Genomic DNA, 56394 nt, shown 5'->3' on the forward strand with positions numbered 1-56394 from the left:
CCGTTTTCACCCCCCCGGGGTATACTACGGCCCCCCGGGGGTTTTTGGGCCCTTTTTGTGCTGTGCCGCGGGGGGGGGGGGGGGGGGGCCGGCCGGCCCCCCCCCCCCGGGGGGGGCCCCCGCGCCCGTTTCCGGCAGGTGCACCCCCGGTATCCTGCGGGTGACCGCACCCGAAAGCCGAAGGGCACATCCGTGAGCGCCAGCAGCCCCGCAGCAGTCGTCGTCCTCGCAGCGGGTGGAGGCACCCGCATGAAGTCGAAGACGCCCAAGGTCCTCCACGAGGTCGCCGGGCGCTCGCTCGTCGGGCACGTCGTCGCCGCTGCCCGCGAACTCGACCCCGGGCAGCTCGTCGTGGTCGTCGGGCACGCCGGCGAGCAGGTCGTCGCGCACCTCGGTGCGACCGTCGCGGACGTGCGCACCGCCTTCCAGGCGGAGCAGAACGGCACCGGGCACGCCACCCGCGTCGGACTCCAGGAGCTCGGCGGCGTCGAGGGCACCGTGATCGTCGTCTGCGGCGACACCCCGCTGCTCTCCGGTGCGACGCTCGGCGCGCTCGCCGCCACCCACGCCTCGGACGGCAACGCCGTCACCGTGCTCACCGCCGAGGTGCCGGACTCCACCGGCTACGGCCGGATCGTGCGCGACGCCGCCAGCGGCGCGGTCACCGAGATCGTCGAGCACAAGGACGCGAGCCCGTCCCAGCGCGCGATCCGGGAGATCAACTCCGGGGTCTTCGCCTTCGACGGCCGGCTCCTCGCGGACGCCCTCGGCAAACTGCGCTCCGACAACAGCCAGGGCGAGGAGTACCTCACCGACGTGCTGTCCATCCTGCGCGAGGCGGGCCACCGGGTCGGCGCCTCGGTCGCGGCGGACCACCGGGAGATCCTCGGCATCAACAACCGCGTCCAGCTCGCCGAGGCCCGCCGCCTGCTCAACCAGCGGCTGCTGGAGCGGGCCATGCTGGCCGGCGTCACGATCGTGGACCCGGCCTCGACGCTGGTCGACGTGACGGTCACCTTCGGGCAGGACGCGGTGGTGCACCCCGGTACGCAGCTGCTCGGGACCACCCACGTCGCCGAGGACGCCGAGGTCGGCCCGAACACACGGCTGAAGGACACCGTCGTCCACGAGGGTGCCCGGGTGGACAACACGGTCTCCGACAGTGCCGAGATCGGCCCCGGCGCCACCGTCGGCCCGTACGCCTACCTGCGCCCGGGCACGAAGCTCGGCGCCCGGGCGAAGGCCGGTACGTACGTCGAGATGAAGAACGCCACGATCGGCGAGGGGACCAAGGTCCCGCACCTCTCGTACGTCGGCGACGCGACCATCGGCGACCACAGCAACATCGGCGCCGCCAGCGTGTTCGTGAACTACGACGGCGTGGCCAAGCACCACACCACGATCGGTTCGCACTGCCGCACCGGGTCGGACAATATGTTTGTGGCACCCGTCACGGTCGGAGACGGCGTTTACACCGCGGCGGGTTCGGTCATCACCAAGGACGTACCCGCCGGTTCCCTGGCCGTCGCCCGGGGCCAGCAGCGGAATATCGAGGGCTGGGTCGCGCGCAAGCGGCCCGGAAGCGCCGCCGCTCAGGCCGCCTTGGCCGCCACACAGGATTCCGACGGCGAAAGCTGACCGGAAACACGCGCGCCGGACTCGGCGTACCGTGAAAGATGCTCACCCATTTCGGCTGGCACGTTGCACATCGGGACACATGCGTGCAACGGTCAGAAACACGTCTGAGGAGACTGTGCTGTGACCGGGATCAAGACGACCGGCGAGAAGAAACTGATGTTCTTCTCCGGCCGCGCCCACCCCGAGCTGGCCGAGGAGGTCGCACACCAGTTGGGTGTCGGTCTCGTGCCGACGAAGGCCTTCGATTTCGCCAACGGTGAGATCTACGTCCGCTTCCAGGAATCCGCCCGCGGTGCCGACTGCTTCCTGATCCAGAGCCACACGGCTCCGATCAACAAGTGGATCATGGAGCAGCTGATCATGCTGGACGCGCTGAAGCGCGCCTCGGCACGTTCGGTCACAGTGATCGTTCCGTTCTACGGCTACGCCCGCCAGGACAAGAAGCACCGCGGTCGCGAGCCGATCTCGGCCCGTCTGGTCGCCGACCTCATGCAGACGGCGGGCGCCGACCGCATCCTCACCGTCGACCTGCACACCGACCAGATCCAGGGCTTCTTCGACGGCCCGGTCGACCACCTCTTCGCGCTGCCGATCCTCGCCGACTACGTCGGTGCCAAGGTCGACCGCTCGAAGCTGACGATCGTCTCCCCGGACGCCGGCCGCGTACGCGTCGCCGACCGCTGGTGCGACCGGCTGGACGCCCCGCTGGCGATCGTGCACAAGCGCCGCGACAAGGACGTCCCGAACCAGGTCAGCGTCCACGAGGTCGTCGGCAACGTCCAGGGCCGGGTCTGTGTCCTGGTCGACGACATGATCGACACCGGTGGCACGATCTGCGCCGCCGCCGACGCCCTGTTCGCGCACGGTGCCGAGGACGTCATAGTGACGGCCACCCACGGCGTGCTCTCCGGCCCGGCCGCGGACCGCCTGAAGAACTCCAAGGTCAGCGAGTTCGTCTTCACGGACACCCTGCCGACCCCGGGCGAGCTGGAGCTCGACAAGATCACGGTGCTCTCCATCGCCCCGACGATCGCCCGCGCGGTGCGCGAGGTCTTCGAGGACGGGTCGGTCACCAGCCTCTTCGAGAGCGACGAGCGCGACGAGCACTGATCGCGAAGGGCCGGCGCTGAAGAGCTCCGACCAGTGACGGTGGTCCCGACCGCCGCCCACGGGTCCGCCACGTTGCACGAGTAACCCGCAGGTCAGCGGGGGGCTGGTGCGGGCGGGACTGATCCACTTGGGGTACGGCCTCCCCGCCGGGTAGACTCACGGAGTTGCTCGGCGAGGGAGGCCGTACTCATGTACGGCGCTCCGTTATCGACGCGCTCTTCGTAGCAGGCCATCAAGTCGTGGCCGGGTGACCAGTCCGTTTTCGTCACCCCACGAGGAGTGCAGTCATGGCCGACCAGATCAACCTCGCCGTCGAAGGCCGTTCCGAGTTCGGCAAGGGCGCCGCCCGCCGCGCCCGCCGCGCCAACCTGGTTCCCGCGGTCGTCTACGGCCACGGCGCCGAGTCCGTGCACATCAACCTGCCGGCCCACGAGCTGCAGCTCGCGCTCCGCACCCCGAACGTCCTGATCGGTCTCGAGATCGACGGCAAGAGCGCGCTCGTCATCCCGAAGGCCGTGCAGCGCAACGCCATCAAGGGCAACATCGAGCACGTCGACCTGCTGACCGTGAAGCGCGGCGAGAAGGTCAACGTCGAGATCACGATCGAGACCGAGGGCGACCTGGCCCCGGGCGCCTTCCTGGTCGACTTCGTCCAGAACACCCTGAGCATCGAGGCCGAGGCCACCCACATCCCCGAGTCCGTGACGGTCTCCATCGCGGGCCTGTCCGCCGGTGACTCGATCCTCGCCAAGGACATCACGCTGCCGAAGGGCTCCGTGCTCTCCGGTGACGAGGACGCCATCGTGCTCCAGGTCGTCGCCGCGCAGGCCGAGGAGCCGTCCGCCGAGGCCGCCGAGACCACCGAGGCCTGAGCCTCCGTCCCGCACCGACCTGCTTGACCGACGGGGCGGCGGTCTCCCTTCCCGGGAGTCCGCCGCCCCGTCGGCCTGTGCGGGGCACCGAGCCCGCTGTGACCCGCCCCGCCCCGCCCTCCGGCCGTTTTCGCCCGGCCCGCATCCGAGGAGACAGCGCGCAGATGTCCGACGTCACCGACCCCTGGCTCATCGTGGGCCTCGGCAATCCCGGCCCCGAGTACACCGCGAACCGGCACAACGTCGGCTTCATGGTCGCCGACCTGCTGGCCGAACGGATCGGCGGGAAGTTCAAGCGGGCGCAGAAGGCGCAGGCGCAGGTGGTGGAGGGCCGCATCGGCCCGCCCGGCCCGGCGAACCGGCGGGTGATCCTGGCGAAGCCGCAGTCGTACATGAACCTGTCGGGCGGCCCGGTGACGGCACTGCGCGACTTCTACAAGGTGCCGACCGACCATGTCGTCGCGGTCCACGACGAGTTGGACATCGACTTCGGCTCACTGCGGCTGAAACTCGGCGGCGGCGACAACGGCCACAACGGCCTGAAGTCGATGACGAAATCGATGGGTCCGGAGTACCACCGGGTGCGCTTCGGCATCGGCCGGCCGCCGGGCCGGATGCAGGTCGCGGACTTCGTGCTGAAGGACTTCTCCTCCACCGAACGCAAGGAGCTCGCCTACCTGGTGGACCGGGCGGCCGATGCGGTGGAGTCACTGCTCGCGGACGGTCTGGAGCGGGCCCAGGGGACGTACAACTCCTAGGGCCGTATCTGACCATTCCCGCCGGGCGGGCGGCGAATGGTCAGACGCAACCCAGGGTCTGTACGGGGTTGGCTCGCTGCGTCGCGGGGCTGGGCGCACGGCTTCGGTCTCCCACCGAGGGCGCCGGGAGTGCGCCGCTCCGGCGCTGGCAGAATCACCGTTCATGCCACACACCCCATCGATCACCCGGACCCGCATGGGCGCACTGCTGCATGCCACGGGCATGGTGACGGAAGCAGCAGCGCGCGAGGCTCTCGCAGCCGCCGCCGGATACGCGGACAGGGCACTGACGCCGTACGAAACGGCCCGCGCGCTGGAGGAGTTCGGGGTGGCGGTCTCGGCCCACGGTGACGACGTCGACTCCCTCGGCGAAAGCTACGCTGCCCTCCTGGCGCGGGCCGCCCGGGTCGCCGGTGGTGGGGTCGCCATCACCGACGTACGGCTGGTGCGGGGAGAGGGCGAGTTCGCCGACGGGCGGGCGGACCGGGTGGAGTTCGACCGGGACGACGTCCGCGTATCCGTCCCCGCCGAGCACTTCGCGGACGACTACCTCGACCACTTCGCCGCCTGCAGGGCGGTGGCCCGGACCGTTCACCGCGACGACCCCCGCTCGTGGCGGTCCGTGGACTTCCCCCGCGAGCCGCATGCGACGTACGACAGCATCATGGTGCTGGCCACGCCCGAGCAGGCGGAGTCGTTGCGGGTCCGTCTGGGGCTCCGGATCGGCTGACGGCCCCCGACGCTCGGTCCCGGCGCGGTCGGCGACCTGCCGGTCGAGGCAGTGCCTGCCGTGGACAGGACCGGCAGAGCGCGAGGCGGCCTCGTCCGGAGCCGCGAAGGCATCGGACCGGGAACGCCCAACTCCCGACATATACACCGCTTCCCCGTCCCTTTTCGGCCGCAAGTTGACCGAGGGCATTGTCCTGCCCAAAGATCGGCCCCCATGAAGCCCTCCCAGCGCATGGCCGTGATCGCCCGCAACGGTGCGATGGCCCTGGTCACCCTGCTGCTGCTCGTCGCGGGGGCGTGGACGTCGTGGGAGACGGCGCACCACATCATTCTGGCCAAGGGCCGTGAGCACGGCACGTTGACGGTGACCGGCTGCGGCGACGACACCTGTACCGGGACGTACGCCCCGGACGCCCAGTCCCCGCCGCGCTCGGGTGTGATCGTCACGCGCTCGGTCGCGGCGCAGCGCGGCGACGAGTTCCCGGTGGTGCTCAAGCCCGGCACCGCCGAGGCCGTACGGACCGGTGTCCCCGGATTCCTGCACGCCTGGCTCCCGTTGGGCGGCGCCCTGATCCTGGCCTCCCTGGTGGTGGGCGGCGGCCTGCGGCTGACCCGTACGGCGTGGGCGGCGGGGGTCGCGGGGGCGGCGCTGCTGGTGGCGACGTTCCTCGCACTGTGAGGGGGCGCGCGAGGGCCGCCGGACGTGCGACGTACCGCATTCCGTGTTCCTGAGCGACGACCTTCAGGCTTCTCCTCCCTTGTGCGCCAGGGGTGTTGGAGGATTCGCCCATGGATTCTCGTGCGACCGATTCGACCGGCCCGACCAATCCCACCGACCCCACCGCCGACGCGGCGGCCACGTACCTCACGGCACTCCACCAGCGGCTGACGACCGACGGTTGCGCAGTCTCTTCGCCCGGTTGGCAGGAGTACCGGGTGGTGACCGGCTACCGCGCCGACCGCAAGGTCCGGTGGTTCGGGACGAAGGCCGAGCTGTTCGTCTTCGCGGCGGCCGTCCCCGAGATCGACCAGGCCACCCTGGGGGCGTTCACCGCCTGGGCCATGCGTTACGCCAAGAGCCTGCGCGGAGGCATCCCCGGTGCGCGCAACGCGGCGCTGGTCCTCCCCGCCCTGGTGAGCGAACGCGTCCGGCCCGAGGCTGCCCGGTGGGCGGCCCAGGACGCCCGGCTCCTCGACACGACACTGATCAGCCGCCCCCTCACGGTCGAGACCACCCAGGGCGCCGCACGCACCACGATGTACCGGGGCGGCACCGCGTGGGGCGGCATGTTCACGAGCCACGTACTGGAGAAGGCCGCCCTGTACTTCCCATGACCCCGCCTCCCCACGAGGCGGCCCGCACGCCCAGGTGCCCCCGCCCGGACGGCATGTCCGGACGGGGGCACCGTCAGCGAGCGGGCAACGACCGCTGGATCAGCCGGTGTTGCGGAGCCCCGCCGCCACACCGTTGACGGTGAGGAGCAGCGCGCGGGCGAGCAGCGGGTCGGCTTCCTCGCCGGCCTCCGCGGCGTCGCGCTGGCGCTTGAGGAGGGCGACCTGGAGGTAGGAGATCGGGTCCAGGTAGGCGTCGCGGATGGCGAAGGTCTGCTGGAGGACCGGGCTGGTGCCGAGGAGTTCGGTGTTGCCGGTGATCCGCAGGACTTCCTGGACGGTGAGGGCGTGTTCGGCCTCGATGGCGTCGAAGACGTGCTTCAGCTCGTCGGGGACGAGGGTGTCGACGTAGTGGCGGGCGATGCGCAGGTCCGTCTTGGCCAGCGTCATCTCGACGTTGGACAGGAAGTTCTGGAAGAAGTGCCACTGGCCGTGCATCTCGTCCAGCACGGTGTCGAGACCGGCCTCGCGCAGGGCCTTGAGGCCCGAGCCGACGCCGAACCAGCCGGGGACGATCTGCCGCGACTGGGTCCAGCCGAAGACCCACGGGATGGCGCGCAGGCCGTCGAGCGAGACGCCCGAGCCGGGGCGGCGGGAGGGCCGCGAGCCGAGGTGCAGGTCGGCGAGCTGGTCCACCGGGGTGGAGGCGAGGAAGTACGAGGGCAGGTCGGGGTCCTCGACCAGCTTGCGGTACGCGGAGTGGGCGGCGTCCGAGACGGTGTCCATGGCCGCGTCCCAGCGGGCCAGCGCCTCGTCCGACTGACGCGGCGCGGTGTGCAGGGCGGAGGCCTGCAGGGTGGCCGCGACGGTGAGTTCCAGGTTCTCGCGGGCGAGCGCCGGGATGAGGTACTTGTCGGAGATGACCTCGCCCTGCTCGGTCACCTTGATCTCGCCCTCCAGGGTTCCCCAGGGCTGGGCGAGGATCGCGTCGTGCGAGGGGCCGCCACCACGGCCGACGGTGCCGCCGCGGCCGTGGAAGAGGCGCAGCCGTACGCCGTAGCGGTGGGCGACGTCGCGCAGCCGGCGCTGGGCGCGGTGGATCTCCCACTGGGAGGTGGTGATGCCGCCGAACTTGGAGGAGTCGGAGTAGCCGAGCATGACCTCCTGGACGTCGCCGCGCAGGGAGACGAGGCGCCGGTAGGAGGGGTCGGCGAGCATCTCGTCGAGGATGACGTCGGCGGCGCGCAGCTCGTCGGTGGTCTCGAGGAGCGGCACGATGCCGATCTTCGCCCAGCCGGCGTGCAGGTCGAGGAGGCCCGCCTCGCGGGCGAGGACGGCCGCGGCGAACACGTCGTCGGCGCCCTGGCACATCGAGATGATGTAGGACTCGATGACCTCGGGGCCGAAACGCTCGAACGCTTCCTGGATGGTGTGGAAGACGCCGAGGGTCTTGGCGCCCGCCGCGTCCAGCGGAGCCGGGGTCGGGGCGAGCGGGCGACGGGAGCGGAGTTCCTTGGCGAGGAGCTTCTGCCGGTAGTCGCGCGGCATGTCGCTGTAGCGCCACGACTCCTCGCCGAGCCGGTCGAAGAGCTGACCGAGGGCGTGGTGGTGGGCGTCGGCGTGCTCGCGTACGTCCATGGTGGCGAGCTGGAGGCCGAAGGCGCCCAGCGTACGGATGGTGCGGTCCATCCGGCCGTCGGCGAAGAGGCCGCCGCGGTGCTCGCGCAGCGAGGTCTGGATGAGGGTGAGGTCCGCGAGGAGCTCGGAGGTGCCGAGGTAGTCGCAGCCGGGGCGGTGCGGGGTGCCCTGGGCGAGGCGCTCGCGGGTGTTGACGAGCTTCTGGCGGATGCAGGTGGCCTTGAGCCGGTACGGCTCCTCGGCGTTCAGCCGCTTGTAGCGCGGGCTGATCTCCGGGAGGCGCTCCAGGTCGGCCTGGAGGGATTCGAGCAGCTCTTCGGTGGCGCCCGTGTAACGGATGGAGTTGGAGAGCAGCCCGCGCAGGTGGTCGATGAGTTCGAGGGCGTCGGTGATGCCGTGCTCGTGCTGGAGGATCAGCACGTCCCAGGTGACGGCGGGCGTCACATTGGGGTTGCCGTCGCGGTCGCCACCGATCCAGGTACCGAAGGTGAGCGGGCGGGTGCCCGGGGGCAGCGGGGCGCCGACGCGCTCCAGCTCGGCGGAGAGGTCTTCGAGGACGTCGCCCACCGCGTTGGCGTGCAGCTCGTCCAAGTAGTAGATGGCGTTGCGGGCTTCGTCGGCCGGCTCCGGGCGGACGACGCGCAGCTCGTCGGTCTGCCAGATGAGGTCGATGTTCTCCGCGAGCCGCAGGTCGACGCGGCGCCGGTCGGCCTCGATGACGGGCGTCTCCAGCAGGGCGGCGATGCGGCGGAGCTTGTTCAGTACGGAGCGGCGGGCGGCCTCGGTGGGGTGGGCCGTGAAGACGGGCCGCACGTTGAGGTTCTTGACGGTCTCCCGCAGGTGCTCGGGGTCGGCGTCCTTGAGGAGGTCGGCGGTACGGGCGAGGAGTCCGCCCTCCGCGGCACGCCGGTCACGCATCTCGTGGGCGCGGTGCACCTGCTCGGTGACGTTGGCCAGGTGGAAGTAGGTGGAGAAGGCGCGCACGAGCTGCGCCGCGGTCTCCAGATCGGTGTCACCGAGAAGCTCGGCCGCCGCTTCGCCGTCCGTACGGGTGAGGGCGCGGACGCGTTCGACGAGTTCGAGGAGTTCCGGGCCCTCCTGGCGTACCAGGGTCTCGCCCAGCAGGTCGCCGAGGCGACGGATGTCGGCTCGCAGCTCGGGGCTGGCGGCAGGGGTCTGGTCGGCACTGCTCACAGTGTGCGGCTCCTTGCAGTGGTAGAGCACGAATCCGGGGCCAACGGCCGCAGCGGTGCTGGTGCCGCCCCCGGGACGAGCGGGGTGCGGACCGCGCTGTCCGACCCTCCCAGGATATGTGTCACCGGCGTCGGCGCGTCCGGTGGCCTCACAGGGTGGGACGGCGGGGGCACGAGGGCCTGTATCGGGTTGGCCCGCGGCGTCCGACAACCCCCTACAGGCCCTGGACGGCCGGAGCCGTACAGGCTTTACCCGGATGGGGGCAGGAGATACCACGAACGGCGCACGGAACGTGGTCTGGTGGTGTGGGCCGCGTCACTGCACTACTTACGATCCCGTAAGTCACGGCCCCGTAGCCCAAGGCCGATTCCGAATTGTTCTCCTCACCCCCCGGGGGACCACATGACCATCAGCCCCGATCTGACCGACCAGCCGGAGCCACCGGCGCCGTCCGGTCCCGATCCCGTCCCCTCCGCCACGCTCGGCGGCGACAGCAAGCGGTCGATCGAACAGATCGCGCTGCTCCTCTTCATCGTGGTGCCGTTCGCGGCCCTGGTGGCGGCGGTGCCGCTGCTCTGGGGGCACGGCGTCAGCTGGCTCGATCTGGGGCTGATGGTGGCGATGTACTACATCGGCTGCCACGGCGTCACGATCGGCTTCCACCGTTACTTCACGCACGGCTCCTTCAAGGCGAAGCGCCCGCTGCGCATCGCGCTCGCCGTCGCCGGCTCGCTGGCCGTGGAGGGCCCGCTGGTGCGGTGGGTCGCCGATCACCGCAAGCACCACCGGTTCTCCGACGCCGAGGGCGACCCCCACTCGCCGTGGCGCTTCGGCGAGACGATGCCGGCCCTGATCAAGGGCCTGTGGTGGGCGCACATCGGCTGGATGTTCAACGAGGAGCAGACCCCGCAGCAGAAGTACGCCCCCGACCTGGTCAAGGACCCGGCGATGAGGGCGATCTCCCGCCACTTCCTGACCTTCACGATCATCTCGCTGGGAATCCCGCCGCTGATCGGCGGTCTGGTGACGATGTCGTGGTGGGGTGCGGCGACGGCCTTCTTCTGGGGTTCCCTGGTACGGGTGGCGCTGCTCCACCACGTCACCTGGGCGATCAACTCGATCTGCCACGCGGTCGGCAAGCGCCCCTTCAAGTCCCGCGACAGGTCGGGGAACGTGTGGTGGCTGGCGGTGCTCTCCTGCGGCGAGTCCTGGCACAACCTGCACCACGCGGACCCGACGAGCGCCCGGCACGGGGTGATGCGCGGCCAGATCGACTCCAGCGCCCGACTGATCCGCTGGTTCGAGCAGCTGGGCTGGGCGTCCGACGTCCGGTGGCCGGACGCCGACCGCATCGACTCACGACGCAAGGAGTCCCGGCGCGAGGCCGTGCCCGCCGACGCGGCATGATGGGGAGCGTGGCGACCGACGGCAGCACGAGCAGCGAGAAGAGCAGCCCTCCCCCCGTGCGCCGGACCCCGCGGGTCCGGATGACGGGGAAGGAGCGGCGCGAACAGCTGCTGGACATCGGTCGCACGCTCTTCGCCGACAAGGGGTTCGAAGGGACCTCGGTGGAGGAGATCGCGGCCCGCGCCGGGGTCTCCAAGCCCGTGGTCTACGAGCACTTCGGCGGCAAGGAGGGCCTGTACGCCGTCGTGGTCGACCGCGAGATGCGCCGGCTGCTGGACATGGTGACGAGCGCCCTCACCGCGGGTCACCCGCGCGAGCTGCTGGAGCAGGCCGCCTTCGCGCTGCTCGACTACATCGACACGTACACGGACGGCTTCCGCATCCTGGTCCGGGACTCGCCGGTCGCCCAGTCGACGGGCACCTTCGCCTCGCTGATCAGTGACATCGCCACGCAGGTGGAGGACATCCTGGGCATGGAGTTCAAGGCCCGGGGCTTCGACCAGAAGCTGGCCCCGCTCTACGCGCAGGCCCTCGTCGGCATGGTGGCCCTGACCGGCCAGTGGTGGCTGGACGTCCGCAAGCCCCGCAAGGCGGAGGTGGCGGCGCACCTGGTGAACCTGGCCTGGCACGGCCTGGAGAACCTGGAGTCGAAGCCCCGGCTCATCGGGCACCGCAGGAGCTGACGTACGCGAAGGCGTACGAGGGGCTCCCGCCATCCGCGAGGGTGGCGGGACCCTTCTCGTACGGGCACGGACGGGCACGGACGGAGCGCGAAGCCGGCCGGGGCCCCGGCGGTCAGCGCACCCACTCCTTGAGGGGGTCGGTGTCCAGGGCGAAGCCGACGGGAGCGGGGAGCTCGATGGTCTTGCCGAAGGGGCGGCGCAGGACCTTGGTGTACGAACCGGCGTCGGGCTCGCTGTGGACGAGGGTCTCGCAGGCGTCGCGATCGATCAGCAGGTACACCGGGATGCCGGTCTCGGCGTAGGCCGCGGGCTTCTCCTCCCGGTCGCGCTTGTCGGTGTCGGCGTCGTAGGAGGTGACCTCCACGATCATGAGGACCCGGTCGGGGGAAGCCCATTCGCGCTCCCCGCCGAAGGCGCCCTCGGGGGCGAGCGTGCCGTCGGGCTTGGCGTGGCCATTGCGGTAGGTCTGAATCCTCAGGCCGCGTTCGGGGTAGAGCCACAGCTCGGGGCGGTGCTGCATGCAGCGTCGGGTGAGCCAGCGGATGATCTCGTCGTGGTCCCCGTCGGGCACGGCCTTGACCCCCAGCCTGCCGTGGATGAACTCCATGCGGACGCCCTCGCGCTCGGCGGCTGCGGCGATGCGCTCGAACTCCTCGGCCCGCATCTGGGGCCGGTGTTCCATGACCGTCACTGGGCACCTCCTGGCCTCCAGCTTAGGTGGTGTCCGGCGGATCAAGGCCGGGAAGCGCGCGGCGGTCCGGCAACGCCGCGAGGCGCCGTGCCGAGGGGCGGTGAGCCGCACATGGTCGAGTGCGGCGATCACCCCTCACCCTTCCGGGCGACCGCGAAGATCCGCCGGAACGGGAAGACCGTGCCGTGCGGGCCCTCGGGATAGGCGGTGCGCAGCAGGTCGCGGTAGGCCGTGAGGAAGGCGTCGCGGGCTTCGGGGTCGTCGGCGAGGGCGGCGAGGACCGGACGCAGGCTGGTCCCCCTGGTCCAGTCGAGCACCGCGTCCTCGCCGTGCAGGATCTGGAGGTACGTGGTCTCCCAGACGTCCACCGCCGCGCACCCGGCCCCGGTGAGCCGGTCGTAGTAGGCGGCGGGCTCCAGGACCGCGCCGTCGTGACGGAGGAGTCCGGCGAGTCGGTCCCGCCAGCGGCGGGACTCGGCGAGTTCGCGCAGCAGGACGTGGCTGGGGGCGGTGAAGTTGCCGGGGACCTGGAAGGCGAGGGTGCCGCCGGGGGCCAGGCCGTCCAGCCAGGCGGGGAAGCGGTCGGCGTGGCCGGGGACCCACTGGAGCAGGGCGTTGGAGACGATCAGGCCGTACGGCTCCGAGGGGACCCACTCCACCGCGTCCGCCTCGGCGAAGTCGAGCGTGGCGGTGGCCTGGGCGCGGGCCCTCTCCAGCATCTGCGGGGAGTTGTCGTAACCGGTGATCCGGCCCCCCGGCCACCGGTCGGCGAGGAGGAGGGTGACGTTGCCGGGGCCGCAGCCGAGGTCGGCGATGCGGGGGCGGGGGGCGCCGGGGAGCTCGCCGACCCGGGCGAGGAGATCGAGGAAGGGACGCGCCCGGTGCTCCGCGTGGTGGAGGTACTGACCGGGGTCCCAGACGGATGCGCTCATGCCCTCAGCATCACCCCGAACTATCTTGACGTCAAGACACTTGGAATCAAGAGACTTCATGTCGACAGACCCTTTACACTGATCGACATGGAGGACGAGGTCGACCGTCTGGTCGCAGCATGGCGCCGCGAGCGCCCCGACCTCGACGTGGAACCACTAGAGGTCCTCAGCCGGGTGTCGCGCCTCGCGCGCCATCTCGACCGGGCCCGCCGCATCGCGTTCTCCGAGCACAACCTGGAGCCCTGGGAGTTCGACGTCCTCACGTCGCTCCGCCGGGCCGGCGCCCCGTACCAGCTCTCCCCCGGCCAGCTGCTGACCCAGACCCTGGTCACCTCGGGCACGATGACCAACCGCATCGACCGGCTGACCAAGAAGAACCTCGTGGAGCGCCTCCCCGACCCCAACGACCGGCGCGGCGTACTGGTCCGGCTGACCGCCGAGGGGCGCGACAAGGCCGACCAGTCGCTGGCCGGCCTGCTCGACCAGGAGCGCGCCATCCTGGGCGAGCTCTCTCCGCGCCAGCGCGGCGAACTCGCCGACCTGCTACGCCAGTTGACTGCCCCGTTCGACAACGTCCCCGGATAGCTCCACCACTTCGGACGTCAGATCGACCGGACCCACGCCCGCCCTGCGGGCCAGGGCGACGGCCGCCAGCGTCGAATGCACCCCGAGCTTGCCCAGGACGTTCTGCATGTGGGTACGGACCGTGTGCGGGGAGAGGTAGAGCCGCTCCGCGACCGCCTTGCGCCCCAGCCCCGCGACCATGCAGCGCAGCACCTCCCGCTCGCGCGGGGTGAGCGACTCCACCAGCAGTTCGCTCTCGGTGCGGTGCTTGCGCGCGGCCGTCAACTCCCGCAGGACGCCGGTGAGCAGAGCCGGCGGCAGATGCGTCTCGCCGCGCAGCACCCCGCGGATGACCGCCAACAGGCGTTGCAGGGAACAGTCCTTGGCGACCCAGCCGCAGGCCCCCGCCTGGAGTGCCGCCGCCGCGCGGCGCGGATCGTCCCGCTCCGCGAGCACCACCGTGCGGACGCCCGGCCGGCCCTCGCGGACCCCCGCGACGAGCGAGATCCCGTCGACCGGACCGCCCTGGTGCGGGAGGGGGCCGGACCCCGGCGCCGTGCCGCCCAGTTCGGCGTCGACCAGCATGACGTCGTAGCCGCGGCCCTCGGTGGCTGCGCGGTCGAGGCAGCGCAGCGCGGCGGGGCCGCTGCCTGCGGCTGCCACGTCCACGTCCGGCTCGGCGGCGAGCGCGGCTGCGAGCGACTCGGCGAAAATACGGTGGTCGTCAACCACGAGAACCCGGATACGGGCCACGGTTACCCCCCAATGGGACGGTCCCGGGCCACCGTCCTGAAGGGGACCCGGGTGGGGACGCGTCGGGGCGGTCGTGACGCCCGAGGCCCGCGGAGGGAGAGCCGTCCGCACGAGCCCGCCGCGCGCACCGAGCCGCCATCCGCGCCCGGGTGCCGCACCGCCCGTCTCGGCCCCTGAACGGCACCGACCCCCACCGGTGCTGCACATCAGCGTACGGGCGTACGGGTGGCCGGGAAGCCGATTCACGGAAGTGACCGTCCCCGGCGTTCAGGAAGTGCTTCCTGCACGTAACGGGACGGATGGGGGACGGAAGTGGACGAACGAGGGCGGATTCCGCGCCGGTCCGGAGCCCACCGCCCACGGCCGCGTCCTGGCGTGCCCACGGCAGAGCGCCGGGCCGCGGCCGTGGGCCGGTCCCGGCGCTCGTACTCGTACACGCGCGGGTGGGTGGGTGCGGTCGGGGTCCTCAGACCAGGCGGCGCGCGCCCTGCGAGGGGACGGCGGCGAAGATGCCCGGGGTCGAATGACCGGCCGCCGCGAAGGCGTCGAGCACGGACGTGCTGACCGCCTCGGCGTCGGACTCCTCGACCAGCACGATCGCCGAACCGCCGAAGCCGCCGCCGGTCATGCGGGCACCCAGCGCGCCGGCCGCGTTCGCGGTCGCCACGGCGAGGTCCAGCTCGGCGCAGGAGACCCGCAGGTCGTCGCGGAGCGAGGTGTGGCCCTCGGTGAGCACGGGGCCCGCCGCGCGCACGTCCCCGGCGTCGAGCAGCGCGATGACCTGCTCCACCCGGGCGTTGTCGCTGACCACGTGGCGTACGTAGCGGACGACGGACTCGTCCGCTCCGGCCGCCTCCAGCCGGGCGAGGGCGTCGGGGAGGTCCTCGTACGCCAGCTCGCGCAGCTTGCCCAGCGAGAGCAGACGGGCGCCCTCCTCGCAGCCGGCGCGGCGCTCGGCGTACGCGCCGTCGCCGAGCGCGTGCTTGACGCGGGTGTCCACGACGAGCAGCCGCAGCCCGTGCGCGGCCAGGTCGAACGGCACCTGGCGCACGGCGAGGTCGCGGGTGTCGAGGTGGAGGGCATGGCCGTCGGTGCAGCACGCCGAAGCCATCTGGTCCATGACGCCGCAGGGCACGCCGACGAAGTCGTTCTCGGCGGCCTGGCCGAGGACCGCCAGCTCGGCGGCGCTCAGGCCGAGGCCGAAGAGGTCGTTGAGGGCGAGCGCGACGACCACTTCGAGGGCGGCGGACGAGGAGAGCCCGGCGCCGGTCGGCACGGTGGAAGTGACCTGGATGTCCGCGCCGGTGATCTTGTGGCCCGCCCGGCGCAGCGCCCAGACGACACCCGCCGGGTACGCGGCCCAGCCGTGGCCCTCGTTCGGGGTCAGGCCGTCGACGGCGAGCTGCACGATGCCGCCGGGTACGTCGGTGGAGTGCAGGCGCAGCTGTCCGTCGGTGCGCCGGGCGACGGCGGCACGGGCGACGTGCGGGAGGGCGAGCGGCATGACGAAGCCGTCGTTGAAGTCGGTGTACTCGCCTATGAGGTTGACACGGCCGGGCGCGGCCCAGACGCCTTCGGGCTCGGTGCCGTACAGCGCGCGGAAGGAGGCGATGAAGTCCGCCTGGTCCGCCTGGTCCGTCGGGCCGGTGGTCGCGACGGCCTCGGCGACGGTGTTCTCGGTGACCATGATCTCGGGAGTTGCGGGGGTTTCGCTCATGATGCGGTGTTCTCCTCTCGGCGGGCGAACGCCCAGGCGTCGGCGACGATTCCGGCCAGGCCCGGGCGGCTCGGCGTCCAGCCCAGGCGCTCGTGGGCGGTGGCGGCGGACGCGACGAGGACGGCCGGGTCGCCGGCGCGGCGGGGGGCGACGGTCTCCGGGATCGGGTGGCCGGTGACCTCACGGACGGTCTCGATCACCTGGCGCACCGAGAAGCCGTTGCCGTTGCCCAGGTTGCAGATGAGGTGCTCGCCGGAGGTGGCGGCGCCCAGGGCGAGGAGGTGGGCCTCGGCGAGGTCGGCGACGTGGATGTAGTCGCGGACACAGGTGCCGTCGGGGGTGGGGTAGTCGTCGCCGTAGACGTTGATCGACTCGCGCTCGCCCGCGGCGACCTGGAGCACCAGCGGGATGAGGTGGGACTCGGGGTCGTGGCGCTCCCCGGTGTTCCCGTACGCGCCGGCCACGTTGAAGTAGCGCAGCGAGACGGCGGCCAGTCCGTGCGCGGCGGCCTCGCCGGTGATCATGTGGTCGACGGCCAGCTTGGTCGCGCCGTACGGGTTGGTGGGGGCGGTCGGGTCGGTCTCGGTGATGGGGCTGGAGACCGGCTCGCCGTAGGTCGCGGCGGTGGAGGAGAAGACGAGGGTGCGCACCCCGGCGTCGCGCATCGCGGCGAGCAGCGCGGTGGTGCCGCCGACGTTGTTGAGCCAGTACTTCTCCGGGTTCACGACGGACTCGCCGACCTGGGAGAACGCGGCGAAGTGCAGGACGGCGTCGTAGGAGGCGTCGAGCCACTTCGCGGCGTCCTGGATGCGGCCCTCGATGAACTCGGCGCCCTGCGGGACGCCCTCCCGGAAACCCGTGGAGAGGTCGTCGAGCACGGTCACGGTGTGCCCGGCCTCCAGCAGGTGGGTGGCGACCACACTGCCGACGTAGCCCGCGCCACCGGTGACCAGGTACTTCTTCGGGGTGCTGCTCACTTGCTCGCTACCTCTCGCAGTCGCTGGGCCGCGGTCTCCGGCGGCACGTCGTTGATGAACGCTCCCATGCCGGACTCCGATCCGGCGAGGAACTTCAGCTTGCCGGTCGTGCGCCGGATGGTGAACAGCTCCAGGTGGAGGGCGAGCTCCTCGCGACCGGGGGCGCGGAAGGGCGCCTGGTGCCAGGCGGCGATGTACGGGGTGGGGGGCTCACCGGGCCCGAAGATCCGGTCGAAGCGCCTCAGGAGTTCCAGGTACATCCGGGGGAACTCCGCGCGGGCGGCGTCGTCCAGGTCACGGAAGTCCGCGACGCGGTGGCGGGGGTGGAGGTGGACCTCGTACGGCCAGTGCGCGGCGTAGGGGACGAAGGCGACCCAGTGCTCGCCTTCGAGGACGGTCCGGTCGCCCTCGGCGATCTCGCGGGCGACGACGTCCTCGAAGAGGTTGCGTCCGGTCTCCTCGCGGTGGGCGACGGCAGAACGCAACATCAGTTCGGTTCGAGGCGTGACGAAGGGGTAGCCGTAGATCTGGCCGTGGGGGTGACCGAGAGTCACACCGATCTCGGCACCGCGGTTCTCGAAGGGGAAGACCTGGGCGACCTGGTCGAGTTCGGCGAGAGCGGCGGTGCGGTCGGTCCAGGCGGCCAGGACCAGGGCGGCCTGTTCCTCGGTGAGGTCGGCGAAGGAGGAGTCGTGGTCGGAGGCGAAGCAGACGACCTCGCAACGGCCGGAGTCGCCCGCGAGCGACGGGAAGCGGTTCTCGAAGACGACCACGTCGTAGTGGTCGTCGGGGATCTCGCTGAGCCGCCCGTCCCGGGAGGGACAGAGCGGGCACTCGTCGGCCGGCGGGTGGTAGGTGCGGCCCTGGCGGTGGGAGGCGATGGCCACCGCGTCCCCGAGGAGCGGGTCGCGCCGGATCTCGGACGAGGTGGCGACGGCGTCGAGCGGCCGGCTGTCCACCGCGTCCCGCACGGCGCCCTCGGCGGAGTCGTAATAGATCAGTTCACGACCGTCGGCGAGGGTCGTAGCCGTCTTCTTCACCAGGTTCCTCCAAACATAACTAAACATAATTAATCACAAGCGAACAGAGGCGTCAATGACGTAACACTTTGTAAACAAGCAGTACCCCTGTGTGCGCTTTAGTGGAGACCTGATTCTTTACATCGGGTCATTTCGCCCCTCTGCATCACGATCAAACAAAGAACACCAGTTGGTTTGTTCAGTTATTGAATGCAAGGGCGTAGGTTTCATCAGGTTCAGTTCGCGCAACGAAGCGAGTACCCCCCATGAACTATCTGGCTGATGGGCTCCGGCTCCCCACGAACGGCCTCGATTACACAATCCTGGCCATCTACTTCGTCGTGGTCCTCGGCATCGGCTTCGCGGCCCGCGCCAGTGTGAAGACCAGCCTCGACTTCTTCCTCTCCGGCCGCTCCCTGCCCGCCTGGGTCACCGGTCTGGCCTTCGTGGCCGCCAACCTCGGCGCCACCGAGATCCTGGGCATGGCCGCCACCGGCGCGCAGTACGGCGTCTCGGTCGTCCACTGGTACTGGATCGGTGCCATCCCCGCCATGGTCTTCCTCGGCCTGGTGATGATGCCGTTCTACTACCGCTCGAAGGTCCGGTCCGTCCCGGAGTTCCTGCTCCAGCGGTTCGACAAGTCGGCCCACGTGCTGAGTTCGGCCCTGTTCGCGTTCGCCGCCATCCTCATAGCCGGCGTCAACCTCTACGCGCTCTCGATCGTCGTGGAGGCGCTGCTGGGCTGGCCGAAGTGGTTCGCGATCATCGTCGCGGGCATCTTCGTCCTCCTGTACATCACCATCGGTGGGCTCTCCTCGGCGATCTACAACGAGGTGCTCCAGTTCTTCGTCATCCTCGCCGCGCTCATACCCCTGACCATCCTGGGCCTCAAGCGGGTCGGTGGCTGGGACGGCCTGAGCGACTCCCTGACGAAGAGCCACGGCTCCAGCTTCATGTCCGCCTGGAGCGACACGGGCATCGGTGACTCCAACGCGCTCGGCGCGAACTGGCTGACGATCATCCTCGGCCTCGGCTTCGTCCTCTCCTTCGGTTACTGGACGACCAACTTCGCCGAGGTGCAGCGCGCCCTCTCCGCCAAGAACCTCTCGGCCGCCCAGCGCACCCCGCTCATCGCCGCGTTCCCGAAGATCTTCATCGTCTTCCTGGTGATGATCCCTGGCATGGTCGCCGCCGTCGTCGTCCCGAACATCGGCACCGACCGTTCGGACCTGACGTACAACGACGCCATCCCGCTGCTCATGCGCGAACTGCTCCCGAACGGTGTGCTCGGCATCGCCGTGACCGGTCTGCTGGCCGCGTTCATGGCCGGTATGGCCGCCAACGTCTCCTCGTTCAACACGGTGTTCACCACGGACATCTGGGCGCGGTACGTGCAGAAGGACAAGCCGGACGCGTACTACCTGAAGTTCGGCCGCGGCGTCACCGCCGTCGGCGTGCTGGCCTCGATCGGCACCGCGTTCATCGCGTCCAGCTTCACGAACATCATGAGCTACCTGCAGACGCTCTTCTCCTTCTTCAACGTCCCGATGTTCGTGGTCTTCATCATCGGCATGTTTTGGAAGCGCGCGTCGATGAAGTCCGGCGTCTGGGGCCTGGTCGCGGGCACCACCGCCGCGATGGTCAACTACTTCGTCTTCTACAAGCAGGGCATCATCGGCATCCCGACCGACCAGGGCGCGAACTTCGTCTCCGCCATCGTCGGCTTCGTCGCCGGCGCGGTCGTGATGGTCGTCGTCACCCTCTTCACGGCGCCGAAGCCGGAGGCCGAACTGGCCGGCCTGGTCTACGGCACCGAGTCCCCGGACGCCCCCGAGGTGCCGGAGGAGTCCGACTCCGCTTGGTACCGCAAGCCGGCCCTGCTGGGCTGGGGCGCCATAGTGATCGCCGCCGCCTGCTACGTCCCCTACTCGTTCTGATCGGAGGAACCACCATGTCCGAGCTGCACAAGGAAGTCTCCGACCTGGAGAGCAAGTCCGCCACGGCGGCACGCCTCTTCGACATCAGGCGGATCATCGGCGGTCTCTTCGTGGTCTACGGAGTCATCGTCACCATCGCGGGCATCAACCCGTCCGACGCCGACCTCAAGAAGGCCCAGGGCGTCAACATCAACCTCTGGACCGGCCTCGCGATGCTGGTCCTCGGGCTGCTCTTCCTCCTCTGGATGTGGCTGCGCCCGACGCAGGCGCCGGTCGAGCCCCTCGAACAGAGCGGCCCCGCCGGCCACTGACCGGCCGCACCACGCCTACCGCGCTCCCCGCAGGGGCCGGACCCACCCGCGACTCAGGGTGCGTCCGGCCCCTGCGCCGGTTCGCGGGCCGGTTCGCGGGCCGCGGCCATCGCCGTGTGGACGGCCGCCCGGTCGAGCAGTCCGGTACGGGCCGCGAGCGCGGCTGCCTCCAGCCGGGAGCCGACGCCGAGCTTCATCAGGACCCGCTGGACGTGGGTACGGGCGGTGCTCGGCGCGATCCGCATCCCGGCGGCGATCAGCCGGGTGCCCTCGCCCTCGGCGACGCGTACCAGCACCTCGGCCTCGCGGGGCGTCAACAGCCGCAGCAGTCGCTGGCCCTCGTCGTCGGGCTTCTCCACCGGGTGCAACAGCTCCGTGAAGGCGCCCCTGAGCAGGGCGGGCGCCACCGACGCCTCCCCGGCCCTGGCCTTCATCATGGCCCGCTCGACACCCTCGATGCGTTCGTCGTGCCGGACGTATCCGGCCGCTCCGGCCGCGAAGGCCGCCGCGATCCCCCGGGGGCTGGGGACGGGGCCCAGGACCACCACCGCCACCTGCGGGCGCTCCCGTCCGATCCGCACGATCGGATCGAAGGCGCCCGGCGCGGCGGGAGAGGCCGTCCCGAAGAGACAGATCTCCGGGGCCCTGGCTATGACCAGATCGGCGGCGCCCGCCGTCGGCGCCGTGGCCGCGAGCACGCGGTGCCCCCGGAGCTTGAGTGCCGAGGCGAGCGCCTCGGCCAGCAGGCGGTGGTCGTCGACCACCATGAGCCGCACGCTCATCGCGCAGTTACCCCCAGTACCGCCGTGAACCGCCGTGCGCAGGTGTGCCACGACCGTCGGCCCCCCGGCCTAGACCCGGCAAGCTACACGCTTGTTCGACGCCGTGGCGCCCATACGTGGCAGAAGCCCCCCAGAAGGCCGGTTTCTACAGCTTCGGAGGTCACAGGGTTGACGGAAAACGATCGGCCCCGCCGGTCTTCTTCCGAACGGCGGGGCCATCGTGGGGTGCCCGGAGGTCGCCCGGGACGTCGTACGGGCGACCTCCGGACGAGGTGGCGCGGCGGGTCAGCCGGTGGTGAACGCCATGGCGAGGAGCCGGTCGCCGTCGTCCGTCCCGCTCGGTTCGCTGAGCATGTTCGGCGACAGGAAGAGCCGTCCCTTCTCGTACAGGAACTCCCCGCGGTCGTAACCGAAGTACGTCTCCGCGTCCCGCGTCTTCTCGTCGCTGGGGTTCTCCATCAGCACCGTCTCCTTGAGTGTGGTCCCGTCGAGCGAGACGACCACACCGCCCTTGTCGTACGGGGGCACCTTGTACGCGATGACGTTGGTGCCGTCCATGCGGAGCGGGATCATGCTGTACCGCTCGCCCGCGTCGGCGCGGGCGCCGAGCAGTTTGCCGGTCGTGAGGTCGAAGGCGACGACCTCGTTGGTGTCGCCGAACTCGGCGGTGCCCTCGTGGGACTCGGTGGGCACGTACAGGCGGTTGTTGCCGACCGTCATGCCGACGCACCGCTCCACCTCGGTGGAACCGCACTCCCCCGCGTACCGCTCGGCGTCGGCGGAGATCCGGACGATCAACTTGCCGGTCCCGGCGTCGATGGAGAAGTAGTCGGAGATGCTGGAGCCGTCGCCGGCCGTGTCGCCGATGTCCGCCGCGACCACGAGCGGCTTGGTGGAGACGACCGCCGCGTAGTCGACGCCCGGCGGCATGTCGTACGAGGAGAGCGGAGCCCCGGTCTTGGCGTCCAGCGTCTGGACGGAGAGCTTCGGGTCGTCGTACGAACCGCACTTGCGGACGGTGACGAGCGCCGGGCCTCCGGCGTAACCGGTGTCGTAGCAGTCGTCGGTGGAGACCTTCGGGGCCCAGAGCTGGGCTCCGGTGGTGATGTCGAAGGCGGCACCGCCCTGGGTGCCCGCCGCGGCGACGGTCGTCCCGCTGACCGTCACCTCCGAGAAGCGCACCGGCTCGTCACCGTTGGAGGCGGCGACGACCGACTTCGACCAGATCATCTTGCCGGTGTTCAGGTCGAGCGCGCCGAGCTTGTTGCAGGACGGGTACTTGTCCGCCGAACTCGGCTTGCCCTCCTCGAACACGATCGCGGTCTTGTAGTCCTTCGTCATGTGGCGGGAGGCCGCGCAGAGCTGTCCCGACGTCGGGATGGACCAGAGCTTGGTGCCCTTGACCAGGTCGTACCCGGCGACCTCGTAGACACCGGTCTTCACGTACACCTTGTCGGTGACCCAGGAGCCGTAGACGGTGGTGACGTCGGAGACCTTCGGCTGGGGGAGCTTGAAGGCGACCTTCGACTTGGTGGAGGCCGGCACCTTCTCGGTGCCACCGGCGGAATCGCCGCCGCCCTCACCCTTGTCGCCGTCAGCGCCACCGCCGGTCGGGCCCGCGGTGGAGACGTCGGGGTGGTCGTCGTCGCCGGACGACGTCGAGTAGGCGATCCCGGCGCCGACGATCAGCACCACGGCGAGAGCCGCCCCGATGATGATCTTCATCTGGGCGGAGAGCTTCTTGCCGCTGCCTGCGCCCTGGGACGGCTGGGGCTGCGCGTACTGCGGCTGCGTCGGGTAGCCGTACCCCGGCTGCCCGGGGCCTGGCTGGCCGAAGTAGCCGGGCTGGCCGGGCTGCGAGGAGGTCGGCGTCTGCGGGTAGCCGTACCCGGGCTGCCCCTGCGGATAGCCGTATCCGGGCTGCGACGGGGGCGGCCCCTGCGGGTGGGGCTGGGGCTGTGCCCGCGGCTCTGGCTGGGCCTGCGGGTACCCGTACGCGGGCCCCGCAGCCGGCGCCTGCGGAGGCTGGGGCGCCTGGGGTGTCTGGGGCGCCTGGGGCGGGGTGCCGTACGGGCCGGGGGGCGGCGGCTGCGGGGCCTCGGGCTGCTGCTGCGGGGCCTGCGGCGGCGGGGGCGTTCCGTACGGGGAGGGCGGCGGCGCGCCGAATCCGCCGGGCGGCGGGTCCTGCGGGGCACCGAAACCGCCCTTCGGCGGCTCGCCGGGCTGCGGAGGGGGAGGGGGCGGCTGGGTCATGTCGTACGTACCTCTGAGGAAGATTGGTGCGGGCGGGGGGAGTTGTGGAACCGGACTCGGGGCGGCGGCGTCACTTGCCGAACGCGATCATCGCTGTCTCCCGGTCGTCGCCCCTGTTGTTGGCCTCGGTGAGCCGGTCGGCGACGATGATGGAACGTCCGTCCAGCCAGAGGAACTTGCCGCCGAAGATGGCCTCTTCGACCCGTGACGTGGACGCCGGGTGCTGGAGCAGGATCTTGGGGGACCCACCGGACGGCGCGATGGAGGCAATGGCGCCGCCCGCGTCATAGGTGGCCTCCAGGCGGACGATCAGGTTGGCGCCGTCCATCCGTACCGGCTGCATCATCCGACCGGCCGGCGCGACCGAACTCCACTTGGGCTTGCCGGTGTTGAGGTCGAAGGCGACCACCTTGTTGTGGCGGTCCGTGGTGCTGGGCGCCTGGGTCGCCATGTAGAACGTGTCGGCGGTCGCCGCGACGCCCGTGCAGTTGTCCAGGGTCTTGCCGAAGATCTCCAGTGAACCGCCGCAGTCCGGGGCGAACTTGTCGGAAGCGTCACCGTCCAGCTGGGAGCGGAGTTCGCCGTTGTCCTTGAAGGCGAGAACTCCCCACGACTTCTTCTTCTCGTTGGTCAGCGACACGACGAGCGGGTCGACCGAGTACACCCGGTCGACCTCCCAGCCGCGTTCCGGCTGGTAGGTCCAACGCGCCTTGCCGGTGACCGGGTCGAGCTGCTGAATCTGCTGCTGCGGGTTCTCCGGATCGTCCACGGTGCAGTTGAGGGCGGCGATCAGCTTCGGGCCGCCGGAGTAGGCGACGGGCTGGCACTTGCCGGTCGGGGCGCCGAAGAGCTCCTTCCCGTCACTGACCCGGAACGCGTTGGTTCCACCGGAACGGCCGACGGTGACGGTGTCGCCGCTGATCGCCAGACCGATGTCGGAGAGCAGGTCCCAGAGGCCGTTCGGCTTGATCGTCTTCTTCCAGCCGGCCTTGCCGGTGGTGAGATCGACCTGCTGGACCTGCGCGCACTTCGCCCGGTCGTCGGTGCCGTCGAGCACCCCGAGGACGATCTTGCCGTCGTCCGTGGTGTTCACCGACGCGGCGCAGATGTCGGTGTCGACCTTCAGGGTCCACTTCTTCTCGCCGGTGGCGAGCGCGTAGCCGGAGACATCCCGGTACGCGGCCTTGACCAGGGTGTCGCCGACAACCCAGGGACCGCGGACCGTGGCGCCGTTGCGCGGCAGCTTCAGGTCGTTGTCGTTCACCCAGAGGACCTTCGCCTCACCGGCCTGACGGCCGGCGTTCAGGTCGTCCTCCGCGTCACGGCCCTCGTCGTTCCCGTCGCCCGAGGGTGAGGCACTGGGTCCGGCACCGCCCTTGCCGTCCGCGCTTCCGTGGGCGACCGGCTTTTTTTCGGCGGGGCTGTCGCCCCCGTCGAGGGCGAACCCGACACCCACCGCGGCCACGACCACCACCGCGACGGCGGAGGCGACGATCACCCCGGTCCGGCCCCGGAAGAATCCGCGGCCGGAGGGCGCGGAGGAGAGGGGAGCGGCGGGCGGCGGACCGGGGGGAGCGGGGTACCCCGGGTAGCCCTGCTGTCCGTACGGGCCGGACTGCGGCTGCTGCCCGTACGGACCCGATGGGGGCTGCTGACCGTACGGGCCCGGCTGGGACTGCTGACCGTACGGGCCTGGCTGGGCCTGCTGGGCGTACGGGCCCGACTGGGGCTGCTGACCGTATGGGCCCGGCTGTGACTGCTGGCCGTACGGGCCGGGCTGCGGTGCGCCGTACGGGCCGGGGGCCTGCGGGGAGCCGTAGCCGGGGGTGCCGGGGGCCGGGGGCTGCTGGCCGTACGGACCGGGGGCCTGCGGGGAACCGTACGCCGGGGCGCCGGGGGCCGGAGCCTGGGCGGGAGGTGCGGGCGGGGCCGCCGGGGGCGGGGGCGGCGTACCGGGGGGCTCGGACCCGTACGGCTGGGCGGCGGGCTGCTGGGGAGACCCCTGCGGGGGCTCCTGCGGAGTCCCCGAGCCCCCCTGCGGCGGTTGCTGGCTGGGCGGCTGACTCATCAGCACGTCCCCCTTCGTGCGGTACCGGTGCCCGTACCGGCCTCCCCCGCGATCCCGCGGGGACCGGAAGACGTCGTGCGACGAACCTCCGGAACTCCCCGGAATGGAGCGGAACGGGCATGGCCACCGCGGCGTCGCGACAGTCTGGCGGGGCTTCTTTGTACCACCCGCACCACCATGCACACCGGATCGGTCCACTCCCTGTTCCCAAGGGAGAACCGGGTCGTGATGCCGCCGTTACCGCCCACCCGGCTCGAAGCCCGCCACCCTGTGCCGACACACCGTCAAGGGGGCTCGCCGGGGCCGGAGTTATCTCGCCAGCGGGTCTCAGCGCCCGTAATTCCCCACTATGTACGGATGATCCGACGCACCGGACCACGCAAACCCGGACAGAACAAAACAGAATCAGGCAGAGGGAAGCAGAGGTGGTCGGAACAGAACGGACCCGGCCGAATGCGGCCGGGTCCGGGTCCGTGTTCGCCTGCGGGCAGCAGCGCCTACGTGCCTACGCGTCTTCCGCCAACTCCAGCCAACGCATCTCCAACTCATCCCGCTCGGTGACGAGTTCGCGCAGCTCGGCGTCGAGCGTGGCGACCTTCCCGAAGTCGGTGGCGTTCTCGGCGATCTGGGCGTGCAGCTTGGTCTCCCGGTCGGAGAGCTTGCCGAGCTGACGCTCGACCTTCTGCAGCTCCTTCTTCGCCGCACGCGATTCCTGCGCGGAGAGGGAACTCACCTGCGGGGCCGACTCCTTGGCCGCGGAAGGGGCGGCGGCGGACGGGGTGACCGACTCCTCCATCCGCTGCCGGCGCTCGATGTACTCGTCGATACCGCGCGGCAGCATCCGCAGCGCCCGGTCGCCGAGCAGCGCCATCACACGGTCGGTGGTCCGCTCGATGAAGAACCGGTCGTGCGAGATCACGATCATGGAGCCGGGCCAGCCGTCGAGGAGGTCCTCCAGCTGGGTGAGGGTCTCGATGTCGAGGTCGTTGGTGGGCTCGTCGAGGAAGAGGACGTTCGGTTCGTCCATCAGCAGACGCAGGATCTGGAGCCGGCGCCGCTCACCACCGGAGAGGTCGCCGACCGGCGTCCACTGCTTCTCCTTGGTGAAGCCGAACTGCTCGCACAGCTGCCCCGCCGTCATCTCACGGCCCTTGCCGAGGTCCACCCGGTCCCGGACCTGCTGCACGGCCTCCAGCACCCGGAGGTTCGGGTTGAGCTCGTGCACCTCCTGGGAGAGGTAGGCGAGCCGGACGGTCTTGCCGACGATGATCTTCCCGGCGGCCGGCTGGACGTCGCCCTGACTGCGCCACGCCTCGGTCAGCGCGCGCAGCAGCGAGGTCTTGCCCGCGCCGTTGACGCCGACGAGGCCGATGCGGTCGCCGGGGCCCAGCTGCCAGGTGAGGTGTTCGAGCAGCGTCTTGGGGCCGGCCTGGACGGTCACGTCCTCCATGTCGAAGACGGTCTTGCCGAGGCGCGCGTTGGCGAACTTCATCAGCTCGCTGGTGTCGCGCGGCGGCGGCACGTCGGCGATCAGTTCGTTGGCGGCCTCGATGCGGTAGCGCGGCTTGGAGGTACGGGCGGGGGCGCCGCGCCGCAGCCAGGCCAGCTCCTTGCGCATGAGGTTCTGCCGCTTGGACTCCTCGGTCGCGGCGATCCGCTCCCGCTCCGCACGGGCGAAGACGTAGTCGCTGTAGCCGCCCTCGTACTCGTGGACGGTGCCGCGCTGCACGTCCCACATGCGGGTGCAGACCTGGTCGAGGAACCACCGGTCGTGGGTCACGCAGACGAGCGCGGAACGACGGGCCCGCAGGTGCCCGGCGAGCCAGGAGATGCCCTCGACGTCGAGGTGGTTGGTGGGCTCGTCGAGGATGATCAGGTCCTGGTCCGCGATGAGCAGCTTGGCGAGCGCGATACGGCGGCGCTCCCCACCCGAGAGCGGCTCGATCACGGTGTCCAGCCCGTGCTCGAAGCCCGGCAGCGCGAGACCGCCGAAGAGGCCGGTCAGCACGTCCCGGATCTTGGCGCTGCCCGCCCACTCGTGGTCGGCGAGGTCGCCGATGACCTCGTGGCGGATCGTCGCCCTCGGGTCGAGGGAGTCGTGCTGGGTGAGGACGCCGGCGCGCAGCCCACCGAGGTGGGTGACGCGCCCGGAGTCCGCCTCCTCCAGCTTGGCGAGCATCCGGATGAGGGTCGTCTTGCCGTCGCCGTTGCGGCCGACGACACCGATCCGGTCTCCCTCCGAAACTCCGAGAGACACACCGTCGAGCAGCGCACGGGTGCCGTACACCTTGCTGACCTGCTCGACATTGACCAGATTGACGGCCATTTCACTCCTGCCCAGGGGATGGATCGACTTCCCAGGGTAGTCGCCACGCCGATGCGGTAGCGTGCGGCGATCTTCCGGGGCGGTACCCCGGGCAGGAACGTCTCCGGGGTGGGAACTTCATGAGGGGCATATCGGTGGCGCGCGGGGCGCTGGCGACGGTCGCGATGGCCGGGGCGGTCTGCGCCCTGTCCGGCTGCGGCACCGGGGACGGCGGGGCGGCCACCGCCGCCGCCTCCTCGGCCACGACGTCCGCGTCCCCCTCGGCGACGGGGCCGGGTACGGAGGCGAAGCCCGCCGCCAAGGGCGGCAGCGTCGGCGCCACCGGCTCGGCCTGCGAACTCCCGGTCACGTTCGACCTGGCCGCGCAGTGGAAGCCCGAGGCCGTCTCCGTCGATCCCGGCTCCGACTTCGCCGTCCTGGGGCAGCAGGGCCCACTGACCCTCGTCTGCGAGATCGACGCGAAGCCGGCCGGGAACATCGGCTACCTGCGCGTCTGGCAGGGCGAGAAGTCCTCGGCGTCCCCGCGTGAGCTGCTGCGGGCCTTCGTGACGGCCGAGAAGGGGGTCGCGGACGTCACGTACACGGACATCCGGGCGGGCAGGAGTGCCGGAGTGGAGGCCGCCTACACGGTGACCGTCGATGCCCTGGACGAGACGAAGAAGGAACGCGCCTTCCTCGTCCCCACCACGAAGGGCCCGGTCGTCGTCCACCTCGGTGGGGCGGACAGCAGCGAGCACGAGGCGATGCTCCCGGCGTACGAGCTGGCGAAGTCGAGCCTGCGGGCGGGCTGAGGCGGGACGGCTCCGGGGCTCTCCGGGTGATTCGGACCCGACCGTCCGACCCGACCGTCCGACCACCGTCATCCGATCGGACATGTGTACGAAAGATCGGCCGACGTATGAAGTGATCGGCCACCGGCGCTGCACCGCCGAGGCGGCAGACGCAGAGCGTAGAGAACCGGGAGCCGGGTCGTCCCGCTCACTGACATGGGCATCTCAGTGTTTTTCGGGTTGGACATCCCGCTCTTCTGTTACGGACCGCTGGGCAGGAATGCCTCCCTGCCCAGCAGAGCCGGTCGCACTGGGCTGCCGCATGCCGATCAGGACACCTGCGGCGACGATCACCGCGCCGACAGCATCCGCAGGGCCCACCTCACCGAGCCCGAGCGCAAGGGTGGTGACCAGTGCACCCACCGGGACGAGCCCGGCGAAGAGCCCGGCATGTGCGGCGCCCAATCGGCGCAACGCGTCGTACCAGAGGAAGAAGGCAGTGGCTGTGACGAGTACACCGAGGTAGCCGAAGGCTGCCGCTTCGGTGCGGGTGGGCAGGCGAAGGGAGTCCGTTCCGTCCAGAGCGATGCTCGCGGCCAGCAGCAGGGGCACGGCCAGCGCCGCGGGGTAGGCGGCGACTCTCATGGGGCCGAGTTTGGGCAGCAGGGGAAGAGCGAGCAGCGAGAAGGCGACCTCTCCGCAGAGGGCGCCCAGCGAGAGCAGCACCCCGTGCAGGCTGCCGCCGCCGAGCCCGGCGGCGACGCCGGCGCCCAGGGTCACGACAGCCGCGGCGCCGACGGTGCGCCCGGCCGGTCGGCGGCGTTCCGTCAGTGGCCCGACGAGTGCGAGGACGATGGGGATCGCTCCGACCACCGTGCCGATCATCGCGGGGCTCGCGTGCCGGGTGGCTTCGACGAGGAAGATGTTGAAGCCCGCCAGGCCGGTGACCGCCAGTGCCAGAAGAAGCAGGAGGTCACGGGGGGTCAGGTGGGCCCGGGGTAAACGGCGGTGACGTACCACGGCGAGGAGTATCGCCGCGGCGAACGCGTAACGCAGGGCTTGACCGCTGAGGACGGGGTAGTCGGCGATCGTCGTAGAGACGGCCGTCGAGGTACCGACGAGCAGCATCGCGGTGGCGGCGCCCGCGGCGGGAGCCGTGGAGGAACTCATGCCGCGTACTCCTTCGACTGTGCGGCGGGGCCCGCGGGGCTGAGAACCTTGCGGGTGACCTGCTTGGCGAGGGCGGCGACCAGGGTGCGCGGCCGGCGCGGCAGCAGGTGCGCGGCCAAGGCGTTGCCGAGTCCGGGAGTGACGTAGCCGCGGTCGCGGTCGAGTGCGCGCAGAGCCGCGCGGACAACCGGTTCCGGTGTGGTCATCGAGCCGTTGACGGCCGCCTTGCGGGTGCCGATGGCCTCGAAGAAGGGGGTGTCGACGGGGCCGGGGCACAGGGTGAGTACGCGAATGCCGCGCCCTCGGTACTCCTGGCGCAGGGCGAGGCCGAAGTTCAGCACGAAGCCCTTGGCCGCGCTGTATACGGCGAAGTACGGGGAGGGCTGGAAGCCCGCGGTGGAAGCGACGTTCACGACTGCGCCCGTGCCGCGCTCCAGCATGGCGGGGACCAGGGCGTGGGTGAGACCGACGAGCGCGACGACGTTGACCATCAACTGGTCGTGGTCGCGGTCCGCGGCGATGTCCTCGAAGCGACCGCACGTGCCGAATCCGGCGTTGTTGACCAGCAGGTCGACGCTCAGGCCGCGGGCAGTGAGACGCCCGGCGATCCGCTGGGCCGCCTCGGGCTCGGCGAGGTCCTGTACCAGGACGTGGGCGCGGATGCCGTGCTCTGCGGCAAGGCGCTCGGCGAGGGCGGTGAGCCTGCCCTCGGAACGCGCTACCAGGATCAGATCGTGTCCGCGGGCGGCGAGCTGCGCGGCGAACTCCGCCCCGAGTCCGGATGAGGCACCGGTGATGAGCGCTGCAGTACGCACGGAATCTCCTTCGTTAGCTGAAGAACTAAGACCGTAGAGTATCTACTTTTCGTTTAACTGCAACAGACTTGATGCAGTTAAATCCTGGGGCGCACAGGCGTGTATCGTTTCGAAGCTCAAGTAGGTGAGTGGGAGGCGCGATGAGTGAGACAGCGGCACGGCCGTTGCGAGCGGACGCGGAGCGCAGTGTGCGCGCGATTCTGGAGGCAGCCGAACGCGTTCTCTCGCTGGATCCCGGCGCGTCGATGGAGCAGATCGCGGCTGCCGCAGGGGTGGCCAGGACCACGATCCACCGGCGGTTCGCCCATCGGCAGGCTCTGATCGACGCACTGGCCGCGTCAGCCGCCCGGCAGCTCGTCCAAGCCGTGGAGGACGGCAGGCCGGACACCGCCCCTCCCCTGGTGGCCTTGCACCGGATCACGGCGAACGTGCTCGAGGTGAAAGGCGCCTGGGCATTCGCCCTGGAACTCCCGGCCGCTCCCGGCAGCGAGGCGGCCGTCCTCCACGAGGACATTGGTCGACGTTGCATCACCGTGCTGGAACGGGCCCGGGCGGACAAGCTCATCGACGAGGCAGCCGACCTCCATTGGCTGCGGCGGGTCTACTACGCGCTCCTCGGGGAGTCACTGCGCGGAAGCCCGGACGATACCGGCATCGACACCGACACCCTCGCCGCCCGCATCATCCACACCCTGTTGCACGGCGCGGGCCCACGCGCCTGAGCCCGGTCTGGCGGCGGACCGGCCACGCTCCCGGCCGCCCACAGCGCCACCGACCCGTGGGGACCGCGTTTTCGGGCTCAGACCACCGTCGCCCCCGCCGCCGGCGAGAGCGCCACGCGCGCGGTGCGGCAGGTGCCGGAGACGGTGAGAGCGGCGGCGACCCGGTGGGCGGTGGCCTCGTCCGGGACCAGGAACGCGGTGGTCGGGCCGGAGCCGGAGACCAGGGCGGCGAGGGCTCCGGCGTCGGTGCCGGCGGCCAGGGTCGCGGCGAGCGAGGGGCGCAGCGAGAGGGCTGCGGGCTGGAGGTCGTTGCTCAGGGTCTTGGCCAGGGCGACGGGGTCGCCGGAGGCGAGGGCGTCGAGCAGGGCCGGGGCGGCGGTGGGCTCGGGGATGTCCGTACCGGCGGTGAGCCGGTCGAACTCGCCGAACACGACCGGGGTGGAGAGTCCGCCGTCGGCGACGGCGAAGACCCAGTGGAAGGTGCCGCCGGTCCCGATCGGGGTGAGGAGTTCGCCGCGTCCGGTGCCGAGGGCGGCGCCGCCGATCAGGCTGAACGGGACGTCGCTGCCGAGTTCGGCGCAGATCCCGAGGAGTTCCTCGCGGGAGGCACCGGTGGACCAGAGTGCGTCGCAGGCGAGGAGGGCGGCGGCGCCGTCGGCGCTGCCTCCGGCCATACCGCCGGCAACGGGGATGTCCTTGGCGATGTGGAGGTGGACGGCGGGCTCGATGCCGTACCGCTCGGCGAGGGCGAGGGCGGCGCGGGCGGCGAGGTTGCTGCGGTCCAGCGGCACCTGGGCGGCGTCCGGGCCGGAGCAGGTGATCGTCAGCTCGTCGGCGGGGGTCGCGGTGACCTCGTCGTACAGGCCGACCGCGAGGAAGACGTTGGCCAGGTCGTGGAAGCCGTCGGGGCGGGCGGCGCCCACGGCGAGCTGGACGTTGACCTTGGCCGGGACGCGGACGGTGACACCACCGGGGACACGGTCGGTCGCGGTGACGCTGCCGGTCATGCGGGGAGCTCCGGCTTGTTCTCGGCGATGGCGGCGAACTCCTCGACCGTGAGCATTTCGCCCCGGGCCTGCGGCGAGACCCCGGCGGCGACCAGCGCGGCCTCGGCGGCGGGTGCGGAGCCCGCCCAGCCGGAGAGCGCGGCACGCAGGGTCTTGCGGCGCTGGGCGAAGGCGGCGTCGACGACGGCGAAGACCTCCTTGCGGCTCGCGGTGGTGGCCACCGGCTGCTCCCGCCGGACCAGGGAGACCAGGCCGGAGTCGACGTTGGGGGCGGGCCAGAAGACGGTGCGGCCGATGGCTCCGGCGCGCTTCACGTCGGCGTACCAGTTGGCCTTCACCGACGGCACGCCGTAGACCTTGTTGCCGGGGCGGGCGGCGAGCCGGTCGGCGACCTCGGACTGCACCATGACGAGGGTCCGCTCGATGCTCGGGAAGCGCTCCAGCATGGTGAGGAGCACGGGCACGGCGACGTTGTACGGGAGGTTGGCGACGAGTGCCGTGGGCGCGGGGCCCGGCAGCTCGGTGACCAGCATCGCGTCGGAGTGGACGAGGGCGAACCGGTCGACGCGTCCGGGCATCCGGGCGGCGACGGTGGCGGGCAGGGCGGCGGCGAGTACGTCGTCGATCTCCACGGCCACGACCCGGTCGGCCGCCTCCAGCAGCGCCAGGGTCAGCGAACCCAGCCCCGGCCCGACCTCGACGACCACGTCGTCGGGCCGCACCTCGGCGGTGCGCACGATCCTGCGGACCGTGTTGGCGTCGATGACGAAGTTCTGGCCGCGCTGCTTGGTGGGGCGTACGCCCAGCGCCGCCGCCAGTTCGCGGATGTCTGCGGGGCCCAGGAGGGCGTCGGACTCTGTGCTGCTCACCCGCTAAGCGTACGGGCGAAGTGCGTACGCCATGCGCGTGCGCAGGTCACGCACACGCTCAGTAGTCGAAGGCCCGCGCGGTGTTGGCGTCGATCAACGCGGCGAGGGTGTCCTCGTCGACGCCCTTGACCTCGGCCATCGCCCGGAGGGTGACGGGGATGAGGTAGGGGGCGTTGGGGCGGCCCCGGTAGGGCGCCGGGGTGAGGAAGGGGGCATCGGTCTCGACCAGCACCAGCTCGGCGGGGGCGACGGCCAGGGCGTCCCGCAGCGGCTGGGCGTTCTTGAAAGTGACATTGCCGGCGAAGGACATGAAGTAGCCGGCCCGTGCGCAGATGCGGGCCATCTCCGCGTCGCCGGAGTAGCAGTGGAAGACCGTACGGTCCGGGGCGCCCACCTCGGCGAGGACGCGCAGCACGTCGGCGTGGGCCTCGCGGTCGTGAATGACGAGGGCCTTGCCGTGCCGCTTGGCGATCTCAATGTGCGCCCGGAAGGACTCCTCCTGGGCGGTACGGCCCTCGGGCTCGGTGCGGAAGTAGTCGAGGCCGGTCTCGCCGACGCCACGTACGTGGGCGAGGGCGGCGAGCGCGTCGATCTCCGCGAGGGCCTCGTCGAGCGCGGCCCTGCCGCCCGGCTCCCGGACCCCTTCACGGGTGCGGCCCTCCGGGTCGCCGTGGACGATGCGCGGCGCCTCGTTCGGGTGGAGCGCGACCGAGGCGTGCACCTGCGGGTGGGCGGCGGCGGTCTCGGCGGCCCAGCGCGACCCGGCGAGGTCGCACCCCACCTGGACGACGGTGGTGACGTTGACCGCGGCGGCCCGGGCGAGGGCCTCCTCCACGGTGCCGTCCTGCATGTCCAGGTGGGTGTGCGAATCGGCGACCGGAACCCGCAGGGGTTCGGGCAGCGGCGGCGCTTCGGTACGGCTCATGTCCTTGATCGTACGAGGAGTGCCGGACGCGGGGGCGCCCGCCAGGGGTCCGGGGACACGGGGCGGGCGCTCTGGGTCGGGGGCGCCGGGGTCAGCGGCGCTGGAAGGGGTGGAGCAGGTCCGACAGGTGCCAGTGGCGGGCGGCTCCGGCGCCCGCGGGTACGGCCACGGCGGCCACCCGTTCGTCGTCGTCCAGCCCGGGGTCGATGCCGGTGGTGGTGCCGGTGGTGGTGCCGTCCAGGGCGGACGGCTTCTGTCGCGGGGTGCCCTGCAGCAGCTGCTGCACGAGGGAGACCCGCCCCGAACGCATGATGCGGACGACGTGGCCGCCGCAGTTCAGGCAGGTCGGTGCCGACAGAGGAGAGGGGACTCGTTCTCCGTCGGCCTTGTAGACCACGAAGGCATTTCCGGCCCGGTCGGCGTGATGCTCTATTTCATAGGCCTGTTCCCAGCCGTGTCCACATCGCATGCAGGCGAAGGCATAGGCCTCATGGACCGTGGTCACCGCGATCTCACTCATACTTGCTCCTCTTGTCCGCAGGACAAGCCGCTCCCGAGTGTTTCCACCTCCCAGTGCACACCCGCCGAATGTGAATCGCACCGGCTCAGGGCCAGTGTTGATGCGTTCTTGGACTCCTTGGTGAGCCCTTGGCCCGCGCATGGGCCGAGGGCGCCCCGCACGAAACCAGCCGTTGGCGACGCGCGGGCGCGCACCGCCCGTTCCCACGCATGGGGGGCGTGTTTTTCGGCACCCGCACCTCCGTGCGCCGGGCGTCCGGCCAGGCTTCGGAGGACGGAAAGCCCGCAGCCAAAGGGCTGCCACGGGGGCGCACAGGGGCGCATTCCTGGGGCGGACGGATGAATTGAGCATTCAATTGAATTTCGCACATCGACCAAACAGCATGTCCGGTTTGCGCGGTTCGCTTATCTGGTTTTCACTCGACTCGTACGCAAGTACACGCAACCCCCGGCTTTTCCACAGAACAGAACGGGAACCCTCATGCACACCGAAATCACCCCCACCACGACGACCGACCTGGACAAGGACCTGGAGGCCGCGCTCAACCCGGGCGAGGTCGAGGGTCTCTACCGCGACTCGCGCGAGTGCGCCTTCCTCGCGCTGTTCGCAGGTGGCGGGGCGCTCCTCCTTTCGCCGCCCACCCCGCGGCCGAAGAAGGGCTGACTTCCGGCCCATGAACCAGTCAAGCGCTTCGTCCCGGCTCTCGGACGCGGTGCACGACCTGGCGAACGAGGTGGTCCTCGCTCTGCGGAGCGGGGGCCACCTCGCCACGGTGTGCGGCGCGGCCGGAATCCACGAGGACGACAGAACGGGCATCGCCGCGGTGCGGGTCATCGGAGCCGACCTGCTGCTGCCGAGCGTGCTGTACGGACAGAGCCCGCACCCAGGCGACGTGGCGGTCTTCCACCGGGCGGTACGGGACTTCCCGCCCCGCCCCGACGCCTCCCCCTCCACCGCCTGGAGCCACTGGGCGATGCTCTCCACCCTGCACCGGGTGGCCCCCTCCCTCCCCACCGGGTTCCCGGCGGGCGGCCCGCCCGCCCTGGACGAACCCGGCATCACCGGCCTGGACGACGCGCCGTGGCAGGCGTTCTCGCACCAGGTCTCCCTCCTCGCGCCGCTCGCCGTCCCGGCGGCGGCGTCTTCCGTGGCGCGGATCGCCCGGGGCCGGGCGACCGACCTCGCGCGCGGCTTCGTCCGCGCGGTGCGCCGCCGCGACTGGCTCCAGGCCTCGGGCACCGGCCGCTGGCTGGCCGCCCTCGGCGGGGAGCCGCCGACGCTCGGCCTCGACCGGGGCCTCGACTTCGTCGAGCTGATGGCCGGCCAGGACCCCCGGGTGGCCCTGAACGTCCGCGCGGCCCGGCTGATGATCGAGGAGCGCGGCAGGTGACCGCGGACCAGGCAACGGCGGACCGGACGGCTGCGGACCGGCCCGGTGCCGGGAGCGCGGCGGAGCAGCACCGGGCCGCCGCCTCCGCGCTCACCGGCCTCGTACGCGAGACGCGTGACCGCGCGCTGGCCTGGACCGAGGACCACCTGGCCGGCTTCGTCCTCCCCGAGGACGTGCTGGAGCCGCACACCAAGGTCGACCACACCCTCAAGCCCCTCGGCGAGCTGGCCCAGCTGTGCGGGACCGTTCACCGGGTCGCCGCCCCCGACGATCCCGCCCACGCCACCGCCGACCGGCTGGTGGCGTTCGCGTGGGAGCAGACCCGCTCCGGCCGTCTCCTGTGGGAGCTGCTGCGCTCCGAGCCCTTCGCCGCGTACCCCTTCGAGATCTACGCGGCCTTCGCCGGGCACGGGCTCCGGCACGAGGGCTTCGAACGGCTGGCCCGGCGGATCGCCGCCACCCGCGGCTGGGCCTGCACCGAACAGCACGCCAACCGGCAGCTGGGGCTGATCAACGCGGAGCGCCGGGTCGGCATCACCCCGCACGCGGACGCCGAGGCGGTGCTGCGCCGCAGCTGGCTGGGCGGGCTCTCCGAGCCCTGGATGCTGGAGCGCTCCTCCGGCTACTCGCTGACCCACGCGGCGTACCACGTCACCGACTGGGGGATCGCCCCGGAGCGGATGCCCGCGGACCTGGACCTCTACCTGCGGACCTGGCTGCCGCCCTGGGTGGACGGGTGTCTGGAGAACCTCCAGTGGGACCTCACCGGCGAGCTCCTCGCGGTGGCCGCGAGCCTGCCGGACGCACCCCCGGTCGATCTCCTCGCCGAGGCGTGGCCGGTGCTCGCCCGGGTGCAGCACCCGGACGGCTCCCTCCCGGAGACCGGCCCCCCGGTCGTGCCCCGGGACGGGGCGGACGCGGACCCGTACCCGTTCCTCGCCTGCTACCACTCCACGCTGGTGACCGCCTTCGCCGCCGCGCTCACGGTCGCCCGGCTGGAGGGCTCCCCCGCGCCCCCGACACCCGTACCCCCGACACCCGCACCCCTCACACCGGCAGCGACGCCACCCGCAGCCACGACATCCGCAGCCACGACATCCGAGAGGAAGCAGTCCGCATGAGTGGTATCCAGCAGATCCACGAGGTGGGTGCGAAGGCCCTGCGGTGGCTGCACGCCCATCGGGACGGCTTCCGGCTGGACGACTCGCCGCCGCCCGAGGCCGGAATGCTGGACCGGTTCAAGCCGCTGGGCGAACTGGCGCTCATCGGCAAGGTGATCTTCCGCGAGGGGGTCGCCGGTTCCCAGCAGGCGTCCCTCGCCCGCTCCCTCCTCGACCACGCGTGGCACGAGCTGCTGGACTCCGGTCACCGGCTGCTGGAGGGCCAGCGCCGCGAGCCGCTCTCGCCGGTGCCGATGGAGGTGTACGTACCGTTCAAGGAGCTGGGCTACCAGCACCAAGGGCTGGAAGCCGCCGTCCGCCTCAACCACCGCCTCAGCAGCTGGAGCCGGATCGAGGTACTGCCGGTGCGCCGGCTGGGCCTCTCCACGATCGAGCGCCGCTTCGGGCTGCCGGCGAGCCTCCCGGAGGACGGGGCGTTCCGGCGCACCTGGCTCGCCGCGCGTCCGGAGCCGTGGACGGTGGAGGGCCACATCGGCTACGACATCACCCACACCGTCTTCCACCTCACCGACTGGGGCGAGTCGCCCGCCGGGCTGCCGCCCGAGATCGCCGAGTACCTCGCGCTCTGGCTGCCCGTCTGGCTCGACGACTGGCTCGACCTGAAGCGCTGGGACCTCCTCGGCGAGCTGCTGGTGGTCGACGCCTGCCTGCCCGAGCCGACGCTCGACGCGGCTGCCTGGCGCGGGTTCGCCGCCGCGCAGGAACCGGACGGTGCCATGCCGGTCTTCGAGGGGATGCCGGAGGGCGACCCGGAGTCGGTATTCGACCTCGTCTACCACTCGACGCTGGTGGCCGCGTTCGCCTCGGCGCTGGCGGTCTCCCGCTCCCTTTCGGATCTCTCCTCGGCGGCCTCCGCGTGAGTACGGGCCCCACCGTCGCCCGTCCCGCGTCGACCGCGTCCACGGCGTCCACCGAGGCCCCCGGCCCCGGCGTGGTCCCCGACCGGGGCTCGGGGGACGACGGGCTGCTGCTGGCGGAGGCGGCCGGGGCGATCGGCCCGGCGCCCGACCTGGTGCTCGCGCTCAGCCGCCACGGCCGGCGCACCCTGCACGTCGCCGGCACCACGCCCCCGCCCGAGGACCGGCCGCGCGACCTCCTCCGGTACGAGCTCGGCTCGGCGTCCAAGACCTTCACCGGGCTGCTGCTCGCCCGGCTGGTCGCCGCCGGGCGCCTCTCGTACGACGACCCGGCCGCAGAACTCCTGGCGCCCGGCGACCCGGTGCACCCGTCCGTACGGGCGATCACCCTGCGCCATCTGATCACCCACACCTCGGGGCTGCCCGGTCTGCCGGCCGACTTCTACCCGCAGGCCGTACCGCGCTGGACCACCGCCCCGTACGCCCGTTACCCGGCCGACCGGGTCGTCCGGGCCTTCCTGCGGGCCCGCCCGCGCCACGCGCCCGGTACCCGCTGGCACTACTCCAACTTCGCCGTCGCGGTCCTGGCCCACACCCTCGCCGCCGCGACGGGCACCCCCTGGGACGTCCTCGTCCACCGGGAGGTGCTCGCCCCGCTGCACCTGGACGCCACCTCGCTCGCCCCGGGACGCCCCGGAGCCGACGCGAGGGGCCATCTGCGGAGCGGGGCAGCGGTGCCGGTGCTCGACATCGGCGGGTTCGCCGGGGCGGGGGCCGTCCGGTCCACCCCGCACGACCTGCTCACCTTCCTGGAGGCCCACCTCGCGGCCGGCGGCGCGTACGGAGAGGGCGGGGCGGCCGGGGGCACGCCGTCCGGGCCGCCGCCGGACACGACGCCCGACGCACCGCTCGCCGCCGCGCTGGCCGGGATGGGGCGGCCGGTACTCCGCCGGGGCCCGCGGCACACCCACACCCACACGCTGACGTGGTTCCAGCACGCGTCACCGCACGGCCCGGTGAACTTCCACGCCGGGGCGACCCCCGGGCAGCAGGCGTTCCTCGGCTACTGCCCGGCCACCGGCACGGCGCTGGCCGCCGTCTGCACCCGGCGGGTGTCGCTCAGGGACCCGTTCGTGGCGACGGCCCACAGCCTGCTGACCGGCTGAGCAGCCGAGCGCTGAGTTGCCGACCGGCTGAGCTGCTGACCTGCTGACCTGCTCACCGGCTGAGTTCGGCGGGGTTCAGGCGCCGGGCGTCCCCGGTGCGCGGGCGGCGTTCTTCGCCGCCACCACCGCGTCGAACACCTCGCGCTTGGGCAGGCCGGCGTCCGCCGCGACGGCTGCGATGGCCTCCTTGCGGCGCTCCCCCGCCTCCTCCCGGACCTGGACCCGGCGCACCAGCTCGGCCGCGTCCAGCCCCTCCGCGCCGGTGTCGCCCGCGCCCTCCACGACGACGGTGATCTCGCCCCGTACGCCCTCCGCCGCCCACACCGCCAGCTCACCGAGCGGGCCGCGCTTCACTTCCTCGTACGTCTTCGTCAACTCGCGGCAGACGGCGGCCCTGCGGTCCGCGCCGAAGACCTCGGCCATCGCGGCGAGGGTGTCGTCCAGGCGGTGCGGGGCCTCGAAGAAGACCATGGTGCGGCGCTCGTCGCCGACCTCGCGGAGGCGGCCCAGGCGCTCGCCCGCCTTGCGGGGCAGGAAGCCCTCGAAGCAGAAACGGTCCACCGGCAGTCCCGACAGCGCCAGCGCGGTCAGCACCGCCGAGGGGCCGGGCACGGCGGTGACCTTGATGTCCTTCTCGACGGCGGCGGCGACCAGGCGGTAGCCGGGGTCGGAGACGGACGGCATCCCCGCGTCGGTGACCAGCAGCACCCGCGCGCCGCCGGTCAGCGCCTCGACCAGCTCCGGGGTGCGAGCGGTCTCGTTCCCCTCGAAGTACGAGACGACCCGTCCCGTGGTGTGGATGCCGAGCGCCTGGGTGAGGCGGCGCAGCCGGCGGGTGTCCTCGGCCGCGACGACGTCGGCCGTCTCCAGTTCGGTGGCGAGGCGCGGCGGGGCGTCCGCCACGTCACCGATGGGGGTCCCCGCGAGAACCAGCGTTCCGATCGTCGGCTTTCCAGGCGTTCCAGGCGTTTCAGTCACAGGAACCATCCTCCCAGCCCCAGCAGCCCCCCTCGCACAGATGCTTTCCCTACGATGGCGCGGTGACGAGTACTGCGCCCGACGCCCGGCAGGGCCACGAGGCCGGGGACGAGCTCCCCGGTGAGCAGCCTTCTCCCTGGGAGCGGCGGCTGCACCGCTTCGGCCACGTGCCCCGGAAGGACTTCGGGCTGCGCGAACGCCTGATCCCTCCCTACAACCGGCCGAGCCCCCGCACCTGGGGCGTCCTCGGCGTGCCACCCGCCCTCTCGGGCCGGCTGGAGCGGTGGTCGGGATGGGGCGGCCCGCTGCTGGTGACGCTGGTCGCCGGGGTGCTGCGTTTCTGGCGGCTGGGGCAGCCCGACGCGGTGATATTCGACGAGACGTACTACGCCAAGGACGCCTGGGCCCTGATCAACCAGGGGTACGAGGGCGCCTGGCCCAAGGACGTCGACAAGCTCATCCTGAACGACCCGTCCCGGGTGAAGGTCCCCGTCGACCCCGGATACGTGGTCCATCCGCCGGTCGGCAAGTGGGTCATCGGACTCGGCGAGCAGATGTTCGGCTTCAACCCCTTCGGCTGGCGCTTCATGGTGGCCCTGCTCGGCACCCTGTCGGTGCTGCTGCTCTGCCGCATCGGGCGCCGGATGTTCCGCTCGACGTTCCTCGGGTGCCTGGCCGGCCTGCTGCTCGCGGTGGACGGGCTGCACTTCGTGATGAGCCGCACCGCGCTGCTCGACCTGGTGCTGATGTTCTTCGTCGTCGCCGCCTTCGGCTGCCTGGTCAACGACCGCGACTGGGCCCGCCGCAGACTCGCCGAGGCCCTCCCTGTGGACGAGGAGGGGGTGCTCCGCCCGGACACCCGGATCGCGGAGACCCTCCGCCTCGGGTGGCGGCCCTGGCGGCTCGCGGCCGGGCTGATGCTCGGCCTCGCCTTCGGGACCAAGTGGAACGGCCTCTACATCCTGGCCGCGTTCGCCGTCATGTCCGTCCTCTGGGACGTGGGCGCCCGCCGCACCGCCGGCGCACTCCACCCGTACGCCACCGTCCTCCGCCGCGACCTGCTGCCCGCCTTCGTCTCCACGGTCCCGGTCGCCCTCGCCACGTACCTCGTCTCCTGGACGGGCTGGCTGGTGACCGACAAGGGGTACGACCGCCACTGGGCGGAGACGGCGGAGGGCCGCAACAGCGGCTGGAGCTGGCTCCCCGACTGGCTGCGCAGCCTCTGGCACTACGAGCGGCAGGTCTACGACTTCCACGTGGGCCTGACCTCCGGCCACACGTACCAGTCGAACCCCTGGAGCTGGATCGTCCTCGGCCGTCCCGTCTCGTACTTCTACGAGGAACCCACCTGCGCCGACTCGGCGACCGGCAAGTGCGCCCGCGAGGTCCTGGCCCTCGGCACCCCGCTGCTCTGGTGGGCGGCCTGCTTCGCCCTCGTCTACGTCGTCTGGCGCTGGCTCTTCCGCCGCGACTGGCGGGCCGGCGCCATCGCCTGCGGGGTCGCGGCGGGGTGGGTGCCGTGGTTCTTCTACCAGGAACGCACGATCTTCCTCTTCTACGCGGTGGTCTTCGTACCGTTCCTCTGCCTCGCCGTCGCGATGATGATCGGCGCGATGATCGGCCCCGCGGCGGACACCGGCACCCGCGCCGAACTGGGCCTCCCCACCTCCGACCCCACCGGCGAACGCCGCCGCGCGATCGGCGCGGTGGCGGCGGGGCTGCTGGTGCTGCTGATCGTGTGGAACTTCATCTACTTCTGGCCGCTCTACACGGGAACGCCGATCCCGGAGCCGGACTGGCGGAACCGGATGTGGCTGGATACGTGGGTGTAGCGGCGTGAAGCCGCCAGGAGGGCCCGGCACCGTCGCGTACGTCGCGCGCGGTGCCGGGCCCTCCTGGCGTGTGCCCTACTCGCGGGCTCTGAGGTCCAGGACGGCTCCTGGCGCCACCCCGACCGCGAAACCCCCACCGGAGAGCGCTGCCCGGCTCCGACCGGAACCCATCATCCCGGTCTTATAACAACGCCCGCCCCCACCACGCATGTCCCGTACAGTCATCCCCGCAGACAGCTCTTGAACGCGTTCAAGAAAGCGCGTGCTGGAGGACTACGGGGGAGGGCCGCACCATGCGAAGCGGAGCCAAAGTCGCCATCGTCGGCGGAGTGTTCGTGCTGATGGCCGGGGGGTTGAGCTACGGCGCGTACACCGTGCTGTTCGACGACGGGAGCGGGGGCGGGGGCATCGGCTCGCAGAGCGCGCCCGCCGAGGTGAAGACCGGACCGCCGGACGCGAAGGAGATCGCCGCCACGTCCAAGGCGTTCTTCGCCGCCTGGACCTCCGGAAACGGGGCGGAGGCCGCGGAGTTGACGAACAACGCGGCCGACGCCGAGCCCGTGCTGACCGGCTACTCCACCGAGGCGCACATCGAGAACCCGGTGATCACCCCGGGCCCCGCTGTCGGGGCGACCGTGCCGTACACGGTGAAGGCGACCGTCTCGTTCGAGGGGAAGAGCAAGCCGCTCTCGTACTCCTCCAAGCTGACCGTGGTGCGCGGGCTGACCACCGGCAAACCGCTCGTCGACTGGCAACCCACGCTCGTACACCCGCAGTTGACGAAGGGTGCGACGCTCGTCACCGGGGAGCCGTCCGCGCCCGAGATCGAGGCGGTGGACCGTGACGGCAACGCGCTGACGGCGGAGAAGTACCCGTCGCTCGGGCCGATCATCGCCACGCTGCGGCAGAAGTACGGGGAGAAGGCGGGCGGCACCGCCGGCATCGAGACGTGGATCAAGGGCGCGGACGAGGCCACCCCCGACATCACCCTGCTGACGCTCGCCAAGGGCAAGCCTGGCAAGGTCCAGACGACCATCGACGCGAACGTGCAGGCCGCGGCCGAAGAGGCGGTGAAGCAGTTCGACGGAGCTTCCGTCGTCGCGGTCAGACCGTCGACCGGGGCCATCCGGGCGGTCGCCAACAATCCGGCGACCGAGTTCAACGTGGCGCTGGAGGGCCAGCAGGCACCCGGCTCGACGATGAAGATCGTGACTGCCGCGATGCTCCTGGAACGCGGCAAGGCCACGGCCAACGGAGCTGTCGAATGCCCCGCGGACGTGATGTACCAGGGCAGGACGTTCCACAACCTGAACAACTTCTCGCTCCCGGACGGCAGTACCTTCACCCAGACCTTCGCCAACTCCTGCAACACCGGCTTCATCAAGCTGATCGACGACGTGGACGACGACGCCGCGCTCGCGAAGGAGGCGAAGGAGGTCTTCGGGATCGGGCAGGACTGGAAGACCGGTGTCACCAGCTTCGACGGCAGTGTGCCGGAGGAGACCGGCGGTGAGGCCGCGGCCCAGTACATCGGGCAGGGCACGATCCAGATGAACGTCCTCAACATGGCGTCCATCACCGCCACGGCCCGCACCGGGACCTTCCACCAGCCGGTCATCGTGCCGCTGGACCTCGACGGCCGGCCGGCCGCCACGGCGTCGCGTTCGCTCCCGTCCTCGGTCGTCCAGCAGCTCACCACGATGATGCGGGCCACCGCTTCGTGGGGCACCGGCGCGAAGGCCATGGCCTCGGTCGGCGGCGACAAGGGCGCGAAGACCGGCTCCGCCGAGGTCGACGGGCAGGGGAAGTCGAACAGCTGGTTCACCGGATTCAGCGACGACCTGGCGGCGGCCGGAGTGGTCCAGTCCGGCGGCCACGGTGGCGACGCGGCCGGCCCGATCGTCGCGGCGGTGCTGCGCGCGGGGTGAAGGCGGGTCGTGTGGCCGGCGGGCCGTTTGGGAGAGGTCATCGTAGGGGCGTCCCGGTCCAGGGTGGTGGCTCCCCCGTGCGGCGAGACCTCACACCCTCGCCTCATTTCTGAGGGCTGACTCCCCCCACCGCCAGACCGAGCAGCCGGTGTGCCTCGGCTACGGCGTCCGGGTGGTGTTCCGTGGCCAGGGCGATGCCCGTCACCAGCGCCACCAGGTCGGCGACCGTCACCTCCGGTGCCACCGCACCCGCCCGCACGGCATGCCGCAGCAACGGGTCGGCCGTCTCGGTGAGCTTCGCCGAGCAGGTGTTCACGTGTGCCGGGTCATCGGCCATCCCGTCCTGGACGAGCGCGTCGGCCATTCCCCTTGCGGAGGCGGCGTACGTGGTGAGTGCGCTCAGCCACTCCAGCAGCGCAGCTCGCGCGTCAGCCGCTCCGGCCAGCTCTCCCGCGCGGGCGCACAGGCCCTCGATCCGCTCGCTGAACACCGCCTCCAACAGCGCGCGCCTACTGGGGAAGTGCCTGCGCACGGTGGCCGAGCCGACCCCTGCGGTGCGGGCGATCTGTTCCAGGGACGCGTCACGGCCGTGCGCGGCGACCTCCTCCTCGGCGACTGCGAGGATCCGCGCGTAGTTGCGCCGGGCGTCCGCGCGCTTGGCGGTCATGGCGTCATCTCCGAGCTTGCTAAGTGGCGGGGCCCTCCGTATCGTACCGGATCATAAGTGACGGGCCTCGCCACTTAGTCGTGCGCCACCATCCGAGGAACACCATGACTACAGAATCCGCACCCGTCCTGGTCATCGGCGCCACCGGTCGGCAGGGCGGCGCCACCGCCCGCGCCCTGCTGGCGTCGGGCATTCCGGTCCGGGCACTGGTCCGTGACCCAACGTCCGTGCGGGCGAGGGCCGTCGAAGCGCTCGGCGCCGAAATGGTCACCGGCAACCTCGATGACCGCGACTCCCTGACCAAGGCCGCCACAGGAGTCCGCGCCGTCTTCTCGGTCCAGATGCCTGACATGAAAGGACGCGCCTTCGAGGGCGAGGTCGAACAGGCCGTCAACCTGATCGAAGGCGCGAGGGCCGCTGGAGTGCCGCAGTTCGTGCACACCTCCGTCTCCGGTGCGGGGCAGCACGCGAGCTGGGTCCAGGACGACTGGGCCTGGATGGAGCCGTACTACGCGGCGAAAGCCGGGATCCAGGACCGGGTGCGGGAGGCGGGTTTCCTGCACTGGACGCTGGTCAAACCGGGCTTCTTCATGGAGAACTTCCTCCCCGAAGCGGAAATCCTGTTCCCCCGCGGGGTCGAGGGCGGCCTGGTGAGCCTCCTGAAACCCGCGACCCAGCTGTCGCTCGTCGCGGTCGAGGACATCGGCAAGGCAGTCGCGGCTGCCATCGCAGCGCCGGAGCGGTTCGACGGAGTCGAGCTGGAGCTGGCGAGCGACATCCTGACCATGGAAGACATCGCCAAGGTCCTCTCCCGCACCCTGGGCACCGAGCTGGCCGCACCCGACCTGACCACAGAGGAGGCGGTCGCCGCCGGGATGCCCGACATGGGCTTCGGACAGGCACACATCAACGAGTCCCCGCAGCCCGCCCGTCCGGAATTCGCCCGGGATCTCGGCATCCCCCTCACCACCTTCGAGGCGTGGGCCCAAGCACACATGCGCGCCACCGCCTGACGCTCGGCCACTCATGCCCACCGCGACTGGCTCCACGCGGCCCGACCGTTCGACTCGAACCTTTCACTCACCACTCATAGGTGTGGCGGCCCGAAGCCCCCCGGCGAGGAAGGTTCCAGTTCCCACCTCCCGGAGGGAGGGGCTCCGCTACGCCCCGGCGAGTTCGCGCACGGTTGCCATGTCGCTGAAGGGGATCAGTTCTTCACCGACGATCTGGTGCGGTTCGCTGCCTTTGCCGGCGATCAGGACGATGTCGTCCGGTCCCGCGGCGGACAGGGCGAAGGCGATCGCGCGACGACGGTCGGCACACCGCTCGAACGGTGTGCCGGTTGCCTCGATGCCTGGGGTGATCTGGTCCAGGATCGCCTCGGCGTCTTCGTTGCGGGGGTTGTCGGAGGTGAGGACGCACAGGTCGGAGTGGGTCCCGGCGATCTCGCCCATTTCTGCCCGCTTGGTGGTGTCACGGTCCCCGCCACAGCCGAAGACGGTGATGACACGGCCCGGAGCGAAGCCCCGGATGGTGGTCAGGACCTTGTCCAGGGAGTCCGGTGAGTGGGCGTAGTCCACGATCACCGATGTGCCGCGCGGGGTCTGAAAGCGTTCGAACCGGCCCGGGATCGGGGGCATCCGGTCGAGCGCCTCGACCAGGCTGCCCAGATCGTGCCCCAGGGCGTGGCAGGCCGCCACGGTGGCCAGCGCGTTGGCCACCGAGTACCGGCCCGGTACGGGAATCGACGCCGGATACTTGCGGCCGTCGTGGTGCAGGGTGAACCGTGTGCCGGAAGCGTCCACGGTGAGGTCGGTGGCCCGGTAATCCGCCGCTTCGGCGTCCAGGCCGTAGGTGGTCACCGCGCCGGGCATCATCGCCTGGATCCTGGCGCCCACCGGGTCGTCGGCGTTGACCACCGCGCGCCGGCACAGGCCCTGGAACAGGCGGAGTTTGGCGTCCCGGTAGTTCTCCATCGTTCCGTGATCGTCCAGGTGATCCTGCGTCAGGTTGGTGAAGACCCCGACGTCGATGAACGTGCGGTCCACCCGGTGCGTCAGCAGGGCCATCGACGTGGCCTCCAGCACCACGCTGCCGGCCCCGCGGTCGCGCATGCGGCCCAGCAGATACTGCAGGTCCGGCGACTCGGGCGTGGTGAGTACCGACCTCGGCATCGAGATCGGCTCGTCGCCGATGCGACTGCCCGCCGTCCCGATGACCCCGACCGTCGCACCCTCGGAGAGCCGCAGCACCGACTCGACCATGTACGACACCGACGTCTTCCCGTTGGTGCCGGTGATCGCCACCATGTCCATCTGCCGCCCCGGCTCGCCAAAATAGCGGGAGGCGACAACTGCGGCTGCCGTCCGGGTATCGGGTACCCGTACGGCGCACACACCCGCCGCCGACATCGGAAGTTCGGGTGCACCCGCATCGACGAGTACCGCCGCCGCACCGCGTGCAAGGGCCAGTCCGACGGATCCGGGACCGCCTTCGTGGTGCCCGGGCACCACGATGAACAGCGACCCCGGCGTCACCCGACCGACATCGAAGGTCGCTCCCGCGGTGATCACCGTGGTCTCCGGGTCACCCTGGAGAATGTGGTGGTCCTGCCCGGCCAGCAGCTCGCTCAGCTTCACAATGATTCCTTCGGAGGTGGCTCGGCCAAGTCGTTCGGCCGTCGCCAGGCGGCAGCACCGACGGAGTGCCGGAAGCTGCGGTTGACGCGGAATACATGGGCGGAACATGCCCGATCAGGGCCGGACGCGACGGATCAGCCCGCCAGACGACGTCCTACGACGTTCTGGGAAGTGCGGCGAGGATCGCTATCCGTGGCCGTGCAGCGCGCCGCGGCCGGCCTGCGGCGTCCGGGCATCAGTTGCGGTCGCCGAGCCGACGGCCGCCGGCCGCGCAGTGGCCCAGCACAGCGCGCCGGTGGCCTGCTGCAGGCACTCCCTCACGGCACGTGTGCGACCCATGGGCCGAGTGTACGTCCACTCGGATGGCCGGAGACCCGCCGCGATACGCCTCCCGACAAGTGAACGGGCGCACTGCCGCGTCCGGGACCGGGTGGGGGGCCCGACGCGGGGCGGCGAATACCCCACTGCGGGGGGCGCGTTCGCGAGTAGCCTGCGGGTCATGAGTGCTTCCACCACCGGCTCCGACGCCGAACCCCAGCAGACCGCAGTACCCGCAGCCCCCGTCGTCCCCGCCGCACACGCCGGGGCGCACCCCCGGTTCGCCGCCGCGCTGGCGGAGCTGGGGCTCCAGGTCGAGGTGCGCCGCTTCCCCGACGCCACCCGCACGGCCGCCGAGGCCGCCGCCGCGATCGGGTGCGAGCCGGCCGAGATCGCCAAGTCCCTGGTGTTCGTGGCCGATGGCGACCCGGTGGTCGTCCTGATGGACGGCGCCTCCCGGGTGGACGTGGAGCGGGTGCGCGAGGTGCTGGGCGTGGCGAAGGTGAAGCGCGCCGGGGCCGACGTGGTCCGCGAGGCGACCGGGTACGCGATCGGGGGCGTACCGCCCTTCGGGCACGTCACGAGGAACCGGGTGCTCGCGGACCGGGCGCTGCTCGATCACCCGATCGTGTGGGCCGCGGCGGGAACCCCGCACTCGGTCTTCCCGCTCGACCCGAAGAGCCTGATCGCCCACGCGGGCGGCACGGTGGTGGATGTGCGCGAGCGGACCGCGTGACCCCTCCGATCGCCCGCGCGGTGCTCCTGACGGCGTTCATCCACGCCGGGTGGGACACCCTCGCCCACGGCGGGTGTGACGGCGGTCCCGGCCGCCCCGGTCAGCCTCGCAGGCACCCGCCCGCGCGCCTCACTCCCCCGCCAGCGCCTGCTTGAAGCCGGTGTGGACGGCGAGCAGGCCGCCGTCCACCCGGAGGGTGGTGCCGGTGATCCAGGAGGCGTCACGGGAGGCGAGGAAGGCGACGGCGGCGGCGATGTCGTCCGGTTCGCCGATGCGGCCGAGCGGGTAGAGGGCGGCGGCCCGGTCCAGCTCGGCGTCACGGCCCGCCCACGCCTCGGTGCGCAGGGTGCCGGGGGCGATGAGGTTGACGCGGACCCCGCGCGGCCCCGCGTGCCCGGCGAGGGTACGGGTCAGGCTGGCCAGGCCCGCCTTCGCGGCGCTGTAGGAGTGGCCGCCGAAGTCCTGCTCGCCGTTGACGGAACCGATGTTGACGATCGCGCCCCGGCCGGAGACGGCGAGGTGCGGGAGGGCGGCGCGCGAACAGCGGAAGGCGCCGCCGAGGCAGATGTCCAGGTTGCGCTGCCAGACCTCGTCGCTCTCGTCCTCGAAGAGCGGGGCGTCCGGACCGGCCGCGTAGGCGTTGTTCACCAGCACGTCGAGCCGGCCGAAGGCCGCGACCGCGTGCGCCACCGCCGCTTCCACGGCCGCCCGGTCACCGACGTCGCAGGCGAGGGATTCGGCGGCCCACCCCTCGTCCCGCATCCGCGCGGCGGTGGCTTCGGCGCGGGCGGGGTCCAGGTCGGTGACGAGCACCGACGCGCCCTCGGCGGCGAGCCTGCGGGCGGTGGCGGCGCCGACGCCCTGCCCGGCACCGGTGATGAGAACGCTGTGGCCGTCGAAGCGCGGGAGCGCGTGGGGTGTCATGGGGGCGACCGTACTGCCCGGGAGCGGGAGCCGGTCACGGGGGTTGCCGGCTGCAGGGAACCGCCGCCGCTGGTGCGGGGCTTGGGCCAGATACCCGCAAGGCCCGCACGCCCGCCAACTCGCCCCACCCGCGGCCCGGTTCAGAGCGCCGAGCGTACCGCCCGGATCAGGGCCTGGGCGCGCGGGTCCGCGGTGACTCCCTTCTGGAGGCCGTTGGTGACGTAACCGAGGGCGATACGGGTCTCGGGGTCGGCGAAGCCGAGGGAGCCGCCGCGTCCGGGGTGGCCGAAGGAGCCGGGGCCGAGGAGCGGGGCGGCGGGGCCGTGGAGCATGTAGCCGAGTCCGAAACGGGTGTTGACGACGAGGACCCGGTCGGGGCCGTTGGACTCCTCGGTACGGGCCAGGGTCAGGGTGGCCGGGGCGAAGAGGCGGTGGCCGTCGACCTCGCCGATCATCGCGGCGTAGCAGCGGGCGAGTGCGCGGGCGGTGGCGATGCCGTTGGAGGCGGGGAGTTCGGCGGCCCGGTAGGCGGGGTCGTTCTCCTCCGCGTCGGGGTGGATGGCGCCGAAGGCCCGGCGGGTGAGCGAAGTCGGGTCGGCGTAGGCCTCGGTGACGGAACGTCGGGGGCGCATCCGCAGGGCGCCGGGGTCTCCGGCCGCGGGCGGCTCGATGGGACCGATGCGGCCGATGCGGTGGGCTTCGTCGACGGGGAGCCCGAACCAGAAGTCCAGGCCGAGGGGACGGCCGATCTCCTCGGCGACCCAGCGGCCGATGGTCCGGCCGGTGGCCCGGCGGACGAGCTCGCCGATGAGCCAGCTGTACGTCTGGACGTGATAGCCGTGGTCGGTGCCTGGCTCCCACTCGGGCCGCTGGGCGGCGACGGCGGCCGGGCCGGTGCGGCCGTCGACGGCCTCCGCCGGGGTGAGCGGGCGATCGAGGGCGGGGACACCGGCGCGGTGGGCGAGGAGGTCGCGTACGAGGACGCGTTCCTTGCCGTTCGCCTTGAACTCGGGCCAGTACGTGCCGACCGGGGCGTCCAGGTCCACCTGTCCGCGCTGGTGCAGCATCAGGGGGACGGCGGCGGCGATGCCCTTGCCCGCCGAGCGGACGACCTGGACGGTGTCCACCGCCCAGGGTTCGGTGCCGTCCACGTCCCTCGTACCGGCCCAGAGGTCCACGACCTTGCGGCCGTCGCGGTAGACGGCGACGGCCGCGCCGCGCTCACCGCGCTCCTCGAAGTTCCGTACGAAGGCGTCCCGGACCGCTTCGAATCCGGGGGCCACCGTGCCCCGTACGTCCACGCCTGCTTCCGCGCTCCCGCTCATCCCCCCATCCTGCATTGCCGCGCAGGTCCGACGGGGGGCGGGTCACCTGCTGTTAACGGTTGACGGTCGACGATCAGCGGTTGACCGTCACGGAACCGGGATCGAAACCGAAAGGCAGTTCCAGGCGGTGCGCCCGCATCAGTTCCTGGTCGAGGAGGAGGTCCTGCGTACGGTCGTCGGCGGCGATGACCCCGTCGCTGAGGATGACGGCGCGGGGGCAGAGTTCCAGGGCGTACGGAAGGTCGTGGGTGACCATCAGGACGGTGACGTCCAGGGAGCGGAGGATGTCGGCGAGTTCACGGCGGGAGGCCGGGTCCAGGTTGGAGGACGGCTCGTCGAGCACGAGGATCTCGGGCTCCATGGCGAGGACGGTGGCGACGGCCACCCGGCGGCGCTGCCCGAAGGAGAGGTGGTGCGGCGGGCGGTCGGCGTACTCGGCCATGCCGACCCGGGTGAGGGCGGCGGTGACCCGGGCCTCCAGCTCGGGTCCGCGCAGCCCGGAGGCGGCGGGGCCGAAGGCGACGTCCTCGCGGACGGTGGGCATGAACAGCTGGTCGTCGGGGTCCTGGAAGACGATGCCGACCCGGCGGCGGATCTCCGCGAGGTTCCGCTTCTCGACCGGGAGCCCGGCGACCCGGACGGTCCCGGCGCCCGCGTCGAGGATGCCGTTGAGGTGGAGGACGAGGGTGGTCTTCCCGGCGCCGTTGGGGCCGAGCAGGGCGACGCGCTCGCCCCGGGCCACGGTCAGGTCCACCCCGAAGAGCGCCTGGTGGCCGTCCGGGTAGGCGTAGGCGAGGCCGCCGACCTCAAGGGACGGCGGCGCGGGGGCGGCGGAGGGACCGGCGGCGGTGGGACCGGCGGGGGTCGGGCTGTTCATGGTGCTCATCCCAGCAGACGTACGGATGGAGGGTGCGGGGAGCCCGCGGGATCGTCGGCCGCCGTGGGGTGCGGGTTCCTCACAGGGCCCACCCGAGGGCGCAGACCGCGAGGGCGGGCAGCGGGAGGGCCGCCGCGTACGCCCACTGGGCGCGGGTGGCCGTCACCTCGTCGATGACCGGCATGGTGCCCGCGTACCCTCGGCTGACCATTGCCAGGTGGACCCGCTCGCCGCGTTCGTAGGAGCGGATGAAGAGGGCGCCGGCCGACTTGGCGAGGACGCCCCACTGCCGTACCCCGCGCGCCTCGAAGCCGCGGGAGCGGCGGGCGACGGACATCCGGCGCATCTCGTCGGTGATGACGTCCCCGTACCGGATCATGAAGGACGCGATCTGGACGAGGAGCGGCGGCAGCCTGAGCCGCTGGAGGCCCAGCAGCAGGGCGCGGAGTTCGGTGGTGGAGGCGAGGATCACCGAGGCGGCGACGCCGAGGGTGCCCTTGGCGAGGACGTTCCAGGCGCCCCAGAGGCCGGCCACACTCAGGTGGAGGCCGAGGAACGTCGTCTGCTCCCCCGGTACGACGAACGGCATGAGCAGCGCGAACGCGACGAACGGGACTTCGACGACCATCCGCTTCAGCAGGTACCCGGCCGGAATCCGGGCCACCGCGGCGACGGTGGCGAGCAGCGCCGCGTACAGCGCGAAGGCCCACACCGCCTCGCGGGGGGTGGAGACCACGACGAGGACGAAGCAGAAGACGGCGGCGAGCTTGCAGTGCGGGGGCAGTGCGTGGACCGGTGAGTGTCCGTGCCGGTAGAGACGGTGGGCGTGGCCGGAGCCCATCGCGGGCCTCAGACCTTCTCGGCGAGCGGCCCGGTGGCGTCGGCGGAGCCACCGGCCGTCACGTCCGCGCCGTCGCCCCGCCGGCGGCGGAGCACCCAGAACACGGTGCCGCCGACGACGACGGTGACGCCGACACCGATGACCCCTGCGAGGCCGCCGGAGAGGCGGGCGTCGTCGACGTCCTTCACGCCGTAGCCGGCGAGCGGGGAGTCGGCGGAGGCGTGCTCCTTGACGTTCCTGTCGATGCCCTGGTCGGTGGCGACCTTCTCCAGACCGTCGGGGCTGGCGGAGGCGTAGTACGAGACGAATCCGGCCAGCACGAGGGCGGTGAGCAGGCCGGCGGCCAGCAGACCGCGCGTGGAGCGGTGAGCGACGCCGACGGTCTTCGTGGGCTTGGCCGCCGGTCCGGAAGCGGCGGGGGGCGCGTCGATCAGCTTTCCGTCCACGCGGAGCTTGAGCGGCGTGGCGAAGCCCTTGGCGCCGTGCACCAGGTCGGGGCGGACCGCGATGACGGCGCCGACCGTGGCGGCGGTGATGACCGCCTCGCCGATGCCGATGAGGACGTGGACGCCGACCATCGCCTTGAAGACGTCGCCGATGGGGATGTCCGTGGTGCCGCCGATCCAGTAGATCAGCGTGAAGGCGGTGGCGGCGGCGGGTACGGAGACCAAAGCGGCGACGAAGGAGGCGACCGTGAGGGTGCTCCGGCGGCGCGGCAGGACCCGCATCAGCAGGCGGAAGACCACGTACGCGACGACGGTGGTGACCACGCCCATGTCCGTGATGTTGACGCCGAGGGCGGTGAGGCCGCCGTCCGCGAAGAGGACGCCCTGCATCAGCAGCACCACGGAAACGCAGAGGACCGCGGTGTAGGGACCGACGAGTATCGCCGCCAGTGCCCCTCCGAGGAGGTGCCCGCTGGTACCGACCGCCACCGGGAAGTTGAGCATCTGCACGGCGAAGATGAAGGCGGCCATCAGCCCGGCGAGCGGGGCGGTGCGCTCGTCCAGCTCGCGGCGGGCTCCCCGCAGACTGACCGCGACGGCGCCCGCGGCGACGACTCCGGCGGCCACGGAGACAGGTGCGTTGATGAATCCGTCGGGTACATGCATGGGGAGGCTCCGCTTCTGCGGGGTCGGCGGGGACGGGTCGGCCGGAAGGGGTCGGCGCGGGCCCGGTCGCGGGCAGTGGGGCTGCGACCTGGGCTGACCGGAACCCGCCAATCATAGGGTGTTCTTGCGAACGATGCGCAAGAGCGCATGTCTCACATTTACGCGCCGCGCACGCGCCGTGAAATATGGGACATTGGATTGCAAAGCGTTAATAACAGGAGGAGTCGGCCGATGTCCCCCGTGATCGAAGAACACACCCTGGCCCGTCTCATCACCGACGGCCCGCTCACGCGCCCGGTCCCGGTCGACCTGCGCTACGACGACGACGCCGATCCCGGCACCGTCCACCTCGTCTTCGACGGCGGCACGGAGTGGGCGCTCGGCCGTGAGCTGCTGGAGGACGGCATGAACGCGCCGGTCGAGAGCGGCGAGGTGCGCCTCTGGCCCGCCGGGCGGGCGCAGTTGATGGTGGAGCTGCACTCGACCGGCGGAGCCGGAGTCGAGGTGTTCCAGATCGAGAACGCGGCGCTCCAGCGCTTCCTGTGCCGCACCCGCACCGAGACCGCCCCGCCCGCCGCCGCCGGGCGCTGACCCGCGCACGCCCCGCACACGTACGTGCGACGACAAGCCCCCGTGCCGCCGGCACGGGGGCTTGTCGTCGCACCGGCACCCGTCCCCACAGGTGCCGGCGCATCCGGTGCCGCACCCCGCTCAGGCGCGGCCCCGGAGTAGCGAGGAGCCGCCGGGCCGGTGGGCCCGGCCGCTCGGGGCGACGGCGGAGGCCGTCAGACCCGGCTCAGCTCGCGCTCGCCGCCGGCCGGCCCTTCGCCGTCACCGGCGTCGGCGTCGGCGTCGGGGAGGTGCTTGCGCAGGCCCTCGCCCTCGACGTCGACGTTCGGCAGGGCGCGGTCCAGCCAACGCGGGAGCCACCAGGCGCGCTTGCCCAGCAGGGCGAGCACGGCGGGGACGATCGCCATGCGGACCACGAAGGCGTCGAAGAAGACGGCGATCGCGAGACCGAATCCGATCATCTTGATCATTGCCTCGGTGGCGCCGATGAAGCCGCCGAAGACCGCCATCATGATGACCGCCGCCGCCGTGACCACACGGGCGCCGTGCTTGAAGCCGGTCTCGATCGCCTGGTGCGGGGTCTCCCCGTGGACGTACGCCTCCCGCATCCGGGTGACGAGGAAGACCTCGTAGTCCATGGCCAGACCGAAGACCACGCCGACCATGAAGATCGGCATCATCGACATGATCGGGCCGGTCGTCTCCACACCCAGCAGGGAGGCGAGCCAGCCCCACTGGAAGACCGCGACGACCGCGCCGAGTGCAGCGACGACCGAGAGCAGGAAGCCGAGGGCCGCCTTCAGCGGGACGAGGATCGAGCGGAAGACCAGGATCAGGAGGAGGAACGCCAGGCCGACGACGAGCCCCAGGTAGGGAATGAGCGCGTCGTTCATCTTCTGGGAGAAGTCGATGTTCATCGCGGTGGCGCCGGTGACCAGGACCTCGGCGCCGGTGTCGCTCTTGATGTGCTGACCCGCGTCCCGGATCTGGTGCACGAGGTCTTCCGTGCCGGCCGAGCTGGGCCGGTCCTTCGGGACGACCGTGATCGTCGCGGTGTCGCCGGCCTTGTTGAAGACGGCCGGGGTGACGGCGGCGACGTGGCCGATGGACTCGATCTCGTCGGAGACCTGCTTGACGGCGGTCTTGCCGTCCGAGCTGTGCCGGGTGTCGACGACGACCATCAGCGGCCCGTTGAAGCCGGGGCCGAAACCGTCCGACAGCATGTCGTACGCCTGGCGCTGGGTGGTGCTCTTGGGCTGGGAGCCGTCGTCCGGCAGGCCCATCTCCAGCGAGGTGGCCGGCAGCGCGATGGCACCGAGGCCGAGGACCCCGATGATCAGCACCCACACCGGGCGGCGCAGCACGAACCGGGCCCAGCGGGTGCCGCCGTTCGGCTTGGCGTCGGGACGGTTCTCGGCGGCGGCCTTGCGTGCCTTGCGGCCCATGATCCGCCTGCCCGCGAAGCCCATCAGGGCCGGGACCAGGGTGAGGGCGATGAGGACGGCGACGACGACCGTGCCGGCGGCGGCGAAGCCCATCTTGGAGAGCATGGGGACGTTGACGACGGCGAGACCCGCGAGGGCGATGACCACGGTCAGCCCGGCGAAGACGACGGCGGAGCCGGCCGTGCCGACCGCCCGTCCGGCGGCTTCCTCCGGCTTTTGCCCCTCGGCCAGTTCGGCCCGGTAGCGGGAGACGATGAAGAGCGCGTAGTCGATGCCGACGGCCAGGCCGATCATCGCCGCGAGGGTGGAGGTGGTGGTGCCGAGGTCCAGCACGTTCGCGAGCGCCGTGATCGAGCCGACGCCGATACCGACGCCGATGATCGCGGTCAGCAGCGGAAGTCCGGCGGCGACCAGCGAGCCCAGGGTGACGACGAGCACCACTGCGGCGAGAACGACGCCGATGGCCTCGGTGGCGCCGCCCTCGGCGCCGGGTTCGAGCGCGTCGCCGCCGATGGCCACGGTCATCCCGCTCGCCTCGGCGTCGTCGCCCGCGGTCTTCAGGGCCTTCTGGGTCGCATCGGTGATGTTGGCGGCGTCCTGGGTGTAGGAGACCGAGATGTACGCGGTCGAACCGTCCTCGCTGACGGCGTTGGCCGTGTAAGGGTCGGTCACCGAGGCGACCTGTTCGGATCCGCTCTTCAGCTCACCGACGATCTTCTCCACGTCGGCCCTGTGGGCCGCGTCGGTCACCTTCTGCCCGTCCGGGACGCTGAAGACGACCCGGGCGGTGGCGCCGTTGGCGTGGGAGGCGGGGAAGCGCTGCTCCAGCAGGTCGAAGGCCTTCTGCGCCTCCGTGCCCGGTATGGAGAAGGAGCTGGAGGTGGGAGTGGTCGCGGTGGCGGCACCCACACCGGCGACTGCCAGCAGGGCAACCCAGATGAGGGCGACATAACGCCGCTTGCGGAACGCGAGGCGCCCGAGTCTGTAAAGGAAAGTGGCCACGGAGGCGGACTCCCGGTCAAGTCGTGTGCGGGAAATGAGGCATGAGGAACCAGCCCGACGACGAGAGCGGCGTGTCAGGTGGAGCGGTGGGGAGCGGACCGCCGGGAAGCGGCCGGG

The 56394-nt window shown here is 71.5% G+C and carries 51 protein-coding genes; 24 read left to right on the top strand and 27 right to left on the bottom strand.

Features of this window, described 5'->3' with window-relative positions:
- The first annotated feature begins 192 nt into the window (after positions 1–192).
- The 7 genes from glmU to ACFYPN_RS09340 all read left to right on the top strand — a co-directional run bounded on the left by glmU (position 193) and on the right by ACFYPN_RS09340 (position 6442).
- Entirely contained in the window at positions 193–1638 is a 1446-nt protein-coding gene (gene glmU / locus ACFYPN_RS09310; protein WP_389297492.1) for a bifunctional UDP-N-acetylglucosamine diphosphorylase/glucosamine-1-phosphate N-acetyltransferase GlmU, read from the top strand.
- A 120-nt stretch (positions 1639–1758) separates the two neighbouring features.
- Positions 1759–2748 carry a ribose-phosphate diphosphokinase gene (locus ACFYPN_RS09315; protein WP_358758563.1) on the top strand — a complete coding sequence of 330 codons (990 nt, stop codon included), beginning with the start codon at positions 1759–1761 and terminating at the stop codon, positions 2746–2748.
- A gap of 287 nt (positions 2749–3035) precedes the next feature.
- Positions 3036–3620, top strand: a complete 585-nt coding sequence (locus tag ACFYPN_RS09320) for a 50S ribosomal protein L25/general stress protein Ctc (RefSeq protein ID WP_358758561.1) — start codon at positions 3036–3038, stop codon at positions 3618–3620.
- A gap of 164 nt (positions 3621–3784) precedes the next feature.
- Positions 3785–4378: an aminoacyl-tRNA hydrolase gene (gene pth, locus ACFYPN_RS09325; protein WP_358758559.1), complete on the top strand. Its 594-nt coding sequence runs from the start codon at positions 3785–3787 to the stop codon at positions 4376–4378.
- 163 nt (positions 4379–4541) lie between these two features.
- Positions 4542–5108 (top strand): hypothetical protein, encoded by a 567-nt coding sequence (locus tag ACFYPN_RS09330; RefSeq protein ID WP_389297495.1) that lies wholly within the window; start codon positions 4542–4544, stop codon positions 5106–5108.
- Positions 5109–5321: 213 nt separating this feature from the next.
- On the top strand, positions 5322–5786 hold the full coding sequence (locus tag ACFYPN_RS09335; protein WP_358758555.1) for a hypothetical protein: 465 nt from the start codon (positions 5322–5324) through the stop codon (positions 5784–5786).
- Between the two features lie 110 nt (positions 5787–5896).
- Positions 5897–6442 carry a hypothetical protein gene (locus ACFYPN_RS09340; RefSeq protein WP_389297497.1) on the top strand — a complete coding sequence of 182 codons (546 nt, stop codon included), beginning with the start codon at positions 5897–5899 and terminating at the stop codon, positions 6440–6442.
- A gap of 99 nt (positions 6443–6541) precedes the next feature.
- Here ACFYPN_RS09340 and ppc read toward each other — a convergent pair whose 3' ends face one another.
- Positions 6542–9271 (bottom strand): phosphoenolpyruvate carboxylase, encoded by a 2730-nt coding sequence (gene ppc, locus ACFYPN_RS09345; RefSeq protein ID WP_358758551.1) that lies wholly within the window; start codon positions 9269–9271, stop codon positions 6542–6544.
- Between the two features lie 402 nt (positions 9272–9673).
- On the opposite strand from ppc, the gene ACFYPN_RS09350 reads away from it, so the two are divergent.
- Positions 9674–10678 (top strand): fatty acid desaturase, encoded by a 1005-nt coding sequence (locus ACFYPN_RS09350; protein ID WP_358758549.1) that lies wholly within the window; start codon positions 9674–9676, stop codon positions 10676–10678.
- Positions 10675–11361 (top strand): TetR/AcrR family transcriptional regulator, encoded by a 687-nt coding sequence (locus ACFYPN_RS09355; protein WP_358758547.1) that lies wholly within the window; start codon positions 10675–10677, stop codon positions 11359–11361. The genes ACFYPN_RS09350 and ACFYPN_RS09355 overlap by 4 nt, the downstream gene beginning before the upstream one ends.
- Before the next feature lie 112 nt (positions 11362–11473).
- Here the strand turns inward: ACFYPN_RS09355 and ACFYPN_RS09360 are convergent, their stop codons facing one another.
- Complete coding sequence (locus ACFYPN_RS09360) at positions 11474–12052, bottom strand: Uma2 family endonuclease (protein ID WP_389297500.1); 579 nt, start codon at positions 12050–12052, stop codon at positions 11474–11476.
- 128 nt (positions 12053–12180) lie between these two features.
- Entirely contained in the window at positions 12181–12984 is an 804-nt protein-coding gene (locus ACFYPN_RS09365) for a trans-aconitate 2-methyltransferase (protein WP_389297502.1), read from the bottom strand.
- A gap of 87 nt (positions 12985–13071) precedes the next feature.
- On the opposite strand from ACFYPN_RS09365, the gene ACFYPN_RS09370 reads away from it, so the two are divergent.
- Positions 13072–13569, top strand: a complete 498-nt coding sequence (locus ACFYPN_RS09370) for a MarR family transcriptional regulator (protein WP_358758543.1) — start codon at positions 13072–13074, stop codon at positions 13567–13569.
- Here the strand turns inward: ACFYPN_RS09370 and ACFYPN_RS09375 are convergent.
- The 4 genes from ACFYPN_RS09375 to galT all read right to left on the bottom strand — a co-directional run bounded on the left by ACFYPN_RS09375 (position 13528) and on the right by galT (position 18035).
- Positions 13528–14301, bottom strand: coding sequence for a response regulator transcription factor (locus tag ACFYPN_RS09375; RefSeq protein WP_358758541.1), 774 nt, complete (start codon positions 14299–14301; stop codon positions 13528–13530). The genes ACFYPN_RS09370 and ACFYPN_RS09375 overlap by 42 nt on opposite strands.
- A 466-nt stretch (positions 14302–14767) precedes the next feature.
- Positions 14768–15988 carry a galactokinase gene (gene galK, locus ACFYPN_RS09380; protein ID WP_389297616.1) on the bottom strand — a complete coding sequence of 407 codons (1221 nt, stop codon included), beginning with the start codon at positions 15986–15988 and terminating at the stop codon, positions 14768–14770.
- A 26-nt stretch (positions 15989–16014) separates the two neighbouring features.
- Complete coding sequence (gene galE / locus ACFYPN_RS09385) at positions 16015–16995, bottom strand: UDP-glucose 4-epimerase GalE (protein ID WP_389297504.1); 981 nt, start codon at positions 16993–16995, stop codon at positions 16015–16017.
- Positions 16992–18035 (bottom strand): galactose-1-phosphate uridylyltransferase, encoded by a 1044-nt coding sequence (gene galT, locus ACFYPN_RS09390; protein ID WP_389297506.1) that lies wholly within the window; start codon positions 18033–18035, stop codon positions 16992–16994. The genes galE and galT overlap by 4 nt, the downstream gene beginning before the upstream one ends.
- 245 nt (positions 18036–18280) lie before the next feature.
- On the opposite strand from galT, the gene ACFYPN_RS09395 reads away from it, so the two are divergent.
- A complete protein-coding gene (locus tag ACFYPN_RS09395; protein WP_358758533.1) occupies positions 18281–19951 on the top strand; it encodes a sodium:solute symporter family protein in 1671 nt (556 codons plus the stop codon).
- A 14-nt stretch (positions 19952–19965) separates the two neighbouring features.
- Positions 19966–20262: a hypothetical protein gene (locus tag ACFYPN_RS09400; protein WP_358758531.1), complete on the top strand. Its 297-nt coding sequence runs from the start codon at positions 19966–19968 to the stop codon at positions 20260–20262.
- Between the two features lie 53 nt (positions 20263–20315).
- Here the strand turns inward: ACFYPN_RS09400 and ACFYPN_RS09405 are convergent, their stop codons facing one another.
- The 4 genes from ACFYPN_RS09405 to ACFYPN_RS09420 all read right to left on the bottom strand — a co-directional run bounded on the left by ACFYPN_RS09405 (position 20316) and on the right by ACFYPN_RS09420 (position 27691).
- Positions 20316–21044 carry a LuxR C-terminal-related transcriptional regulator gene (locus ACFYPN_RS09405; protein ID WP_358758529.1) on the bottom strand — a complete coding sequence of 243 codons (729 nt, stop codon included), beginning with the start codon at positions 21042–21044 and terminating at the stop codon, positions 20316–20318.
- A 285-nt stretch (positions 21045–21329) separates the two neighbouring features.
- Positions 21330–23297: a PQQ-binding-like beta-propeller repeat protein gene (locus tag ACFYPN_RS09410; RefSeq protein ID WP_358758527.1), complete on the bottom strand. Its 1968-nt coding sequence runs from the start codon at positions 23295–23297 to the stop codon at positions 21330–21332.
- 70 nt (positions 23298–23367) lie between these two features.
- On the bottom strand, positions 23368–25365 hold the full coding sequence (locus ACFYPN_RS09415; RefSeq protein WP_358758525.1) for a PQQ-binding-like beta-propeller repeat protein: 1998 nt from the start codon (positions 25363–25365) through the stop codon (positions 23368–23370).
- Positions 25366–25870: 505 nt separating this feature from the next.
- The gene (locus tag ACFYPN_RS09420) at positions 25871–27691 is read right to left on the bottom strand and encodes an ABC-F family ATP-binding cassette domain-containing protein (protein WP_358758523.1); all 1821 of its coding nucleotides are present in this window, start codon (positions 27689–27691) and stop codon (positions 25871–25873) included.
- A 119-nt stretch (positions 27692–27810) separates the two neighbouring features.
- Between ACFYPN_RS09420 and ACFYPN_RS09425 the strand changes: the two genes are divergently transcribed.
- Entirely contained in the window at positions 27811–28482 is a 672-nt protein-coding gene (locus tag ACFYPN_RS09425) for a lipoprotein (RefSeq protein WP_358758521.1), read from the top strand.
- A gap of 204 nt (positions 28483–28686) precedes the next feature.
- Here ACFYPN_RS09425 and ACFYPN_RS09430 read toward each other — a convergent pair whose 3' ends face one another.
- Together ACFYPN_RS09430 and ACFYPN_RS09435 are read right to left on the bottom strand one after the other, a co-directional pair.
- Positions 28687–29631 carry a DMT family transporter gene (locus tag ACFYPN_RS09430; RefSeq protein WP_358758520.1) on the bottom strand — a complete coding sequence of 315 codons (945 nt, stop codon included), beginning with the start codon at positions 29629–29631 and terminating at the stop codon, positions 28687–28689.
- Positions 29628–30446: an SDR family oxidoreductase gene (locus tag ACFYPN_RS09435; RefSeq protein WP_358758518.1), complete on the bottom strand. Its 819-nt coding sequence runs from the start codon at positions 30444–30446 to the stop codon at positions 29628–29630. The genes ACFYPN_RS09430 and ACFYPN_RS09435 overlap by 4 nt, the downstream gene beginning before the upstream one ends.
- Positions 30447–30586: 140 nt before the next feature.
- Between ACFYPN_RS09435 and ACFYPN_RS09440 the strand changes: the two genes are divergently transcribed.
- Entirely contained in the window at positions 30587–31168 is a 582-nt protein-coding gene (locus tag ACFYPN_RS09440) for a helix-turn-helix domain-containing protein (protein WP_358758516.1), read from the top strand.
- 77 nt (positions 31169–31245) lie between these two features.
- On the opposite strand, the gene ACFYPN_RS09445 is transcribed toward ACFYPN_RS09440, so the two are convergent.
- The 4 genes from ACFYPN_RS09445 to ACFYPN_RS09460 form a co-directional block, all read right to left on the bottom strand.
- Positions 31246–32175, bottom strand: a complete 930-nt coding sequence (locus tag ACFYPN_RS09445) for a 4-(cytidine 5'-diphospho)-2-C-methyl-D-erythritol kinase (RefSeq protein ID WP_358758514.1) — start codon at positions 32173–32175, stop codon at positions 31246–31248.
- Positions 32172–33044 (bottom strand): 16S rRNA (adenine(1518)-N(6)/adenine(1519)-N(6))-dimethyltransferase RsmA, encoded by an 873-nt coding sequence (rsmA, locus tag ACFYPN_RS09450; RefSeq protein ID WP_358758512.1) that lies wholly within the window; start codon positions 33042–33044, stop codon positions 32172–32174. Before rsmA ends, ACFYPN_RS09445 begins: the two co-directional genes overlap by 4 nt.
- A gap of 58 nt (positions 33045–33102) precedes the next feature.
- Positions 33103–33969: a TatD family hydrolase gene (locus ACFYPN_RS09455; RefSeq protein WP_358758510.1), complete on the bottom strand. Its 867-nt coding sequence runs from the start codon at positions 33967–33969 to the stop codon at positions 33103–33105.
- A gap of 91 nt (positions 33970–34060) precedes the next feature.
- Positions 34061–34489, bottom strand: a complete 429-nt coding sequence (locus tag ACFYPN_RS09460) for a hypothetical protein (protein ID WP_358758508.1) — start codon at positions 34487–34489, stop codon at positions 34061–34063.
- 480 nt (positions 34490–34969) lie between these two features.
- On the opposite strand from ACFYPN_RS09460, the gene ACFYPN_RS09465 reads away from it, so the two are divergent.
- The 5 genes from ACFYPN_RS09465 to ACFYPN_RS09485 all read left to right on the top strand — a co-directional run bounded on the left by ACFYPN_RS09465 (position 34970) and on the right by ACFYPN_RS09485 (position 39083).
- The gene (locus ACFYPN_RS09465) at positions 34970–35152 is read left to right on the top strand and encodes a hypothetical protein (RefSeq protein WP_358758507.1); all 183 of its coding nucleotides are present in this window, start codon (positions 34970–34972) and stop codon (positions 35150–35152) included.
- A 10-nt stretch (positions 35153–35162) separates the two neighbouring features.
- A complete protein-coding gene (locus ACFYPN_RS09470; RefSeq protein WP_358758506.1) occupies positions 35163–35879 on the top strand; it encodes a hypothetical protein in 717 nt (238 codons plus the stop codon).
- Positions 35876–37000 (top strand): DUF6895 family protein, encoded by a 1125-nt coding sequence (locus ACFYPN_RS09475; protein ID WP_389297512.1) that lies wholly within the window; start codon positions 35876–35878, stop codon positions 36998–37000. Before ACFYPN_RS09470 ends, ACFYPN_RS09475 begins: the two co-directional genes overlap by 4 nt.
- Entirely contained in the window at positions 36997–37920 is a 924-nt protein-coding gene (locus ACFYPN_RS09480; protein WP_389297514.1) for a DUF6895 family protein, read from the top strand. Before ACFYPN_RS09475 ends, ACFYPN_RS09480 begins: the two co-directional genes overlap by 4 nt.
- Positions 37921–37991: 71 nt before the next feature.
- Positions 37992–39083, top strand: coding sequence for a serine hydrolase domain-containing protein (locus ACFYPN_RS09485; RefSeq protein WP_358758580.1), 1092 nt, complete (start codon positions 37992–37994; stop codon positions 39081–39083).
- A gap of 75 nt (positions 39084–39158) precedes the next feature.
- Here the strand turns inward: ACFYPN_RS09485 and rsmI are convergent, their stop codons facing one another.
- Positions 39159–40061 (bottom strand): 16S rRNA (cytidine(1402)-2'-O)-methyltransferase, encoded by a 903-nt coding sequence (rsmI, locus tag ACFYPN_RS09490; protein ID WP_358758500.1) that lies wholly within the window; start codon positions 40059–40061, stop codon positions 39159–39161.
- Positions 40062–40123: 62 nt separating this feature from the next.
- On the opposite strand from rsmI, the gene ACFYPN_RS09495 reads away from it, so the two are divergent.
- Positions 40124–41893 (top strand): phospholipid carrier-dependent glycosyltransferase, encoded by a 1770-nt coding sequence (locus ACFYPN_RS09495; protein WP_358758498.1) that lies wholly within the window; start codon positions 40124–40126, stop codon positions 41891–41893.
- Between the two features lie 293 nt (positions 41894–42186).
- Positions 42187–43821, top strand: coding sequence for a penicillin-binding transpeptidase domain-containing protein (locus tag ACFYPN_RS09500; protein ID WP_358758496.1), 1635 nt, complete (start codon positions 42187–42189; stop codon positions 43819–43821).
- 103 nt (positions 43822–43924) lie between these two features.
- Here the strand turns inward: ACFYPN_RS09500 and ACFYPN_RS09505 are convergent, their stop codons facing one another.
- The gene (locus tag ACFYPN_RS09505; protein WP_358758494.1) at positions 43925–44488 is read right to left on the bottom strand and encodes a helix-turn-helix domain-containing protein; all 564 of its coding nucleotides are present in this window, start codon (positions 44486–44488) and stop codon (positions 43925–43927) included.
- Positions 44489–44592: 104 nt separating this feature from the next.
- On the opposite strand from ACFYPN_RS09505, the gene ACFYPN_RS09510 reads away from it, so the two are divergent.
- Complete coding sequence (locus ACFYPN_RS09510; RefSeq protein WP_358758492.1) at positions 44593–45501, top strand: NmrA/HSCARG family protein; 909 nt, start codon at positions 44593–44595, stop codon at positions 45499–45501.
- 147 nt (positions 45502–45648) lie between these two features.
- Here the strand turns inward: ACFYPN_RS09510 and ACFYPN_RS09515 are convergent, their stop codons facing one another.
- Positions 45649–47127 carry a UDP-N-acetylmuramoyl-L-alanyl-D-glutamate--2,6-diaminopimelate ligase gene (locus ACFYPN_RS09515; RefSeq protein WP_358758490.1) on the bottom strand — a complete coding sequence of 493 codons (1479 nt, stop codon included), beginning with the start codon at positions 47125–47127 and terminating at the stop codon, positions 45649–45651.
- A 186-nt stretch (positions 47128–47313) separates the two neighbouring features.
- On the bottom strand, positions 47314–47466 hold the full coding sequence (locus ACFYPN_RS09520; protein WP_358758488.1) for a hypothetical protein: 153 nt from the start codon (positions 47464–47466) through the stop codon (positions 47314–47316).
- A 160-nt stretch (positions 47467–47626) separates the two neighbouring features.
- Between ACFYPN_RS09520 and ACFYPN_RS09525 the strand changes: the two genes are divergently transcribed.
- Positions 47627–48181 carry a YbaK/EbsC family protein gene (locus tag ACFYPN_RS09525; RefSeq protein WP_358758486.1) on the top strand — a complete coding sequence of 185 codons (555 nt, stop codon included), beginning with the start codon at positions 47627–47629 and terminating at the stop codon, positions 48179–48181.
- Between the two features lie 129 nt (positions 48182–48310).
- On the opposite strand, the gene ACFYPN_RS09530 is transcribed toward ACFYPN_RS09525, so the two are convergent.
- From ACFYPN_RS09530 to ACFYPN_RS09550, 5 genes are all read right to left on the bottom strand, one after another.
- The gene (locus ACFYPN_RS09530; RefSeq protein WP_358758484.1) at positions 48311–49105 is read right to left on the bottom strand and encodes an SDR family NAD(P)-dependent oxidoreductase; all 795 of its coding nucleotides are present in this window, start codon (positions 49103–49105) and stop codon (positions 48311–48313) included.
- Between the two features lie 140 nt (positions 49106–49245).
- Entirely contained in the window at positions 49246–50406 is a 1161-nt protein-coding gene (locus ACFYPN_RS09535) for a serine hydrolase domain-containing protein (protein ID WP_389297618.1), read from the bottom strand.
- 97 nt (positions 50407–50503) lie between these two features.
- Entirely contained in the window at positions 50504–51307 is an 804-nt protein-coding gene (locus ACFYPN_RS09540; RefSeq protein ID WP_358758576.1) for an ABC transporter ATP-binding protein, read from the bottom strand.
- 79 nt (positions 51308–51386) lie between these two features.
- Positions 51387–52148 (bottom strand): cobalt ECF transporter T component CbiQ, encoded by a 762-nt coding sequence (gene cbiQ, locus ACFYPN_RS09545; RefSeq protein WP_358758482.1) that lies wholly within the window; start codon positions 52146–52148, stop codon positions 51387–51389.
- 8 nt (positions 52149–52156) lie between these two features.
- Positions 52157–53260, bottom strand: coding sequence for an energy-coupling factor ABC transporter permease (locus ACFYPN_RS09550; RefSeq protein WP_358758480.1), 1104 nt, complete (start codon positions 53258–53260; stop codon positions 52157–52159).
- 231 nt (positions 53261–53491) lie between these two features.
- Between ACFYPN_RS09550 and ACFYPN_RS09555 the strand changes: the two genes are divergently transcribed.
- Complete coding sequence (locus ACFYPN_RS09555) at positions 53492–53851, top strand: SsgA family sporulation/cell division regulator (protein ID WP_358758479.1); 360 nt, start codon at positions 53492–53494, stop codon at positions 53849–53851.
- 194 nt (positions 53852–54045) lie between these two features.
- Here ACFYPN_RS09555 and ACFYPN_RS09560 read toward each other — a convergent pair whose 3' ends face one another.
- Positions 54046–56277, bottom strand: a complete 2232-nt coding sequence (locus tag ACFYPN_RS09560; protein WP_358758477.1) for an MMPL family transporter — start codon at positions 56275–56277, stop codon at positions 54046–54048.
- Positions 56278–56394 lie beyond the last annotated feature (117 nt).

Origin of the sequence: Streptomyces sp. NPDC005576 (assembly GCF_042871745.1) — a bacterium.
GTDB lineage: Bacteria > Actinomycetota > Actinomycetes > Streptomycetales > Streptomycetaceae > Streptomyces.

Bases quoted from the DNA above. Each gene is read 5' to 3' on its own strand.
- ACFYPN_RS09320 (WP_358758561.1), top strand. From the start codon at position 3,036: ATGGCCGACCAGATCAACCTCGCCGTCGAAGGCCGTTCCGAGTTCGGC.
- pth (WP_358758559.1), top strand. From the start codon at position 3,785: ATGTCCGACGTCACCGACCCCTGGCTCATCGTGGGCCTCGGCAATCCC.
- ACFYPN_RS09330 (WP_389297495.1), top strand. From the start codon at position 4,542: ATGCCACACACCCCATCGATCACCCGGACCCGCATGGGCGCACTGCTG.
- ACFYPN_RS09335 (WP_358758555.1), top strand. From the start codon at position 5,322: ATGAAGCCCTCCCAGCGCATGGCCGTGATCGCCCGCAACGGTGCGATG.
- ACFYPN_RS09340 (WP_389297497.1), top strand. From the start codon at position 5,897: ATGGATTCTCGTGCGACCGATTCGACCGGCCCGACCAATCCCACCGAC.
- ACFYPN_RS09350 (WP_358758549.1), top strand. From the start codon at position 9,674: ATGACCATCAGCCCCGATCTGACCGACCAGCCGGAGCCACCGGCGCCG.
- ACFYPN_RS09355 (WP_358758547.1), top strand. From the start codon at position 10,675: ATGATGGGGAGCGTGGCGACCGACGGCAGCACGAGCAGCGAGAAGAGC.
- ACFYPN_RS09365 (WP_389297502.1), bottom strand. From the start codon at position 12,984: ATGAGCGCATCCGTCTGGGACCCCGGTCAGTACCTCCACCACGCGGAG.
- ACFYPN_RS09370 (WP_358758543.1), top strand. From the start codon at position 13,072: ATGGAGGACGAGGTCGACCGTCTGGTCGCAGCATGGCGCCGCGAGCGC.
- galK (WP_389297616.1), bottom strand. From the start codon at position 15,988: ATGGTCACCGAGAACACCGTCGCCGAGGCCGTCGCGACCACCGGCCCG.
- ACFYPN_RS09395 (WP_358758533.1), top strand. From the start codon at position 18,281: ATGAACTATCTGGCTGATGGGCTCCGGCTCCCCACGAACGGCCTCGAT.
- ACFYPN_RS09400 (WP_358758531.1), top strand. From the start codon at position 19,966: ATGTCCGAGCTGCACAAGGAAGTCTCCGACCTGGAGAGCAAGTCCGCC.
- ACFYPN_RS09405 (WP_358758529.1), bottom strand. From the start codon at position 21,044: ATGAGCGTGCGGCTCATGGTGGTCGACGACCACCGCCTGCTGGCCGAG.
- ACFYPN_RS09410 (WP_358758527.1), bottom strand. From the start codon at position 23,297: ATGACCCAGCCGCCCCCTCCCCCTCCGCAGCCCGGCGAGCCGCCGAAG.
- ACFYPN_RS09415 (WP_358758525.1), bottom strand. From the start codon at position 25,365: ATGAGTCAGCCGCCCAGCCAGCAACCGCCGCAGGGGGGCTCGGGGACT.
- ACFYPN_RS09420 (WP_358758523.1), bottom strand. From the start codon at position 27,691: ATGGCCGTCAATCTGGTCAATGTCGAGCAGGTCAGCAAGGTGTACGGC.
- ACFYPN_RS09425 (WP_358758521.1), top strand. From the start codon at position 27,811: ATGAGGGGCATATCGGTGGCGCGCGGGGCGCTGGCGACGGTCGCGATG.
- ACFYPN_RS09430 (WP_358758520.1), bottom strand. From the start codon at position 29,631: ATGAGTTCCTCCACGGCTCCCGCCGCGGGCGCCGCCACCGCGATGCTG.
- ACFYPN_RS09440 (WP_358758516.1), top strand. From the start codon at position 30,587: ATGAGTGAGACAGCGGCACGGCCGTTGCGAGCGGACGCGGAGCGCAGT.
- ACFYPN_RS09445 (WP_358758514.1), bottom strand. From the start codon at position 32,175: ATGACCGGCAGCGTCACCGCGACCGACCGTGTCCCCGGTGGTGTCACC.
- ACFYPN_RS09455 (WP_358758510.1), bottom strand. From the start codon at position 33,969: ATGAGCCGTACCGAAGCGCCGCCGCTGCCCGAACCCCTGCGGGTTCCG.
- ACFYPN_RS09460 (WP_358758508.1), bottom strand. From the start codon at position 34,489: ATGAGTGAGATCGCGGTGACCACGGTCCATGAGGCCTATGCCTTCGCC.
- ACFYPN_RS09465 (WP_358758507.1), top strand. From the start codon at position 34,970: ATGCACACCGAAATCACCCCCACCACGACGACCGACCTGGACAAGGAC.
- ACFYPN_RS09470 (WP_358758506.1), top strand. From the start codon at position 35,163: ATGAACCAGTCAAGCGCTTCGTCCCGGCTCTCGGACGCGGTGCACGAC.
- ACFYPN_RS09480 (WP_389297514.1), top strand. From the start codon at position 36,997: ATGAGTGGTATCCAGCAGATCCACGAGGTGGGTGCGAAGGCCCTGCGG.
- ACFYPN_RS09500 (WP_358758496.1), top strand. From the start codon at position 42,187: ATGCGAAGCGGAGCCAAAGTCGCCATCGTCGGCGGAGTGTTCGTGCTG.
- ACFYPN_RS09505 (WP_358758494.1), bottom strand. From the start codon at position 44,488: ATGACCGCCAAGCGCGCGGACGCCCGGCGCAACTACGCGCGGATCCTC.
- ACFYPN_RS09510 (WP_358758492.1), top strand. From the start codon at position 44,593: ATGACTACAGAATCCGCACCCGTCCTGGTCATCGGCGCCACCGGTCGG.
- ACFYPN_RS09520 (WP_358758488.1), bottom strand. From the start codon at position 47,466: ATGGGTCGCACACGTGCCGTGAGGGAGTGCCTGCAGCAGGCCACCGGC.
- ACFYPN_RS09525 (WP_358758486.1), top strand. From the start codon at position 47,627: ATGAGTGCTTCCACCACCGGCTCCGACGCCGAACCCCAGCAGACCGCA.
- ACFYPN_RS09530 (WP_358758484.1), bottom strand. From the start codon at position 49,105: ATGACACCCCACGCGCTCCCGCGCTTCGACGGCCACAGCGTTCTCATC.
- ACFYPN_RS09540 (WP_358758576.1), bottom strand. From the start codon at position 51,307: ATGAACAGCCCGACCCCCGCCGGTCCCACCGCCGCCGGTCCCTCCGCC.
- cbiQ (WP_358758482.1), bottom strand. From the start codon at position 52,148: ATGGGCTCCGGCCACGCCCACCGTCTCTACCGGCACGGACACTCACCG.
- ACFYPN_RS09550 (WP_358758480.1), bottom strand. From the start codon at position 53,260: ATGCATGTACCCGACGGATTCATCAACGCACCTGTCTCCGTGGCCGCC.
- ACFYPN_RS09555 (WP_358758479.1), top strand. From the start codon at position 53,492: ATGTCCCCCGTGATCGAAGAACACACCCTGGCCCGTCTCATCACCGAC.